General features: G+C 59.4%; 49 protein-coding genes. 31 read left to right on the forward strand and 18 right to left on the reverse strand.

Annotated features, from left to right (window positions below):
* From ABL922_RS07915 to ABL922_RS07925, 3 genes are all read left to right on the forward strand, one after another.
* Positions 1-1,078: cysteine desulfurase (locus tag ABL922_RS07915; RefSeq protein ID WP_349023671.1), on the forward strand; the 1,078-nt coding region annotated here is incomplete at its 5' end.
* Entirely contained in the window at positions 1,075-1,548 is a 474-nt protein-coding gene (locus ABL922_RS07920) for a DUF59 domain-containing protein (RefSeq protein WP_349023672.1), read from the forward strand. The genes ABL922_RS07915 and ABL922_RS07920, both read left to right, overlap by 4 nt.
* Positions 1,548-1,910, forward strand: a complete 363-nt coding sequence (locus tag ABL922_RS07925) for an iron-sulfur cluster assembly accessory protein (protein WP_349023673.1) — start codon at positions 1,548-1,550, stop codon at positions 1,908-1,910. The genes ABL922_RS07920 and ABL922_RS07925 overlap by 1 nt, the downstream gene beginning before the upstream one ends.
* On the opposite strand, the gene ABL922_RS07930 is transcribed toward ABL922_RS07925, so the two are convergent.
* Positions 1,911-4,232, reverse strand: a complete 2,322-nt coding sequence (locus ABL922_RS07930) for a S8 family peptidase (RefSeq protein WP_349023674.1) — start codon at positions 4,230-4,232, stop codon at positions 1,911-1,913.
* A 79-nt stretch (positions 4,233-4,311) separates the two neighbouring features.
* On the opposite strand from ABL922_RS07930, the gene ABL922_RS07935 reads away from it, so the two are divergent.
* The 3 genes from ABL922_RS07935 (at position 4,312) to ABL922_RS07945 (ending at position 6,272) form a co-directional block, all read left to right on the forward strand.
* A complete protein-coding gene (locus ABL922_RS07935) occupies positions 4,312-5,019 on the forward strand; it encodes a pyrimidine 5'-nucleotidase (RefSeq protein WP_349023675.1) in 708 nt (235 codons plus the stop codon).
* On the forward strand, positions 5,016-5,855 hold the full coding sequence (dapD, locus tag ABL922_RS07940) for a 2,3,4,5-tetrahydropyridine-2,6-dicarboxylate N-succinyltransferase (RefSeq protein WP_349023676.1): 840 nt from the start codon (positions 5,016-5,018) through the stop codon (positions 5,853-5,855). Before ABL922_RS07935 ends, dapD begins: the two co-directional genes overlap by 4 nt.
* A 231-nt stretch (positions 5,856-6,086) precedes the next feature.
* On the forward strand, positions 6,087-6,272 hold the full coding sequence (locus ABL922_RS07945; protein WP_349023677.1) for a YdcH family protein: 186 nt from the start codon (positions 6,087-6,089) through the stop codon (positions 6,270-6,272).
* A 2-nt stretch (positions 6,273-6,274) separates the two neighbouring features.
* On the opposite strand, the gene ABL922_RS07950 is transcribed toward ABL922_RS07945, so the two are convergent.
* Genes ABL922_RS07950 through ABL922_RS07970 form a run of 5 tightly spaced genes read right to left on the reverse strand, consistent with a single transcriptional unit; the run spans position 6,275 to position 10,473 of the window.
* Complete coding sequence (locus ABL922_RS07950) at positions 6,275-6,835, reverse strand: hypothetical protein (RefSeq protein ID WP_349023678.1); 561 nt, start codon at positions 6,833-6,835, stop codon at positions 6,275-6,277.
* A gap of 45 nt (positions 6,836-6,880) precedes the next feature.
* Positions 6,881-8,218 carry an amidohydrolase gene (locus tag ABL922_RS07955; RefSeq protein ID WP_349023679.1) on the reverse strand — a complete coding sequence of 446 codons (1,338 nt, stop codon included), beginning with the start codon at positions 8,216-8,218 and terminating at the stop codon, positions 6,881-6,883.
* A gap of 28 nt (positions 8,219-8,246) precedes the next feature.
* Positions 8,247-9,386 (reverse strand): serine hydrolase domain-containing protein, encoded by a 1,140-nt coding sequence (locus tag ABL922_RS07960; protein WP_349023680.1) that lies wholly within the window; start codon positions 9,384-9,386, stop codon positions 8,247-8,249.
* On the reverse strand, positions 9,368-9,922 hold the full coding sequence (locus tag ABL922_RS07965) for a DUF3617 domain-containing protein (protein WP_349023681.1): 555 nt from the start codon (positions 9,920-9,922) through the stop codon (positions 9,368-9,370). Before ABL922_RS07965 ends, ABL922_RS07960 begins: the two co-directional genes overlap by 19 nt.
* A 2-nt stretch (positions 9,923-9,924) precedes the next feature.
* Positions 9,925-10,473, reverse strand: a complete 549-nt coding sequence (locus tag ABL922_RS07970; RefSeq protein ID WP_349023682.1) for a DUF3617 domain-containing protein — start codon at positions 10,471-10,473, stop codon at positions 9,925-9,927.
* Positions 10,474-10,649: 176 nt separating this feature from the next.
* On the opposite strand from ABL922_RS07970, the gene ABL922_RS07975 reads away from it, so the two are divergent.
* Positions 10,650-11,276 carry a peptidylprolyl isomerase gene (locus tag ABL922_RS07975; RefSeq protein WP_349023683.1) on the forward strand — a complete coding sequence of 209 codons (627 nt, stop codon included), beginning with the start codon at positions 10,650-10,652 and terminating at the stop codon, positions 11,274-11,276.
* A gap of 25 nt (positions 11,277-11,301) precedes the next feature.
* Positions 11,302-12,345, forward strand: coding sequence for a tRNA preQ1(34) S-adenosylmethionine ribosyltransferase-isomerase QueA (queA, locus tag ABL922_RS07980; RefSeq protein ID WP_349023684.1), 1,044 nt, complete (start codon positions 11,302-11,304; stop codon positions 12,343-12,345).
* A gap of 23 nt (positions 12,346-12,368) precedes the next feature.
* Here queA and pyk read toward each other — a convergent pair whose 3' ends face one another.
* Positions 12,369-13,817 carry a pyruvate kinase gene (pyk, locus tag ABL922_RS07985; protein ID WP_349023685.1) on the reverse strand — a complete coding sequence of 483 codons (1,449 nt, stop codon included), beginning with the start codon at positions 13,815-13,817 and terminating at the stop codon, positions 12,369-12,371.
* Positions 13,818-13,901: 84 nt separating this feature from the next.
* On the opposite strand from pyk, the gene ABL922_RS07990 reads away from it, so the two are divergent.
* From ABL922_RS07990 to pal, 14 genes are all read left to right on the forward strand, one after another.
* Positions 13,902-14,192: a DUF1244 domain-containing protein gene (locus tag ABL922_RS07990; RefSeq protein ID WP_349023686.1), complete on the forward strand. Its 291-nt coding sequence runs from the start codon at positions 13,902-13,904 to the stop codon at positions 14,190-14,192.
* A gap of 55 nt (positions 14,193-14,247) precedes the next feature.
* Entirely contained in the window at positions 14,248-14,490 is a 243-nt protein-coding gene (locus ABL922_RS07995) for a DUF2312 domain-containing protein (protein ID WP_349023687.1), read from the forward strand.
* A 149-nt stretch (positions 14,491-14,639) separates the two neighbouring features.
* Positions 14,640-14,960, forward strand: coding sequence for a heavy metal-binding domain-containing protein (locus ABL922_RS08000; RefSeq protein ID WP_349023688.1), 321 nt, complete (start codon positions 14,640-14,642; stop codon positions 14,958-14,960).
* Positions 14,957-15,445 (forward strand): arsinothricin resistance N-acetyltransferase ArsN1 family B, encoded by a 489-nt coding sequence (locus ABL922_RS08005; RefSeq protein ID WP_349023689.1) that lies wholly within the window; start codon positions 14,957-14,959, stop codon positions 15,443-15,445. Before ABL922_RS08000 ends, ABL922_RS08005 begins: the two co-directional genes overlap by 4 nt.
* Positions 15,446-15,505: 60 nt before the next feature.
* On the forward strand, positions 15,506-16,249 hold the full coding sequence (locus ABL922_RS08010) for a YebC/PmpR family DNA-binding transcriptional regulator (RefSeq protein WP_349023690.1): 744 nt from the start codon (positions 15,506-15,508) through the stop codon (positions 16,247-16,249).
* The gene (gene ruvC, locus ABL922_RS08015) at positions 16,249-16,716 is read left to right on the forward strand and encodes a crossover junction endodeoxyribonuclease RuvC (RefSeq protein WP_349023691.1); all 468 of its coding nucleotides are present in this window, start codon (positions 16,249-16,251) and stop codon (positions 16,714-16,716) included. The genes ABL922_RS08010 and ruvC overlap by 1 nt, the downstream gene beginning before the upstream one ends.
* 224 nt (positions 16,717-16,940) lie before the next feature.
* Complete coding sequence (gene ruvA / locus ABL922_RS08020) at positions 16,941-17,549, forward strand: Holliday junction branch migration protein RuvA (protein ID WP_349023692.1); 609 nt, start codon at positions 16,941-16,943, stop codon at positions 17,547-17,549.
* On the forward strand, positions 17,546-18,568 hold the full coding sequence (gene ruvB, locus ABL922_RS08025; RefSeq protein ID WP_349023693.1) for a Holliday junction branch migration DNA helicase RuvB: 1,023 nt from the start codon (positions 17,546-17,548) through the stop codon (positions 18,566-18,568). Before ruvA ends, ruvB begins: the two co-directional genes overlap by 4 nt.
* A 236-nt stretch (positions 18,569-18,804) precedes the next feature.
* Positions 18,805-19,257 carry a YbgC/FadM family acyl-CoA thioesterase gene (locus ABL922_RS08030; RefSeq protein ID WP_349023694.1) on the forward strand — a complete coding sequence of 151 codons (453 nt, stop codon included), beginning with the start codon at positions 18,805-18,807 and terminating at the stop codon, positions 19,255-19,257.
* A 15-nt stretch (positions 19,258-19,272) separates the two neighbouring features.
* On the forward strand, positions 19,273-19,965 hold the full coding sequence (tolQ, locus tag ABL922_RS08035) for a protein TolQ (protein ID WP_349023695.1): 693 nt from the start codon (positions 19,273-19,275) through the stop codon (positions 19,963-19,965).
* Between the two features lie 154 nt (positions 19,966-20,119).
* Positions 20,120-20,602, forward strand: a complete 483-nt coding sequence (gene tolR / locus ABL922_RS08040; protein WP_349023696.1) for a protein TolR — start codon at positions 20,120-20,122, stop codon at positions 20,600-20,602.
* A gap of 4 nt (positions 20,603-20,606) precedes the next feature.
* A complete protein-coding gene (locus ABL922_RS08045) occupies positions 20,607-21,434 on the forward strand; it encodes a hypothetical protein (protein ID WP_349023697.1) in 828 nt (275 codons plus the stop codon).
* A gap of 285 nt (positions 21,435-21,719) precedes the next feature.
* Positions 21,720-22,964 carry a Tol-Pal system beta propeller repeat protein TolB gene (gene tolB, locus ABL922_RS08050; RefSeq protein WP_349023718.1) on the forward strand — a complete coding sequence of 415 codons (1,245 nt, stop codon included), beginning with the start codon at positions 21,720-21,722 and terminating at the stop codon, positions 22,962-22,964.
* Positions 22,965-22,997: 33 nt separating this feature from the next.
* Complete coding sequence (gene pal / locus ABL922_RS08055; protein ID WP_349023698.1) at positions 22,998-23,528, forward strand: peptidoglycan-associated lipoprotein Pal; 531 nt, start codon at positions 22,998-23,000, stop codon at positions 23,526-23,528.
* Between the two features lie 41 nt (positions 23,529-23,569).
* On the opposite strand, the gene ABL922_RS08060 is transcribed toward pal, so the two are convergent.
* Positions 23,570-23,989 carry a DUF6491 family protein gene (locus tag ABL922_RS08060; protein ID WP_349023699.1) on the reverse strand — a complete coding sequence of 140 codons (420 nt, stop codon included), beginning with the start codon at positions 23,987-23,989 and terminating at the stop codon, positions 23,570-23,572.
* Positions 23,990-24,048: 59 nt separating this feature from the next.
* Here ABL922_RS08060 and ABL922_RS08065 point away from each other — a divergent pair, with 59 nt between their 5' ends.
* Positions 24,049-25,263 (forward strand): CoA transferase, encoded by a 1,215-nt coding sequence (locus ABL922_RS08065; protein WP_349023700.1) that lies wholly within the window; start codon positions 24,049-24,051, stop codon positions 25,261-25,263.
* On the opposite strand, the gene ABL922_RS08070 is transcribed toward ABL922_RS08065, so the two are convergent.
* Entirely contained in the window at positions 25,260-26,525 is a 1,266-nt protein-coding gene (locus ABL922_RS08070; protein WP_349023701.1) for a SulP family inorganic anion transporter, read from the reverse strand. The two genes, ABL922_RS08065 and ABL922_RS08070, sit on opposite strands and share 4 nt — an antisense overlap.
* Before the next feature lies 1 nt (position 26,526).
* Complete coding sequence (locus ABL922_RS08075; RefSeq protein WP_349023702.1) at positions 26,527-28,284, reverse strand: DUF885 domain-containing protein; 1,758 nt, start codon at positions 28,282-28,284, stop codon at positions 26,527-26,529.
* A 116-nt stretch (positions 28,285-28,400) separates the two neighbouring features.
* Here ABL922_RS08075 and ABL922_RS08080 point away from each other — a divergent pair, with 116 nt between their 5' ends.
* Complete coding sequence (locus ABL922_RS08080) at positions 28,401-29,567, forward strand: alkaline phosphatase D family protein (RefSeq protein ID WP_349023703.1); 1,167 nt, start codon at positions 28,401-28,403, stop codon at positions 29,565-29,567.
* Here the strand turns inward: ABL922_RS08080 and ABL922_RS08085 are convergent.
* The 5 genes from ABL922_RS08085 to ABL922_RS08105 form a co-directional block, all read right to left on the reverse strand.
* Entirely contained in the window at positions 29,551-31,146 is a 1,596-nt protein-coding gene (locus ABL922_RS08085; protein ID WP_349023704.1) for a PH domain-containing protein, read from the reverse strand. The two genes, ABL922_RS08080 and ABL922_RS08085, sit on opposite strands and share 17 nt — an antisense overlap.
* 47 nt (positions 31,147-31,193) lie before the next feature.
* Positions 31,194-31,661 (reverse strand): PH domain-containing protein, encoded by a 468-nt coding sequence (locus tag ABL922_RS08090; protein ID WP_349023705.1) that lies wholly within the window; start codon positions 31,659-31,661, stop codon positions 31,194-31,196.
* Positions 31,662-31,707: 46 nt separating this feature from the next.
* Positions 31,708-32,706 (reverse strand): nitronate monooxygenase, encoded by a 999-nt coding sequence (locus ABL922_RS08095; protein ID WP_349023706.1) that lies wholly within the window; start codon positions 32,704-32,706, stop codon positions 31,708-31,710.
* A gap of 130 nt (positions 32,707-32,836) precedes the next feature.
* Complete coding sequence (locus ABL922_RS08100) at positions 32,837-33,169, reverse strand: TonB family protein (protein WP_349023707.1); 333 nt, start codon at positions 33,167-33,169, stop codon at positions 32,837-32,839.
* A gap of 1 nt (position 33,170) precedes the next feature.
* Complete coding sequence (locus ABL922_RS08105) at positions 33,171-34,427, reverse strand: aspartate kinase (RefSeq protein WP_349023708.1); 1,257 nt, start codon at positions 34,425-34,427, stop codon at positions 33,171-33,173.
* Between the two features lie 56 nt (positions 34,428-34,483).
* Here ABL922_RS08105 and ubiG point away from each other — a divergent pair, with 56 nt between their 5' ends.
* The gene (ubiG, locus tag ABL922_RS08110) at positions 34,484-35,230 is read left to right on the forward strand and encodes a bifunctional 2-polyprenyl-6-hydroxyphenol methylase/3-demethylubiquinol 3-O-methyltransferase UbiG (RefSeq protein WP_349023709.1); all 747 of its coding nucleotides are present in this window, start codon (positions 34,484-34,486) and stop codon (positions 35,228-35,230) included.
* 169 nt (positions 35,231-35,399) lie between these two features.
* On the opposite strand, the gene ABL922_RS08115 is transcribed toward ubiG, so the two are convergent.
* Entirely contained in the window at positions 35,400-35,858 is a 459-nt protein-coding gene (locus ABL922_RS08115) for a DUF3224 domain-containing protein (protein WP_349023710.1), read from the reverse strand.
* Positions 35,855-37,357: a replicative DNA helicase gene (locus ABL922_RS08120; RefSeq protein ID WP_349023711.1), complete on the reverse strand. Its 1,503-nt coding sequence runs from the start codon at positions 37,355-37,357 to the stop codon at positions 35,855-35,857. The genes ABL922_RS08115 and ABL922_RS08120 overlap by 4 nt, the downstream gene beginning before the upstream one ends.
* 124 nt (positions 37,358-37,481) lie before the next feature.
* Between ABL922_RS08120 and ABL922_RS08125 the strand changes: the two genes are divergently transcribed.
* The 5 genes from ABL922_RS08125 to ABL922_RS08145 all read left to right on the forward strand — a co-directional run bounded on the left by ABL922_RS08125 (position 37,482) and on the right by ABL922_RS08145 (position 41,394).
* On the forward strand, positions 37,482-37,964 hold the full coding sequence (locus tag ABL922_RS08125) for a UPF0262 family protein (protein ID WP_349023712.1): 483 nt from the start codon (positions 37,482-37,484) through the stop codon (positions 37,962-37,964).
* Positions 37,965-37,989: 25 nt separating this feature from the next.
* Positions 37,990-38,676 (forward strand): GH25 family lysozyme, encoded by a 687-nt coding sequence (locus ABL922_RS08130; RefSeq protein ID WP_349023713.1) that lies wholly within the window; start codon positions 37,990-37,992, stop codon positions 38,674-38,676.
* Positions 38,673-39,113 (forward strand): cytidine deaminase, encoded by a 441-nt coding sequence (locus ABL922_RS08135; RefSeq protein WP_349023714.1) that lies wholly within the window; start codon positions 38,673-38,675, stop codon positions 39,111-39,113. Before ABL922_RS08130 ends, ABL922_RS08135 begins: the two co-directional genes overlap by 4 nt.
* A 307-nt stretch (positions 39,114-39,420) precedes the next feature.
* Positions 39,421-39,975 (forward strand): dCTP deaminase, encoded by a 555-nt coding sequence (dcd, locus tag ABL922_RS08140; RefSeq protein WP_115549989.1) that lies wholly within the window; start codon positions 39,421-39,423, stop codon positions 39,973-39,975.
* A 243-nt stretch (positions 39,976-40,218) separates the two neighbouring features.
* Entirely contained in the window at positions 40,219-41,394 is a 1,176-nt protein-coding gene (locus ABL922_RS08145; RefSeq protein WP_349023715.1) for an acyl-CoA dehydrogenase family protein, read from the forward strand.
* Positions 41,395-41,766: 372 nt separating this feature from the next.
* Here ABL922_RS08145 and ABL922_RS08150 read toward each other — a convergent pair whose 3' ends face one another.
* Complete coding sequence (locus tag ABL922_RS08150; protein WP_349023716.1) at positions 41,767-42,333, reverse strand: hypothetical protein; 567 nt, start codon at positions 42,331-42,333, stop codon at positions 41,767-41,769.
* A gap of 330 nt (positions 42,334-42,663) precedes the next feature.
* On the opposite strand from ABL922_RS08150, the gene ABL922_RS08155 reads away from it, so the two are divergent.
* On the forward strand, positions 42,664-43,799 hold a 1,136-nt coding region (locus ABL922_RS08155; protein ID WP_349023717.1), incomplete at its 3' end, for a saccharopine dehydrogenase NADP-binding domain-containing protein.

Consider the following 43,799-nt stretch of genomic DNA (forward strand, 5'->3'; position numbering starts at 1 on the left):
GGCGGTGATCGATGCCTGCGCGCGGGCGATGGGTGAAGATTATGCCACCGTCCATCGCGGCGTCTATGCGCGCTCGGCCAATATGACCTTGGCCTATGAAGCGGCGCGGCAGCGGGTGGCGGAATTTATCGGCGGTCGCGAAGACGAGATCGTCTTTGTGCGCGGCGCGACCGAGGCGATCAATCTGGTGGCACACAGCTTCCCCAAAAAGGGTCGTGTGCTGCTCAGCCAGCTCGAGCATCACAGCAATATCGTGCCGTGGCAGCTTGCCGGATATGAGGTCGATGTATGTCCGTTGACCGCCAATGGGTGCATCGATCTGGACGCTGCCGAGGCGATGCTCACCCCGGAACATGTTATTGTATCATTTGCACATGTTTCCAATGTGTTAGGCTCAGTTCTCGACGTAAAACGCGCATCACGCATGGCCCATAACGTAGGTGCGGTGATTCTGATTGACGGCTGCCAGGCAGTCCCGCACCTGCCCGTCAACGTCGCCGATCTTGACTGCGATTTCTACGTCTTTTCCGGCCACAAGCTCTATGGCCCAACCGGAATCGGCGCTTTGTGGGCGCGCAAAGAGCTGCTCGACGCAATGCCGCCCTACCAAGGAGGCGGCTCGATGATCGACCGGGTGACCTTCGCAAAAACCACCTATGCCCCCGCACCTACACGGTTCGAGGCTGGTACGCCCGCCATTGTCGAGGTCATGGGGCTGCGCGCGGCGATCGACTATGTCGATGCCATCGGCATCGACGCCATCCACGCGCACGAAACCGAACTGGTCCGCCAGACGCGCGAAGCACTGCGCTCGATCAATTCGATCACGCTGCACGGGCCAGAAGATGCGGCGGGCATCGTCTCCTTCTCGATGGAAGGGGTGCATCCGCACGATATCGGCACCATATTGGACGAGGAAGGCGTGGCAATCCGCGCAGGCCATCATTGCGCGCAGCCTTTGATGGAGCATCTGGGCGTCCCCGCCACCGCGAGAGCGAGCTTCGGGATTTACAATGACGAAAGCGACGTCGCGGCACTGGTTCGCGGGTTGGAAAGAGTGAAAAGGATCTTCGGATGAGCGACCAAATCCGGATTGAGGAAGTCGACAGCGTATCTGCGCCGCCCAAAGCGCGTGTCGAATCCGCCGAAAGCACGCCAGAAACAATGGGCGAAAAGCTGGAGCGCAAGAAGGACTATCTCGAAGGCTTTCTCTCGCAAAAGCCTGCACCAGTGGCGGCAGAGGGTGACGAGGCGCTGCAAGAGGCCGTCATCGCCGCGCTCAAGGAGATTTACGACCCTGAAATCCCTGTCAATATCTACGATCTTGGCTTGATCTATGGCGTCGAAATAAATGGCGGCCATGCGTTGGTAACAATGACGTTGACGACACCGCACTGCCCGGTCGCCGAAAGCATGCCCGGCGAAGTCGAACTGCGCGTCGGAAGCGTTCCGGGAATTGGTGATGCCGAAGTTGCACTGGTCTGGGATCCGCCCTGGGGGCCGGACAAGATGACCGACGAAGCCCGCCTCGAACTGGGGATGCTGTAATGACCACAGAAACCAAAACCCGCCGCCCGCTTCCCGCCGCCGTCACCTTGACACCGGCGGCCGAGGACCGTGTCGCCGAACTGATGCGCAATGCGCCCGAAGGCACTATCGGAGTTAAGCTGTCGACCCCGCGTCGTGGCTGTTCGGGGCTGGCCTATTCGGTGGACTATGTCAGCGAAGCGGTGCCTTTTGACGAGCGCATCGAAACCCCCGGCGGCACCTTCTTCATCGACGGCGGATCGGTGCTTTATCTGGTCGGCTCGACCATGGACTGGCAGGAGGATGAATTCACCGCCGGTTTCGTCTTCACCAACCCCAATGCCACCGGCAGCTGTGGTTGCGGTGAGAGCTTTACCGTCTGATCAGAATTTCCGGTTGAATCGTAACGCGATGCCGACATCATCGGGCGCGGTTTCGATATGTCCCGGTTCATTGCGCCAATACGCATTGGCTGAGAGATAGCCGCCCGCAATAGGTGTCGCATAGGCCGCTTCTATATCGCGCTCTCTGCCCGTGGGAGCCAGTGAAACGAACTGGCGGCCAAAACTAGCCTGCAGCGTCGAATAATTATAACCGACCGGGAGCGTCAGGTTTAGCCCGCCACTTCGAACACGCAGCGGCTGGGCGATGCGCAGGGCCAGACTGTCGCGCAGAGAGAAAAGGCCGAAGCGGGTGATGTCCGCCGACCATGCGCCGCTTTCAAGCCAGTCGGCTTGATCGCGCAACCCTGCGGCACCAATCCGCGTCCAGCCCCGACGATAGCTCGCATTGGCCTGCCAATTGGAATCTAGCGAATAGGTTGCGCTTGTGTCGGTGAACCAACTGCGTGCACCCGCCTCGCCAGTCCACATATTGGTGCCGCCGCCAAGGATGGTTTCGCGCTCATCGAGCATGGTACCCGAGAATTTAAGGCGCAGCGCGTCGAAATCGCGTTCCACACCGGCATAGGCCAGTCGATATCCATAGCCGCGATAACGGCTACGCAGCGGGTCGCCCGTATATTCGCGCCATAAGCGAACATCGCCGCCTTCGCCGGCGACTGTCAGGCCAAAGCCGACCATTTGCTGGCGATAGGCGAAGGCGGAAGCGGGCTTGCTGTAAAAGCCAAAAGACTGTTGCGCGGCTTCCGCAGCAATGAAGCTGGCAGCGCGCTCGACCGCCATCTGGTCGATCAAAGCGCCGCTGCTGCGCGCGATGCCCAAAGCGAACTGCCGATCATTGCTCAAGCGAGCGACTACCGAACCCGCAATTGCGCGCGCCTGCGCCCGTTCGCGCGGTGACAGATCCAGCCGGTCCGGCCCGACGCCATCGCGACGGTTGGCGACTGACAAGCTGACTGCCAAATTGGGATTGGCGGCGATGCGGGTTTCGGTTCCCATCGAGAGAGCCGGTGCCAGTTTCGGTGATGATCTGGCCGACAATAATGTGCCGCTGAAATTGGCGTTAAATGCGCGACCATAGCTGTCGAGGATGACCGCTTCTGGACCGCCTTGCCCGGTCGCATCGCCCATCGGCCCGCCAAGCGCCCCGGTTGCACCCGTTGGCACAGGTATCGGCGTTCCGGCGATCGACTGCTGACCCTGCGGTTGGAAAGCGCGCGCAAGGTTCAATTCACCTCGGCCGTAAATGGCATCGGTTCCGGTTGCCCCCAAATCAGTCGTTGTAGAGAGCAACAGATCGACAATTTGCCTGCCGGTGAGATTGGGGAAGGCTTGGGCGAGCAGCGCGACTGCCCCCGAAACGATAGGGGCAGCGAAGCTCGTGCCGCTCCAGCGGAACTGTGTGCCATTTTCGTCTGGCGCACGCACAAGAACGCCCAAAGCCGTGATGTAGAAATTCTGACCGGTTCCGGCACGGTTGGAGAAAGCCGAAATTTGCTGGCTGGAATCGGTGGCGCCCGCGATGAGTATCTGGCCCCGGGCAATCGGATCGAGCGCGGTCAGTGCCATCGGGTCCGGATTAATTGCGGTGGCAGGATCGGTGTCGAACTCATTCCCTGCCGAAATCACGAAGACGATGCCTGCGGCGGTTGCGCGATCAACGGCCGCGCGCAGCGTCGAATTCATAGGCGAACCGCCTAGCGACATGTTGATGACGCGCGCACCGACCGATACGGCCCGATCTACCGCTCGCGCCATATTATTGTCGTTATGCGTACATCCGGCGTCCGGATCAGGATCGGTGCAAGTCCCGACCGTGTCTGTGCGCAACACCAACAGGGTGGCGCCAAAGGCAACTCCATGTGACTCGAGTTCATTCTTTGCGCCGAGAAGCACCGACGAGACAGCGGTTCCGTGCCCGCCTTCATCCTGCAGGCCTCGCGTACCGGCGAAATCCCCCGACTGCGGGTGGATCTTTCCAACAAATTCGGGACTGTCGATATCGATGCCGCTGTCGACCACACCCGCGATGATACCCGCGCCACTGGCGCCTGCATTATAGGCGGCTATCGCCTGCGCCTGCACCGCGCCATTTGATCGCTGATATTCGGCAGTGTTGAAATTCGACGCCGGAGGCGGCGGAGGAGGTGGAGGCGGCGGAGCTGGCGGAGCTATTGCAGGTGGCGGGGCAGGCGTTGAACTTATGCCGCCTCCACCCCCGCCGCTTCCGCATGCGGAAACGGAGAGTGCAAAAATGATCGACGTGCCGACGGCGATGCTGCGACCCTTGCCGGTTTTGGCCATTATACTCCCCAGACTATGACTTACGATATTACTCCAGACTCGCTTGCGCCAGCATTAACACAGTTGAACCTTGCGAGATTTGACACCTGTAGTTAACGGGGCGGCGATGTCTCCAGCGATCCATCCGAAATTCAGCCATGTTGAAACATGGATATTTGATCTTGATCTGACGCTTTATGCGCCGGAACATAATATCATGGAGCAGGTGCGAAATCGGATTGCCGCTTTTGTCGGGGACTATTTCAAGGTTGACGGCGAACGCGCGCACCAGATCCGCTACGATTATTGGCGCAAATACGGCACCACACTTGGCGGCCTGATGGTTGAGCATGGCGTCGATCCGCACGGCTATCTCGATTTCGTCCACAATGTCGACATGTCGTTGCTGCAGCCCTGCGACCGACTCCGCGCAGGCATAGAGGCGCTTCCGGGTCGCAAGCTGATCTTCACCAATGCCGATGCGCCTTATGCCCAACGCGTGCTGGTAGCGCGCGGGCTTGAAGGGCTGTTCGAGGATGTGTTCGATATCCACCGGATGGAACATAAGCCGAAGCCAGCGATGGACAGCTATCTTGCTTTGTGCGGGCAACTTGACATCGAACCTGAAGCAGCGTTGTTCGTTGAGGATTCAGCACATAATCTGGAACCTGCAAAAAAGTTGGGCATGACAACGGTGTGGGTTAACCACAGCGCTGGTGCGGAGTCCGGTAACAACCGTCCGCTTTTTGTCGATCACGAGATAGAAGATGTGGCCAGCTGGCTGGCCGGAAAAAAGGAACAGACATGACCGAAGCACTGCAAGCGACCGTAGAAAAGGCCTGGGAAGAACGCGATGGCATCAGCATCGGCACAGGCGGCGAAGTGCGCGCAGCAGTCGTCGAGGCGCTGGGCTTGCTCGATAGCGGCCAGCGGCGAGTAGCGGAAAAGGTTGATGGCGCATGGCAGGTCAACCAGTGGCTGAAAAAAGCCGTACTGCTTTCCTTCCGCCTCAATGACATGGAAACCATCCCCGGCGGTCCGGGCGGGTCGCATTGGTGGGACAAGGTTCCGTCCAAATTTGCCGGCTGGGGTGAAAACCGGTTCCGAGACGCGGGCTTCCGCGCGGTGCCGGGCAGCATCGTCCGCCACAGCGCGCATATCGGCAAGGGCGTGGTGCTGATGCCCAGCTTCGTCAATCTGGGTGCCTATGTTGATGAAAACAGCATGGTTGACACTTGGGCGACCGTCGGCAGCTGTGCGCAGATCGGCAAGAATGTGCACCTGTCGGGCGGCGTTGGAATCGGCGGCGTGCTCGAACCTTTGCAGGCAGGCCCCGTGATTATCGAGGATGATTGCTTCATCGGCGCGCGTTCCGAAGTGGTCGAAGGCGTGATCGTTGAACAAGGTGCGGTGCTCGCGATGGGCGTGTTTCTGTCTTCAACCACCAAGATCATCGATCGTGCGACCGGCGAGATTTTTGTGGGTAGGGTTCCCAGCTATTCGGTGGTCGTTCCCGGGGCATTGCCGGGCAAGGCGCTGCCCGATGGATCACCCGGGCCGAGCCTTGCCTGCGCCGTGATCGTCAAGCGGGTCGACGCGCAAACGCGGTCGAAGACGGCAATCAACGAGTTATTGCGCGACTGACCGCGCTTATATTTCGACGAACCGCAATCGGTTTTGCTTGCAATAAAAGAGCGAATCGCTCTAATTTGGTCTTGCGGACCGGGCCCCTCTGGCGCTCGCTTCTTCGGAAGGAACGTGATGTCGGCCGCATCGGATCTCCGGTGCTTGGGTTTGCGGTCCCTGTTTCCCCCGAATGCCCCTTCCCGACGCCGGAGCTCCGATTGAACACCAATTGTTCAAGAGGAGAAAGAGATGTCGGAACGCACATTCCGCCTGATGCAATATCACCAGAAGCTCGATGAAGAACTGCGCGCCGAATTGCGCAGCAACTGGCCGAGCTTTACCCGCATCCAGCGGTTGAAGCGGCTCAAGCTCTCCGTGAAAGACAAGCTACAGGCACTGGTAGCAAAAGGGCGCAAGGCCCCGATGCCGGCCTGACCCTAGACTGGCTGCGCCCGCCGCCCTCTCCCAAATTTGGCCCAAAGCCGGATAGCGAGCGCAGCCAGCAAAAGGGGGGCAAAAACACGCCCTTCAAGATGGTAGGCCGGGTCTGCATGAAAGGCCCGGCTGCCATAACCGACCAGAAACACCGCCCAGGTCAGGTGGATACCGATGCTGTGTAGCTGCTTCCAGCGGTGCCCCATTTTTCGCTGCCAGCCATCGGTCGACGTGATCGCCATCATATAGACGAACAGATAGGCCAGTGACCCGCCCGCCAGCGATATTAGCGGGCGCGGGCGATACAATGTGATGTTGATCAGCAAAGCTACCAGATGGATGCTGTGCGACAGCGCGAAGGCCAACCCCCATTGCCGCCGCTGCCGCAATAGTGACCGGGTCAGGTCGTTCGGCGCGAGGCGGTACAGACTGCTCGCCAGATAAGTGAGCAGGAAAATTGGCAAAGCGGCCCGCGCCGTCCAGCGTGCCGCCAACAGCGCATCGTCAGACGGGTTGGCGCCGGTGGCGAGCGCTGCCCCGATCGCTATGGCCGACAGCAGCAACGCGGCGGCGAATGGTAGGAGCGCGCGCGCCGTCAAGACAGAGGATCAGTTCTGCGCGGGCTTTAGAAGATCGAGCACTGCCGCAGTCATTGCCTCAACCCCCAGTCGCACCGATGGTTCAGGATCGATCTTGAACAAAGGTGAGTGGTGACCGGCAACCGGCGGGCCGCCATTTTTTGCGGCCTTGATCCATTCGGGATTGGTTCCACCGACACCGAAATAATAGCCGGGAATGCCAAAGGACGGGTCGACGAAGAAGGCAAAATCTTCGGCACCCATATTGGTCTGGCGGAAGGGAACGACGACATCCTTGCCCAGCGCATCACCGATCGCACTATTCAGTCGGCGGGCGAGAGCGGCATCGTTGACGGTCACCGGCGTCGACTCGGTCACCTTGACGATCGGAAGCTTGTCGTCGGGCAGGCCATAGGCTCGTCCAATGCCGACAGCGACGCGTTCGATAGAGGCGATCAGCTGATCGCGGACCTCCTGATTATTGGAACGGACCGTGACCTGCAGGTCTGCATATTCCGAGATGATATTATGCTTCTGCCCTGCATGAAAAGCACCGACAGTGATCACGCCCGCATCGAGCGGACCCTTTTCACGGCTGATGATCGATTGGAGGCCAACGACGATTTGCGACGCGATATAAACCGGATCGCGGCCGAGATGCGGGGCTGCGCCGTGCGTTGCGATCCCCGGCACACGGATATCAACGCTATCGGCAGACGAATATTGGATGCCCTCGGATGCTGCGATTTTGCCGGTTTCCAGTTCGGCTGCGACGTGGAAGGCAAGCGCGTAATTCGGTTTGGGGAAGCGGGTATATAGTCCGTCTTTGACCATAGCGGCAGCTCCACCCACACGTTCTTCCGCCGGTTGGACGATGAAGATGACGGTGCCTTTCCAACGGTCTTTCAGTCGGGCCAATTGGCGCGCCGTGCCGACCAGCGACGTGATGTGCACATCGTGCCCGCAAGCGTGCATCACCGGCATTTCCAGTCCATCAACGCCAACCTGCCTGACCGTCGAGGCATTGGCATAGCCCGACCGTTCCTGCACCGGCAGCCCGTCCATATCCGCGCGCACGAGCACCACCGGACCGACACCATTTTTGAGCACGCCAACCACGCCGGTTTGCCCGACTTTTTCGGTAACCACCATGCCGGGGATAGCGCGCAACTCCTGCGCCATGCGCGCGGCGGTTTTGAACTCGCGGAACGACAGTTCGGGGTTGCGGTGGAAATGATCCCACAGCGCGCCAAGCGACTTGTCATAATCCGCCTTGATATCGCCGGAATAATCGGGTTTCGCCGCCGCCGGAGCCGCAAGCGCCGCAATAGCCGCTGATGCAGTGAGAAAGAATCGTCCGATTTTCATATTGTCCTCCCTATTTCAGGGAAGACTATCACGGACAGGTTTCAAGGCAATGGCCGATAGGCGTTTCAGCAGGCACCATCGTCACATATTGCGCGAAGCCTTTTCGGGTTTCGGGATTGACCCACAGTCCTGCGCGCAGGGCATAGGCCTCGCCGACATGGCCGATCCAGATCGATCCCCGGCTGTCGCTGTGAATGTGCACACCCAGCCCGTAGGCCCGATAATATCCGTTATCTGCATCGCCATTGACGCCATTATAGCGCCACTGCATCTTCGTCATTTCAGCGAAGGCCTTTTCTGACAGCAAGGGCCGCCCGCCATTCAACAGCAATCGCCCAATCTTTGCCATATCTTGCGGCGAAATGCGCAACCCGCCTTGAGGGCTGAACGAAGAGCCATTCGTCCCGATTTTATATCGAGACATATCGCAACTTCCATCGCTTGCGGCGAGAACGGGGCAAGGGTCTTGGCCGCGATTGGCTGAATCGCGTGCGAGATCGCCATTGCTGCGCAACAAGGTTACGGCTTGCGCACGCCGACCAGCGCTGCATCCGGCGCCCCAGTTAAAGCACCCATCGATCCGCAACGGCTGCAGCACTCTTTTCGCCACGAGCCGGTCAAAACGCTCTCGTGTCGCCGCCTCTATCGTCGCTGCTATGATCGGCGAATTGAGGTTGGCGTAGCTGAAATAGTCCCCCGGTTTATAGCCCCCATGCCAGACGGCCGGGTTCGCAAGCGTCGTTTCCAGACTGCCATCAAGCGGCAGCAAATAGTCGATGCTGTCCCGGATGCCCGACGTATGGCTCAACAGGTGGCGCAATGTCACCGGGCGATCCGGAAAAGCAGGATTGCGAACCGGAAATCCCAGATAAGCGCTTATGTCGCGGTCGAGCTTGATCCGGCCTTCATCAACCAGTCGCATCACGGCGATTGCGGTGACCAGCTTCGATATCGAAGCAACGCGCACCGGATCTTCTGCACCTACCTTGCGGCCAACTACCCCGGCCTCGCCCTCATTTTGCCGAGTGGTGATAGAGGTAGCCGAAAAATCGACGCGGACCTGTGCGGGTTCGGGCAGTTTAGGCTGGGCAATGACAACAGAGCTACCAACTGTCGCAACAGCCAGTCCGGCGACGATCGTCGTAAATGCTATTCGTCGCCCCGACATTCGCCCTCATGTTTGCCGGTCATCGTGCCTTTCAGTTTGATCTTACCAGCCATCGGCACATGCACCATCAGATCGGTATCAAACTGGAAGTCATTGTCGCCAATCGTTCCGTCCAGTTTCATGTCGGCTTTGCCCAGGTCGCCCATGCCGCAAACGAGCGCCATGTTCACCCGGTTCCCGGCAATATCGAACTGTTTATAGCTGCAGTCTTCTGCGCCGTTGCCGCCGAAAAAGTCAGGTCCGGGTTTGGCTGCATCCTGCTCACTGAGGCAAGACAGGCCCGATGCACCTTTAGCGAGTTCAGCCTTGATATTTGCCTTCTCACCTTCACCAAGGCGCGGCACCTCGACATCGGTGAAGGTGAAGTTCATGCGCCAACGGCCGGGCTGCATCGCCAGATAGCCGTCGCGCCGCATTTCAGCTGCACGTTCGGTGCGGGACACTGTGCCGTCGCCGTCAACATCGGAATTATCGCTGCAAGCTGACAGAAATGCCAGCAGCGCGACTGCTGCAAGTCGTTCGGTCTTTTTTATCATGGTCAGGCCGGGCAATCGCCAATCCGCTTGCCTTCGATTTTGCCTTTCATGGTCATGGCACCCATCGGTGTCCCCGAAGTTTTCTGTTCCATCTTCATCGAATAGGTTTCGGCTTCGAAGCTGCCGTCCATCTTGCTGGCGATCACCATGTCGCCCTGCGGCTTGCATGTCATCTGCACGCTCATTGTGTTGCCAGAGCGATTGAGTTGCTCAAAGCTGCAATTGGCGCTGGCATCGCCACCGAAGAAATCCGCGCCCGGCTTTTCCGCCTGCTCTTTGGTCAGGCAGGATTTCACGCTCATGCCGCTGCCCATCGCCTTGGTCATCTGGGCTTTTGCAGCCGCTGGCATGCCGGGGGCGTCGATGCTGTCAAAGCTGATTTTGACTTCCCACATCCCGGGCTTCATCGCCATTGCGCCGCCTGCAGAAAGCTCTTTTTGCGCTTCTGCGGCAGTTACCTTGCCATCGCCGTCCGTGTCGGCGCCTTTGTCCGAACAAGCCGTGATTGCGAACATGGCGCTCGCCGCGCCCAGAACCAGAAATTTCCGCATCTGCATCCCTCCAAAGAATAAGCTACCCGCTATCTGTTTGTCGTGAAACCACTGACAAGGCAACCGTTTTGCGACGACTGCGCTTCGTTCATGACAAGGACAGATGATGCAGCTAAGGAAGCGCGAACTATAGTCTGGGAGTGATCTCCAATATGTTGCGCAATCTCATTTTTCTCATGGCAGCCTTTTTCGCATCGGCATGGGCGAACGCCCAGGAACCGGTGGCTGCGGCGCCAGCACCGGTGGCCAACGAAGCCGAGAATATCCTCCACCTTGATCTGTCGACCGGTGGCCGTGTTTCGATCAAATTATACGCAGATATCGCTCCGGCCCATATCGACCGCATCAAAACGCTGACACGGCAGGGCTTCTACAATGGCGTTGTTTTTCACCGGGTGATTGACGGCTTCATGGCGCAAACGGGCGACCCAACGGGGACCGGAACTGGCGGATCGCCGCTCCCTGATCTAAAGGCTGAATTCAACGCCGTGCCGCATTTGCGCGGGACGGTATCGATGGCCCGCGCCCAGAGCGATGATAGTGCGAACAGCCAGTTCTTCATCTGCTTCCAGCCACGCTTTGCGCTCGACGGCAAATATACTGCATTCGGGCGCGTGATTGCTGGCATGCAATATGTCGATGCCATCCAGCGCGGAGAGCCGCCTGCGACGCCCGACAAAATATTGCAGGCATCGATCGGCGCCGACAATATCTCGCCGCCCGATTTTGCAGCACAGGCAAAGCCCGCTGCATCGGCCGAGGCGCAGATCACTCTCGATGATCTCAGCAAGCCGCTGAACTGATAGCTGGCGAAAGGATAGGCGCGGTATGCGCGTCGACCTATTCGATTTCGAGCTTCCGCCAGAGCGGATTGCCCTGCGCCCGGTTTCACCGCGCGATGCCGCGCGCATGCTATGCGTTACGGGCGATGGCCAGATGGAGGACGCAGAGGTTCTCGATCTGCCTCGGCGGCTACGCGCGGGCGATTGCCTCGTCTTCAATGACACCAAGGTGATCCCGGCACAGCTGGAAGGCGTGCGCCGGACCTTCAAAGGCGACGAGGCACGAATTGGTGCGACGCTGCACAAGCGGATCGATCTGCGCCGCTGGCAGGCCTTCATCCGCAACGCCAAAAGGCTTCGCGCGGGCGACCGGATCGAATTTGGCGCAGGTGTAACCGCAATCGCGCAAGAGCGGCTGGAAGATGGCAGTTTCATCCTGAATTTTGAGGGCGAGGAGCCGGTTGAAGTCCTTCTGGAACGCGCGGGGCAGATGCCCTTGCCGCCCTATATTGCGGGCAAGCGCCCGACCGACGCGCAGGACCGCAGCGATTATCAGACAATGTTTGCCGAAAAGGAAGGCGCTGTGGCCGCCCCGACAGCGTCACTGCATTTCACGCCGCGGTTGATGGCGGCGCTGGCGGATGCAGGCATCGGTCATGAAACGCTGACACTGCATGTCGGTGCGGGCACATTCCTGCCGGTGAAGGCCGAGGATACCGACGCGCATAAGATGCACAGCGAATGGGGGCATATCGACGCTGCGACTGCGGATCGTCTGAACGCGGCACGCGCAAAAGGCGGGCGCATCATCGCGGTTGGCACTACATCGCTCCGCCTGCTCGAAAGTGCTGCGAGCGCGGACGGGCTGGTTCAGCCTTTTGAGGGCGATACCGCGATTTTCATCACCCCCGGCTATCGCTTCAAGGCAGTCGACGGGCTAATGACCAATTTCCACTTGCCCAAATCAACGCTGTTCATGCTGGTCAGCGCGCTGATGGGGCTGGAAACTATGCAAGCGGCCTATGCCCATGCCATCGCGCAGGGCTATCGTTTCTACAGCTATGGGGACAGCAGCCTGTTGCTGCCATAAATAGGGACAGTCCCTATTTAATTTTAGTGGCCCTTCAACTCATCCCCGGTCAGCCGGACGACGTGCAGCACGTTGGTCGAACCCGGCGTGCCGAACGGAACACCCGCCATCATAATCAGTCGCGCGCCCGCGCTGCCCAGATGATAGCGCAGCGCCATGCGCTTGCCCTTGGCGACCATCTCCTCAAAGCTGCCAATGTCCTTGGTGGTGACGGCGAAGGCTCCCCATAGCAGCCCTAGCCGACGAGCGGTTGCTCTCGAAGCGGTTAGCACCAAGACCGGCACGGCAGGCCGCTCGCGCGAGATGCGGCGGGCGGTGGAGCCCGACGAGGTGAAGCAGACAATCGCGCTGGTTTCGACCGTATCGGCAATCCGCCCGCTCGCCTCGGCCAAAGCGTCGGCGGTGGTGGCATCAGCAGGGGTTTCGGTAAAGTGGATGCGTTTGAAGAAATCGGGGTCGCTTTCGACCTGCTGCGCGATCCGGTCCATGATCGACACGGCCTCAATTGGCCATGCCCCGGCTGCAGTTTCCGCTGACAGCATTACCGCGTCGGCGCCGTCGTAAATCGCGGTCGCGACGTCCGACACTTCAGCGCGGGTCGGGGTGGGCGATACGATCATCGATTCGAGCATCTGGGTTGCCACCACCACCGGCTTGCCCATCTGGCGTGCGGTCGAGACGATCTTCTTTTGTAACGGCGGCACCTGTTCGGGCGGCAGTTCGACGCCCAGATCGCCGCGTGCGACCATCACGCCGTCGGCGATTTCGAGGATTTCCTCAAGCCTACCAATGGCGGCTGGCTTTTCGATCTTGGCGAGCAAGGCCGCCTTGCCGCCGATCAGCTTTTTGCCTTCGGCAACGTCCTCGGGCCGCTGCACGAACGACATCGCCACCCAGTCGACACCCTGTTCGAGCGCAAAGGCAAGGTCCGACCGGTCCTTGTCGGTCAGCGCGGCAATGGGCACGACCACGTCGGGGACGTTCAGCCCCTTGCGATCGGAGAGCATCCCGCCAACCTCGACCCGGGTATCGATATGGTCCGGGCTGATGTCGGTGACTCGCAGCACCAGCTTGCCATCGTCGAGCAGCAGGCGGGTATCGATTTCGAGTGCAGCGAAAATCTCAGGGTGTGGCAAATGGACGCGCGTCGCGTCGCCCGCTTTCTTGTTGGTATCGAGGCGAAACGGCTCGTCGGTTTTGAGCTCGACCTTGCCACCCGCAAAGGTTCCGACGCGTAGTTTCGGTCCCTGCAGGTCGACCAATATCGTCGTCGGACGGTTATAGGCTTTTTCCAGCGCGCGGATATTGGCGATCAGTTGCACTTTATCCGCCTGTTCGCCGTGGCTCATATTGACGCGGAAGGCGTCGGCCCCGGCGCGGAACAGTTTTTCGATCATCTCCGGCGTGTCGCTCGCCGGGCCCAGCGTGGCGAGAATGCGGACCTTGCGCATGCGCGGCTTGTGATATTGCATCTGTATGGGCTCTTTCGCGCTCTGGATTTTGTCTCTCGCCCTCCCCATAACGGCGCCAAGCGTGAACGGGAAGGGAGCATAGCTATGCAAATCAGTGATCATGCAGCAGCAGCGGCATTTCGGCGGCTGGTTGCGCACCTGCAACACCGCCATGATGCCGAGAATATCGACCTGATGGGACTTGCCGGTTTCTGCCGTAACTGCCTTGCCGATTGGGTGATGGAAGCGCAGCCGAAGCTTTCCAAGGAAGAGGCGCGCGCCCTGATCCATGGTATGCCGTCTGCGCAGTGGAAGGCGAAATATCAGTCGGAAGCGACGCCGGAGCAGTTGCAGCGCATGCAGGAAAGCATGGCGAAGAACGCTTCAAGCCATTAAGCGGGGCGCTTCCTGATTCGGGCCGCCACCGGCCCTCAACCAACCGGAGAATATCATGTCCGAAGGCAGTATCGCCGCCGACCAGTTGCGCCTTTTCATCGAACGTATCGAGCGACTGGAAGAAGAGAAAAAGGGCATCGCCGACGATATCCGCGACGTTTACAGCGAAGCCAAATCGCAGGGTTACGACGCCAAGATCATGCGCCAGATCGTTCGGCTGCGCAAAATGACCAATGATGACCGTGCAGAAATGGAAGCGGTTTTGGAGACTTATAAATCGGCGCTGGGGTTGGCTTAACAACTCCCGTTCTTTTTGTCGTCACCCCCGCGCGAAGGCGGGGGGCCATCCCCCGAGGTGTAAATTTCAACAGCAGGTGATGGATTCCCGCCTTCGCGGGAATGACGAATTAGGGTAAGCGGGTGATAGTTTCGAAAGAGGAGTTCCCCATGCTGATGACCACAACCTCCACCGTTGAAGGCCGCCCGGTCGCCCAATATCTGGGTGTCGTGACCGGTGAAGTCATTGTCGGCGCCAATATCTTCAAGGATCTGTTCGCCAGCGTGCGTGACATTGTCGGCGGCCGTTCTGGCGCTTATGAAAATTCGCTGCGCGACGCCCGCGAAACCGCGTTGAAGGAACTCGCCGATGAAGCGCGCGCCTTGGGTGCCGACGGCGTCATTGGTATTGACCTCGACTATGAAGTGCTGGGTGCACAGAGTTCGATGCTGATGGTCAGCGCGTCGGGCACTGCGGTAAAGCTGGGATGATTTCGCTGCGGCCCGCAACGGCCGCAGACGCGGCGCGATGTGCCGAGATTTACCGTCCTTTCGTCACCGACGGATGGGTCAGTTTCGAAATTGATCCACCCGATGCCAGCGAAATGGCGCATCGAATTGAAGCATATTCTGCATCGCATGCTTGGCTGATTGCCGAGGTTGCAGGCCGCATAGCGGGCTATGCCTATGGATGCCCGCATCGAACCCGCGAAGCCTATCAAACTTCATGCGATGTCAGCGTCTATGTCGATCCAGACTATGCCCGAAAAGGCGTCGGTCGCGCGCTCTATGCGGAGTTGCTGCCGCAATTGAAGTTGCTGGGCTTTCACGCGGCTTTTGCCGGAATTGGGCTTCCAAATCCCGGCAGCATAGGCTTGCATGAAGCCGTGGGATTTACGCCAGTGGGTATCTATCGCGAGGTTGGCTGGAAAATGGACGGATGGCGCGATGTCGGCTGGTGGCAAAGGTTGCTTTAGCGTTCAATCCTGATGTAAGGGCGCGCCTTCAATTTCATTCCAGCCGAAAAGAAGAGAGCCATGGCAGGCCATAGCAAATTCAAGAACATCATGCACCGCAAGGGCGCGCAGGATAAGAAGCGCTCTGCGATGTTTTCCAAGCTCAGCCGCGAAATCACCGTGGCGGCCAAGATGGGCATGCCCGATCCGGACATGAACCCGCGCCTGCGCCTCGCGGTCAACGCGGCCAAAGCGCAGTCGATGCCCAAGGACAATATCCAGCGCGCGATCGACAAGGCGGCTGCCGCCGGTGGCGAGGATTATGAAGAAATCCGCTATGAAGGCTATGGCCCGGGCGGCGTGGCCGTGATCGTAGAGGCGCTGACCGATAACCGCAACCGCACCGCAACCAATGTGCGCACCGCGTTCAGCAAGAATGGCGGCAATCTGGGCGCGAGCGGAGCGGTGAGCCACGGTTTTGACCGCATGGGCCTGATCACCTATCCCGCAAAAGTCGGCGATGCCGATGCCGTGTTCGAGGCGGCGCTGGAGGCTGGCGCTGAAGATGTCGAAAGCGGTGACGAAGAGCACAGCATCTGGACCGCGATGGACGCGTTGCACGAAGTTTCCAAGGCCTTGGAAGCGACGCTGGGCGAAGCCGAAAGCGCCAAGCTCGCCTGGAAGCCGCAGATATTGGTCGAGGTGGACGAAGCCAACGCCGCAACCTTGCTCAAGATGATCGACGCGTTGGAAGATGACGACGACGTCCAGACCGTATGGGGCAATTATGACGTCTCTGACGAGGTGATGGCGAAGCTCGGCTGATGATCATTCTCGGTCTCGACCCCGGCCTTGGCACCACCGGCTGGGGTATCATCGCCAAGGAGGGCAATCGCCTCAGCCATATCGATAATGGCGAGATCAGCACCGATGCAAAAATGCCGCTCGCCAACCGGTTGGTGGCGATTGACGAGAAATTGCGCGTGATCCTCGAGCATTTCAAACCCGATTGTGCTGCGGTTGAGGAAGTGTTCGTCAACAAGAACCCGCAATCGACGCTGAAGCTGGGGCAGGCACGTGGCGTGGTGTTACTGGGAGCCGCGCGTAACCGCACCCCCGTCACCGAATATGCCGCCCGGCTGGTCAAGAAGTCGGTAGTCGGCACCGGCAAGGCCGACAAGGACCAGATCGCCGCAATGCTCCGCGTGCTGATGCCCGGGCTGAAACTGGCGGGCGAGGATGCGGCGGATGCGCTCGCGGTGGCCGTGACGCACGCGCACCATATTCGTTAGTTCCTCTCCAGTGGGAGAGGATACGAAGCCTTAGCCGCAAGGCTTAGGCGGAGTTGGTGAGGGGCTGTGCGCTGTCGGTAGGGCAGAACCCCTCACCCAGCTTCGACTGGCAAACAAGTTTGCAAGTCTGCGCAACCCTCTCCCGATGGGAGAGGTGTAGGCTCCCGTTCCCCCGATGTTCTCTTTTGCTTGCCGATGGGGCACCCCCGCGCTAACCAGCAGTCATGATCGCGAAACTTTATGGCCGCATCGACGAAACGGGCGTGGACAGCCTGGTGATCGACGTGGGCGGCGTCGGCTATCTGGTGCAGGCGAGCGCGCGGACGCTGGCGGTGCTGGGCGGTGCGGGCGATTTCGCGACGGTCTTTACCGAAATGCTGGTGAGCGAGAATGACCAAAGGCTGATCGGCTTTGCCTCACGCGAGGAACGCGACTGGTTCCGCCTGCTGATCGGCGTGCAAGGCGTGGGTGCCAAGGTGGCGCTGGCGATCCTGTCTGCGCTGGAGGCGGATGACCTGACCATTGCAATCGCCAATGGCGACAGCGCGATGGTTGCACGTGCGAACGGCGTAGGCCCCAAACTCGCCAGCCGCATCGTCAACGAACTGCGCGACAAGGTGGGTGCGATGGCAGGAATCGGCGGCGGCGCGAAACTGGCGGCCGCGGCCAAGGCGGGGAACAATAATGTGGCAGACGCCGTCGCAGCACTCACCGGCCTCGGCTTCAAACCCGGCGAGGCGCAGGGCGCGGTGGCGCTGGCGCTGGAGGAATTGGGTGATGGGGCGACGCTCGACGCGCTGGTCAGGTTGGCGCTGAAGAGGGCAGCGAAGTGACCGATAACCCCCACCTCACCCCCATGCGCAAGCCCGAGGATATCGACGCAGCTCTCCGCCCCAAAACCTTGTCCGAATTTATCGGCCAGCAGGCGGCGCGGGAGAATTTGCGAGTGTTTATCGAGGCCGCCAAGTCGCGCGGCGATCCGCTCGACCATGTACTGTTTTTCGGGCCACCGGGGCTGGGCAAGACCACGCTGGCGCAGATTGTCGCGAAGGAAATGGGGGTCGGCTTCCGCTCAACATCTGGCCCGGTCATCGCCAAGTCGGGCGATCTCGCGGCGCTGCTGACCAATCTGGAGGAAGGCGACGTCCTCTTCATCGACGAAATCCACCGCCTGAATCCGGTGGTCGAGGAAATCCTCTACCCCGCGATGGAGGACCGTGCGCTCGATATCATGATCGGCGAAGGGCCGTCGGCGCGGTCGGTGCGGATCGATTTGCCGGCCTTTACCTTGGTCGGCGCGACCACGCGGCAGGGGTTGTTGACCACGCCGCTCCGCGACCGTTTCGGCATTCCGGTGCGATTGAATTTCTACAATCATGATGAACTCGAACTGGTTGTCACCCGCGCGGCCAAATTGCTCGATCTGGGTATCGCCGCCGATGGGGCGCGTGAAATTGCCAAGCGCGCGCGCGGCACTCCGCGCATCGCCGGGCGCCTGCTGCGCCGGGTGCGCGATTTTGCCAATGTCGCGGGTGAAATGACCGTGACTGCCAAGATTGCGGACGCTGCGCTCAACCGTCTTGAGGTTGATCATCTCGGTCTCGACGCGATGGACCGGCGTTATCTGACGATGATCGCCGATATCTATCGTGGCGGCCCGGTTGGCGTCGAGGCGCTGGCGGCGGGGCTATCCGAACCGCGCGATACGATCGAAGATGTGGTTGAACCCTATCTGCTCCAGCTCGGCCTCATCGCCCGTACGGCAAGGGGCCGCGCGCTCAACGCACCGGGGTGGAAGCATCTCGGCATCACACCGCCGACTGCGACGCAGGACGGGTTGTTTGATAAATGATCGATTTGTTGATTTCGTTCTTCGTTGACGAACCGCTTGGCCGAGCACTCGGTCGAGTGCTGCGCAACAAACTCTTTATGGGTTTCCTGATAGTTTCTGCGCTCGCCTGCATCGTGATATTCTCCAAGGCGTTCTAAGCTCGCAGCGGACAGTCCGAGTCATTTCATCGACCAACCGAGTCCGCACGCCCATAACCCCCTTCCTGTCGCGGAATCCATGCGTTAAGCCGCTCTGCAATGAACGGGACAACACCTTATCACGGCCATTTCGACGGCCCTCGCCACCTGTTCGCGGTGCGGGTCTATTTTGAGGACACCGATTTTTCCGGCGTGGTCTATCACAGCCGTTATCTGCACTTCATGGAACGCGCGCGATCGGACATGCTGAGCGTGGCCGGGATCGGCCAGCGCGAAGCCTATGAAAGCGGAGAGGGCGTCTATGCCGTCGCCGACCTCCACATCAAATATCGCGCCCCCGCCCATTTCGACGATGCGTTGCTGGTTGTCTCGACCGTTGAGGAAATCCGTGGTGCCAGTGTGGTCATTCATCAGAGAGTCATGCGCGGCGAACAAGTGCTGACCGAGGCAGAGGTCACCGCCGCCTTCCTGACGCCAGAGGGCCGCCCGCGCCGCCAACCACGCGAATGGCTTGCGGCGTTTGAAGGCATCAAGGCAGGGCGCAACGGCTAAGCAGAAAGAGAGATTATGGATTTTTTGATACTGAGCCAGGGCGCTAGCTTCTCCCCCATCCAGCTGTTTCTCGACGCCGATCTGGTGGTGAAAGCCGTGATCATCGGCCTTGCGCTTGCCAGCATCTGGGTGTGGACGATCATTGTCAGCTTCGTTCTGAAAATCCGCGGCATCAACAATCAGAGCGAGGCATTCGAGCGGGAATTCTGGCGCACCGAGGATGTCGACGGCTATTTCAAGCAGCATGGCAAATCCGATCTACCGATTGCCAAGGTGTTTGCCGCAGGCCTCGCCGAATGGCGCCGTTCGACAGCGGTGAAAACCCCCGACCGACAGGGCACGCGCGAACGCCTCGCCACCGCAATGGACTCGAGCATCGCGGCGGAAAGCGAAAAGCTGGCCAACCGTTTGAATTTCCTTGCGACGACTGGCGCAGTTGCGCCTTTTGTGGGGCTGTTCGGTACTGTCTGGGGCATCATGCGCAGCTTTTCGGCGATTGCCGCCGAACAGAACAGCTCGCTTGCGGTGGTCGCACCCGGCATCGCCGAAGCGCTATTCGCCACCGCGATTGGCCTGTTCGCTGCCATCCCGGCGGTTATTGCCTACAACCGCTTCTCACACCGCCTGAACCAATATGAAGCGCGCATGGGCCGCTTTGCCGACGGCTTCCACGGCCTGTTGAGCCGCGAGCTGGAGCGGGAAGGATGAGAGGCATTTCACATTTCCTCCCCATCGACTTGCGATGGGGAGGTGGCAGTTGCACAGCAACTGACGGAGGGGACTGCAACGGTGGAATCCACTCCACCACTCGGCTAACGCCGAGCGGTCCCCCTCCCCATCGCAAGTCGATGGAGGGAAAATAATGGCGATGAATATCAATTCCGGTGGCTCGTCGCGCCGTGGCCGTCGCGGCAGTCGCCGTGCACCGATGGCGGAGATCAACGTCACGCCTTTTGTCGATGTGATGCTGGTGCTGTTGATCATCTTCATGGTCACCGCACCTTTGCTCGTCTCGGGCGTGCCGGTGGAACTGCCCGAAAGCCGCGCCAACCCGCTCGACCAGAAGGACGAACCGCTCGACATTTCGATCGACAAGGAAGGGCAGGTCTTCATCGACAGCTTACCGGTCAGTTCCGGTGAAATGTCTGCGCAGCTCGAGGCGATTGCAGCCGAGCAGGACGTAGCCAATCCCCGCCAGATCATGCTGCGCGGCGATACCACGATCAGCTATGGCGAGATGATGAAGGTGATGGGCGAACTCAACCGTGTCGGCCTCAATTCGGTCAGCCTTGTCACGACCGCTGCCGCCGCGCCGGTCACCCAGCGTTCATCGGAGGACGAATAGCCTGATGGCGATGGACCGTGCGGAAAGGATAGGATTGGGCACCGCCGTTGGCGGCCATGTGCTGTTGCTCGGCGCCTTTGCGCTGGGTGCCTTCTTCACGGCTGACCGCATCACCAAGCCACAACCGATTTCGGTCTCGCTCGTCGGTGAAGTCGCCGATGTCTCGACCGCTCCCGATCCAGTGCTGGAGGAGCCCGCCCCTGCCGAATCCGCTGCAGAATCAGCGCCCGCCGAACCAGAACCGACGCCGGTTATGAAGGTAGAGAAAACGCCCGAAAAGCCGTTGCCCAAGGTGATCGAAAAGCCGACCCCCAAACCCACGCCGAAACCGACGCCCAAGCCTTTGACCAAACAGGCCGTAGCGCAGCCCAAACCCAAAGCGGCCAGCCAGCCCAAGCAAACGACTCCGAAGCCGTTCAGCAAAAGCTTTGAGGATGCAGTGAAGGGCACGGGCAGCAATCCCAAGCCGACAACGGGCACTTCTCCCAAACAGGGCACAGTCGCGCGCAAAGCCGGGGCAGAGGTGAAGCGCGAGGTCAATCTGGCTCTCGGCCCGCAAATCCGCGACAAGATTGAACGATGTGCCCCTTCGGGTGTTGATATCGGTGCAATACAGACGTTTGTAACGTTGAGTCTGGAACCTAGCGGCCGCGTCACCGACGTCCGCGTAGACAAGCAGACCGGGATCAACGACAACAACCGTCCGCAGGCCGAGCCGTTGAAGCGGTGCATAATTCAGGCGGTGCGTGCGGCATCGCCTTTCAAGGGGCTCGACCCCGACTATCATGACATCTGGAAAACGCACGCCATGCGGCTGCGCGCGACGGGTTGAACGGGAATGAGAGAGATGTTGAACTTGCAGAAAAGATCCAATTCCCCCCTCCTCTTCAGGGGAGGGGCAGCGAGACTTGGTTCGGCGCAGCCGGACCTAGTCGCAGCGGGGTGGGGTCTTTCGACAATGCGCTACCCTGACAGACCCCACTCCAACCCCTCCCCTGAAGGGGAGGGGTTCATTAGATGGACTTTTTCGGTGTTGCTTGCCTTGCTGGGCCTAGTCGCTCTGGCACCTATTGCCGCTGCGCAGGAGGCCGCAGCGCCCGCAGAGGATGAACCCGAACTGGTCGAATTTGATACCGCCAAAGTCCGCCGCATCGCCGTTCCCGCTTTGGTCGCGCCCAACCCTGCCGATACCGCTGCAGGCAACAGTGCCAATCTCGGCCGCCAAATTGCCGAGGTTATTTCCGCCAATTTGCGCAATTCCGGCCTGTTCGAGCCGCAAGGCCCCGCTGGCATCCGCCCGATCACGCTCGAGGAAGTCACTGCCCCCCAATATGATTATTGGAAAGGCCGCAATGTCGAGCAGCTGGTCGAGGGCTTTGTCCGTGTCGGTGGCGATGGCAATCTGACCGTCGGCTGCTACCTCTACGACGTCAATTTCGGGCAGGAACTCACCCGTTTGGGCTTTGTCGTCCCCCCACGCGAATGGCGCCGCGCTGCGCACAAATGCGCTGATGCGATCTATTCGAAGCTGACCGGCGAACTGCCCTTTTTCGACAGCCGCATCGCCTACATCGCCGAAACCGGGCCGAAGGGCAAACGCGTCAAGCGGCTGGCAATCATGGATTCGGATGGCGCGAACCACCGCTTCATCACCAATGGCCAGTCAACCGCGTTGACCCCGCGTTTCTCGCCCAACTACAAGTCTATCCTTTACCTCAGCTATCAGGACGGCAACCCGCGCATCTATGTCTATGATATCGACAGCGGGCGGCAGCGGCTGATTACCGCGAGCAAGAATCCGACCTTTGCTCCGCGCTGGTCGCCAGATGGGCAGACGATTCTTTATTCTATGGCGGTGGCGGGCAACACCGATGTGTACAAAGTTTCGGTCAATGGCGGGTCGCCGGTCAAGCTGACCAGCGCGCCGGGCATCGATGTCGGCGGCAGCTTCTCCCCCGACGGCAAGCAGATCGTTTTTGAAAGCGATCGTGGTGGCAGCCAGCAGGTCTACGTAATGAACGCAGACGGATCGAACCAGCGCCGCATCAGCCACGGTGGCGGTCGTTATGCGACGCCCGAATGGAGCCCGCGCGGTGACCTGATTGCCTATACCCGCATCGCTGGCGACTTCCGCGTCGGCGTGATGCGCCCCGATGGTTCGGGCGAGCGCCTGCTGACCGACAGCTGGCAGGATGAGGCCCCGACCTGGGCACCCAATGGCCGCGTCATCCAGTTCTTCCGGACAGAGAGAAACAATGGTAAAACAAGCGTCTGGCAGGTGGACCTGACGGGCCGCAACGAACGCAAGCTGCCGACCCCGGTCGATGGCTCGGACCCGGCTTGGGGGCCGGTGCTACCTTGATTGATTTTGCGGGGCAGTAGGAAAGGAATGAAGATGAAAATGAACAAGGCACGCACTTTCGCACTGTTGCTGATCGCCAGCACCGCGCTCGCCGCATGCGGCAAGAAAGAGGTCAAGGATCTGCCACCCGTTGCCGACAACACTGGTTATGGGAACCAGACCGACACCACCACGCCGTCGGGGCCGACCATCGTCCCCGGCAGCCAGGAAGATTTCATCGCCAGCGTCGGCCAGATGGGCGACCGGATCCTTTTCGATACCGACCGCTTCAATGTCGATACCGCCGATCAGGCCGTGTTGCAGACGCAGGCGCAGTGGCTTGCCCGCTATCCCAATGCGCGGGTGACACTGGAAGGCCACGCCGACGAACGCGGCACACGCGACTATAACCTGGCTTTGGGTGAACGCCGCGCCAATGCAGCGAAAAACTATCTGGCCTCTCTGGGCGTCGACTCATCGCGCATCCAGACGGTCAGCTATGGCAAAGAACGCCCGCAGGCGCTTGGTTCGAACGAAGAATCGTGGGCGCAGAATCGCCGCGCTGTGACGGTGATTGTCAGATAATTGAATGAACTCCCCTCCCGCCTCCGGGAGGGGAAGCTTGTTCACTTCGCCTTGCGATAGGGCACAAAATCCCCAAGGCTGCAGACTGGGCCCTGAATGCCGCTGGTGCGATCGACCAGACGGATGAGGTCGCCGCTACACAATTGCCCGCTAAAGCTTTCGGTGACCATGATGTCATCGCCGCGTGTCAGGCCGGGGCAGGGGCCGCGGAGTTTGTTTTGGTACACCAGTCGGCCGGACTCACGGTACAGCAGTGTGTCGTCACTAATCCGGATCGCATTGACACCACGACTGTTGATGCAATTGCGTGGCTCGCCTGCGACCTTGCCCTTCAGCTCCTTGGCAAGGATTTTGGCTTCCTTGTCACGGATCGGTGCGGGCGCCGTATCGGCGTCACCATAAGCGCATCCCGCCAATGCGATCGACGCTGTTAGTGCGAAAACCATCCCTTTGCGCAGCATGTTCTTTCTCCATAACTGATTTGCCGTATCGACATTAGTGCATAGCCGATTATCGGAGGATGAACGACTATTCATCGGAGGAGAATATTGTGGGCGGCTGGCCGAAACTGGAATGGGATGGGGAACGGACAGGACCACTGCAGGGCGTCAAGGTGCTTGATATGTCGTCGGTGGTGCTTGGCCCCTTTGCCACGGTACAATTGGCCGATCTGGGTGCCGAAGTTATCAAGATCGAAAATGCCCAAGGCGGCGGCGATATCATGCGCAAGGCGGGTGACAATCCGACGGGTGACCTCGGCCCCATTTATGCCAGCCTCAACCGCAACAAGAAGTCGATCGCGCTTGATGCCGCAAACCCCGAAGACAAGGCGGTTATCCTCGAACTGGCCAAAGAGGCAGACGTTTTCTTCCACAACGTCCGTATGGCGGGGATGGAGCGGCTCGGCCTTGGCTATGAGGATGTGAAGGCGGCCAATCCCGATATCGTCTATGTCCATTGCGCGGGTTATGGCGCAGAGGGACCGTATGCCAAACGGCAAGCCTATGACGATCTGATCCAGGCAGCGTCAGGCTTTGCCGCACTGTTCGAGATGCGCGACAAGGGGCGTCCGCAATATGCGCCCTCGCTGGTTGCCGACAAGGTCAGCGGCATGTTTGCTGCCAATGCGGTGCTCGCGGCGCTGCTGGGGCGGGCTAACGGCCTTGGCGGACAGTTTGTGCAGGTGCCGATGTTCGAATGCTTCACCTGGTTCCACATGGTCGAAAATCTGTGGGGGAACACCTACCCGCCCGGTAACGGCAAATATGCCTATACCCGATCAATCAACCCGCGTCGGCGGCCCTATCCGACGAAAGACGGCTACATCGCCATCGTGCCCTATGCCGACGGACAATGGGAAAAATTCTTCGAGCTCGCGGGGCGTCCAGGCGTGTTTCAGGACCCGCGCTTTTCGACCTATAAGGCACGGCTGGAAAACACGACCGAGCTATATGCTACGATCGAGGAATCCACCGCGACCAAGACGACCGACGAATGGGTCGAACTGCTCGACGCCAATAATATCCCGGCGATGAAATATAACCGCATGGCCGATGTTTTCGACGATCCACATCTGAAAGCGGTTGATTTCTTTGAGGAGCGCGAGGCGAAGGCGGGATACACATATCGCTCGATGCGGCATCCGGTGCATTATGCCTCAACGCCCGCCTCGATCTTTGCTGACCCGCCTAGTCTGGATGCGGATAGGGACGAAATATTGGGCAGTTCCGACTAACGGTCGCGCGGTGTCCAGCCGCTGTCGTCCTTGCTCTTTTCAAGCAGGCGCAGTGCGAGCCCCGCCGCAACACCAACGCCGATAGCGATGGTCAGGTCGGTGATAACCGTCAGGATCAGTGTCATGAGGAACAGCCCTCTGTCGGCAAGCGGCAGGTGCAGATATTCGCGCCATTTGTCGGGCTCGCTCATATTCCAAGCCGTCAGCATCAGCACGGCGGCGAGCGCTGGCAGCGCGAGCATCCCTGCCCAGCGCGCGGCCAGCAGCATGATGGCGAGGATGAGCAGGGCGTGCACCAGTCCTGCAACCGGCGTCATGCCGCCCGCGCGGACATTGGTTGCGGTGCGCGCGATGGCCCCTGTGACAGGCATCCCGCCGAACAGTGCGGAGGCGATATTGCCATAGCCTTGCGCCATGATTTCGGCATTGGGTCGATGGTGGCCCTCGATCATCCGGTCGGCGACAATGGCCGACAGCAGCGATTCAACCCCTGCCAGAAAGGCTATTATCAGCGCGGAGGGGAGCAACTCCCGCACCTTGGCTAGGCTGATTTCAGGCAGCACGAGCATCGGCAAGCTGGCGGGCAGTTCGCCAAAGCGCGAGGCAATCGTATCGATTGGCAAAGCTGCCATGGCGGCGATGATGGAACCAGCGGCAACGCCAATGACCAAGCTCGGCGAACGGGGAGCCCAGCGGCGCAACACCACCATCAGCACCAGCGCGAGCAGGGCGACACCCATCGCATAAAGGCTGCTGTTGGGCAGCTCCCCTGCGAGTACCGCTATCTTTGGCAGAAATTCCGCGGGCAGGTTCGCAATCTTCAGCCCCAGAAAGTCCTTCAACTGACTGGTGGCGATGATGATCGCGATGCCGACGGTGAAGCCGTTGATGACGGGTTCGGGCACCAAAGCGATGAGCCGCCCGGCACGGAAGAAACCCGCGACCAGCAAAATTGCCCCTGCCATCAGCGTCGCCAGCACCAACCCGTCATAGCCATGATCGGCGATCACCGAATAGACGACGACGATGAAAGCCCCGGTCGGCCCGCCAATCTGCACCTTGCTGCCGCTGGTCAGCGAGATTACAAAACCGCCGATGATCGCGGTGACCAGCCCCTGCGCAGGTGTCGCACCCGAGGCGATGGCAATCGCGATACTCAGCGGCAAAGCGACTAATGCCACGGTTAGCCCAGCCAGCGCATCCTGCCGGAACAGCGACCAGCTATAGTCGCTTATGGTGGTGAAAATCTTGGGCTGACGCATTTCAGGCTTTGGCTTTTTCAGCCGCGATCCAATCCTTCACCATATCCTCAAGCACATTCAACGGCACCGATCCTTGCCCGAGTACGGTATCGTGAAACGATGCCAGATCGAATTTGCTTCCCAGCTCTTTACTCGCCAGTTCGCGCAATTCGCGGATTTTGAGTTCGCCCATCTTGTAGGCCAGCGCCTGCCCGGGCCAGCTGATATAGCGATTGACCTCGGCCTCAATATTGGCCGCCGACAGCGCGCTGTTATCTGTCATGAAGGCGATGGCCTGTTCCTTGCTCCAGCCCTTGGCGTGGATGCCGGTGTCGACGACCAGTCGGCAGGCGCGCCACATTTCATAGGACAGCCGCCCCATATCCTTGGCAGGCGTATCATACAGACCCATTTCGGTTCCCAGCCGCTCCGAATAGAGCCCCCAGCCTTCGGTGAAAGCGGTGAAAAACACACCATTTTTCCGGAAATCCGAAAGCTCCAGTTCCTGCTGTATAGCGATCTGGTGATGGTGGCCGGGTACCGCCTCATGCACCGACAGCGAAGGGATTTCCCAAAAGGGGCGCTGGTCAAGTTTGGAGGTGTTGACATAGTAAAATCCGGCAACCCCAATCGCGGGCGAACCGGGATTGTAATAAGCGGTTGTGGTGCCCTCGGCGATCTCGGCCGGGATTTCCTTGATGCCATAGGGCAGGCGGGGCAAGAGGTGAAACAGGCCGGGCATTTTGCCGTCGATAATTTTGTTAACCCGCGCGACCTTTTCCATCAGCTCTTCGGGCGTCTTCGCATAATATTGCGGATCGGTGCGCAGATGCTGGATAAAGGCTTCACGGCTTTCATAGCCCGCTTTTGTCGCCACCTCGACCATCTCGGCGCGGATGCGGGCAACCTCTTTCAGGCCCAGTTGGTGGATCTGCTCGGCATTCAGGTTGGTGGTCGTTTCCTGCCGGATGCGGAAATTATAATAATCCATGCCGCCCGGCTGTGCCGAGACGCCCGGGGCCTTTGCGCAATTGGGCTTGTAGCTTTTCGCAAACCAATCGAGATGTTTTTGCAGCGCAGGGTGGATGAACGTCGCGATGGTTGCGCCTGCTTCGGTGGCAAGACTGTTGAATTCGGTCTCGCTCATGCTTTCGGGCCGACGGCGATGATAGGGGCTCATATAACGCGATTGGCGGATATCCGCGTCTGCGACAATCAGGCCTTTTATGCCTTTTTCATAACCGTTCAACACCACACAGGGCAGCACATATTTGCCCTTCAGCGCCTCGTTCGCGACCGCCAGCGATTGGTCATTGACCGTGCCATATTGCTTCAGGCGGGCGTTATAGCTTTCATAATCGGCTTTGTTGCGAAAGGGCAGGTTGTCCGCCATTCCGGCAAAGCTTTGGTGCCAGCCTGAATAGGTGGAAAAATTGATGCTGCGCTGGCCATAGCGGTTTGCCTCGACATTTTCTTCGAGTGTGCGTTTGAGGATGCCATATTCGATCTTGCCGGTGGAGGTCAGCTGGCTCGCGTCAATCTTTTCGACTTTTTTGAGGATCGCGGCGCTGGCATTTGCGTAACGGTCACGACCGGCGAGACTGTAGTCGCCCACTTCGGTCGCATAATTGTCTATACCCAGCGAACTGGCATAGATCGGGGATTCCTTCATCACCATCGCCCAATATTCGTCGACAAGGGCTTTCACTTTGGCTCCGTCATCGGCATGGGCTGGCATTACCGCGCTCAACAGCAGCGTGGCGAACAGGACTTGGCGCATGAATATCTCCTGATTTTCATTGCTTGTAGCGGGCCGCAACGGCCTGCACAATGTCACAGGCTTGACATCATATGCTGGCAGCGCATGAACGACTGCAACATCAAGAGGGAAAAGCGATGCGTATTGGTCACGGGATATTGGCAACCGCAGTAGCGCTATCCCTCGTGGGATGTGCGACCGGCCCGGCTAAGGACGTATCTGCCAGCGCTGCACCCTCAACGGCGCAGGAAGCACTGCGGCCCTATTATGCCGGGCTGGCCGCCAAGCTGCCGGTCTCGGCACCGAACCCTGTATTGAGCAGCGACACAGTCCTGACCCGCATCACCTTTGGATCGTGCCAGAATGAAAACCGATCGATGGCCTTTTGGGATGTGATTGCCGCGCAGAAGCCGCAGGCCTTCCTGCTGATTGGCGATAATGTTTATGGCGATACCGGATCGCAGTGGAGCGCCGATATGCCGACGCTTACTGCCAGCTATCGCAAGCTATCCACGCGGCAGGAATGGGATCGTTTCCGCCGCTCGGTGCCGATGATGACGGCATGGGACGACCATGATTTCGGCGCCAATGACGCTGGCGGCAGCTTCGCGTTCAAGGAATATGCGGAAAAGGCTTATGAGGCTTATTGGGACGCCTCCGATGAGGTGAAATTGCGCCCCGGTGTCTATGAAAGCAGCATCGTCGGGCCGGAGGGAAAGCGGGTGCAGTTCATCCTGCTCGATACACGTTTCTTCCGCTCCGACCTTGTCCGCATGCCCTATCGCGATCCAGGCCCGACACTGGGCTGGTATCTGCCCAATGAAGACAAGAACGCAACCCTGCTGGGTGAGGTGCAATGGCAATGGCTGGCGAGCGAACTGTCAAAGCCTGCCGATGTGCGGATCATCGTGTCTTCGACGCAGGTGATCACCAGCGCGCACAATTTCGAAGGTTGGACCAATTTCCCGCGCGAGCGCAAAAAGCTGTATCGCCTTCTCGCCGAAAAGGGCGTGAACAACGCGCTGGTCCTGTCGGGTGACCGCCATTCCGCTGGTTTCTACAAGACTGAGGTAAGCGGTCTATCCAAGCCGCTTTGGGATTTCACATCTTCGTCGCTGAACATGTCGTTCGGCAAAGGCGACAGTCGCGATCGTGAGCCTGATCCGGCGCGCACAGGCGGCTTTTGGTCGATCCCCAATTTTGGTCAGATCGATATCGATTGGGACGCGAAAAAGGTGACGCTGTCGCTGCGCAAAGACGACGGCAGTGTGATCGAGGAGCAGGTGATCAACCCCTTCGGTTGATCTCCGAAAAATCGACCGGCGCGGCAACCGCCAGCACACGGTCGCGGATGGCTTCGGCGGTGTCGCGGGAAAGCGCAATCATCTCCAGCTTGCCGCCCGCGACACCGAAGCGCAGCGACACCAGCCCGGCCAAACGCGCCAGCGGGCTTTGCGCGATTTCGACGCTCTGCACGCGAACCTGTGGCATCACCGTCAACTGCTGCCGCCACCATCTGCGCCTTACATACAGCTGCGCGCCATCGTCGGCGTGGCGATAAATCCGCCATTCGATCGCGCCGACGATCAGCAACGCGAAGGGGATGAGCAGCAAAAGCAGCGACTTGGTCGGCGATGCATCGGCGAAGAGCACGACTGCCGCCATCGCCGCGAAGACGATCGGCAGCACCAGCAATATGCCCGCTAACCACCAAGTGAGGCGGCCGCGCTGCATCAGGGTGTCGGCGGTTGGGGCATTGATGCCTGCCTCTGCCGCGATCGGCCAGATCTCGTCGAGCTGCGCAAGTGGCGCGACCATATGGTGACTTTCGTCCTTGCTCTCCTGCGCAAGGCTGACGAATTTCAACGCGTGCCAGCCACTGCGTTTGCGGATCGGGCCGGTCTCGACCACCGCCGCTTGCACCCGTGCGACGGGCATCACAACATCGGTCAAAGTCAGTAAACCCCGGCGACGACGAAACCCCTTCGCGGTGCGGTCCAGGCGGAAGCCATATTCCTTCAGGAAGGTGCGCACGATGCCGGTGGCAAAGCCCATCGCGGTTAACGCCACCAGCGCGATGATCGCACCGCCTATCTGTACGCTCCGGTTGATATGCGTGATGTCGACGCCTCTCTCTTCGGCAATGCCGATCCATTGTTTGAAATCCCACCAGTCGAAATCGATCAGAAAATCAAACTGTTGCGCTACACCGCCCAGCACAGCGAAGATGACGAGGCTGAACGAATAGATGCCAAGGATGACGAGGCGTTTTGTGTCCATTGCGAAGACGGGGGAGGAGGCTACGCCCTCTGCCAGCTCTTCTGCACGGGCTTCATGCGCGATATGACCAGCCCTGCGCGCGCGCACCGTTTCGCGCAGCCGCTCGGCTTCTTCGAGCGAAACATAGCTCAGCTTGGCGTCCTCGCCTTTGCCACCGCCGGTTTCAAACTTGACCTCGCCGATGCCAAGAAGCCGTGCGAACGGTTTCTGTTCGACGCTGACATCCTGGATGCGGTCATAGGGGATTGAACGTGCCGAGCGGCTCAAAATGCCGCGCTCGATGCGGATATCGTCTTCGCCGATATGATAATGGGTGCGCAGCCAGGCGAGCCAGCGGAAGAACAGGCTGACAAACAGGACAATGGCAAAAACGGTCAAAGCACCCAAACCTGCGTCGGCCCCACGCACGCCAAACATGGCTGCTGCGGACGGAAAAATCAGTTGCGGCAGCCCAGTGATGAAATGGACGATCAGGCCCAGTGGATGCAACCGCTGACCTTCATGCTGCTCCCCTCCCGCCTGCGGGAGGGGCTGGGGGAGGGCGTGTGTAGTCGCCGCGCCTTTTTCGCTCGGTCCCTCCCCTAACAGCTGTGTCTGCGCCACGCCTTCGGCTCCCCGCAGGCGGGAGGAAGATATTTCGTCGTTCCCGCTCAACCCTGCGCCGCCTTGATATATTCGCGGATCGTCTCGCGCATTTCAACCGCGTCTTCATGGCGCAGTCCGGGCAGACTGACCGAGGCATTGTGGTTACCCGCTGTGTGCACCGTCAGCGTCGCCAGGCCATAGCGACGCATGATCGGACCCTGATGGACGTCGATATGCTGGATGCGCCCCAGCGGGACCACGGTATCGCTGTAAAACAGATATCCGCGCACGATCCGCAGCCGGTCCGCCCCCAACGCATAATGCCATCGGGCAAATCGCCTTCCGGGGACGACAAGGACTAACCAAGCCGCGAGCAAGGCAATAGGGATGATGAACATACCGGTCGCGGTCAGTTGTGCTGTTTCAAGCACCAGCGCGCCGATCAGCGGTATCGCGGCAAAAATCGCCGCCCCGATGCGCATCACCGTCACATATGCGGGATCGAGCGGCTTTAGCTGGTCGGTATCTTCCATCCGCAAGATATGCGGCTGCTGTGTTGCTTTGGCAAGACAGTTTGTCTTACCGCGCCAACGCCTCTTCGGCCTCGCGTACCAGCTTAGCGATGATGTCGACCACCGGGCGTTCGACATGCACCATGCCGACCGATTGGCCCGCCATCACAGAACCATATTCGACATCGCCGTCGATCACCGCACGGCGCAGCGCGCCTGCCCAATATTTCTCGATTTCCAACTGAGCGGCTTCCATGTCCAGCTCGCCCGCATCAAGCTTGGCCGCAACCTCGATCTGTTTCTTGGTGAATTCCTCGGTGCCCTTGTTTTTCAGCGCGCGGACCGGGATCACCGGCAGGCGCGGGTCGATCTGCACGCTCGCCACGGCATCACGGGCATTGGCGCGCAGGAAGGCCTGCTTGAAATTGGGGTGCGCGATGCTTTCATGCGCGCAGACGAAACGGGTGCCTAGTTGCACGCCAGCCGCACCCATTTCGAGATAGCTCGCGATCAAACCGCCACGCGCAATCCCGCCCGCGACGAAAATCGGCAGTTGCTCACCCAGTTCGGGCAAGATTTCTTGCGCCAGCACGCTGGTCGCCACCGGGCCAATATGCCCGCCTGCCTCGCTGCCCTCGATAATCAGCGCATCGACGCCCGAACGGGCAAATTTCTTGGCAAGCGTGAGGGCAGGGGCAAAGCACAGCACCTTCGCGCCCGCCTCCTTGATCGCCTCGATGCTGCCCTTGGGCGGTAACCCGCCTGCCAGCACGATATGGCTGACCTGATGTTTAGCGCAGACCGCGATCAACTCCATGATCTGCGGGTGCATGGTGATCAGGTTCACGCCAAAGGGTTTGGTGGTCAGCGCCTGCGTCGCAGTAATCTCGGCATCGAGCAATTCGGGCGTCATTGCGCCGCAAGCAATCACCCCGAACCCGCCCGCATTGGAGATCGCCGAAACCAGATTACGCTCCGAAACCCACGACATTGCGCCGCACATGATGGCGACCTCGCAGCCAAGAAATTCGGTGCCGCGATGCATGAGGTGGGCGAGTTTGGACATAAACGACTTCCTATACACTTTTCAGCATTCCCGCGAAGTCGGTAATCCTGCACCTGTTGTCAAAATATGAGATTCCGGTTTTGGACTCTTGCGTCGGCGGCGTTGACCATAAACTAAGTCGTGAGTCTGATCATTCCTCAAGCCGCCATATAATTCGGCTACGATATAGATATCCAACTGGTTTTTGCGTGACAGGATCGAGTTTGGGCGCGAATTTTGCTTTTTCGGAAAAGGTCTTGCAGGCGGCTTGATCAAGATATTCTGATCCGCTGGATTCAATGACCATGCAACGGGCGACATGGCCTGCTGCATCAATCGATAGATCGACAACTGTCTTGCTTTCACTTCCGACCTTTTCGATTTCTGCAATGATTGGGTCTGGATTATCTTTGTTGTACTCGCTGTCAGCAGCGGCACCGGTCAACTCGGCTGCAAGTAATAATATTGAAATGGCTGAAACCATTTCACTCCCCATCCAACCCATAAGCCGTGTGCAGCACGCGGACGGCCAATTCGGTCTCATCCTCATCAATCAGCACCGAAACCTTGATCTCGCTGGTCGAGATCGCCTGGATGTTGATCTTGCGGTCGGCGAGCGCGGTGAACATCGTTGAAGCCACGCCCGCATGGCTCTTCATGCCGACGCCGACGACCGAGATTTTGGCGACCTTGGTGTCGGGGATCAGGCGGTTATAGCCGATGGCTTCGCGCTGGTTCTGCAACACGTCGATGGCACGGGCGAGGTCAGCCTGCGGCACCGTGAAGGTCACGTCGGTCTCGCCCTTGTCGCGGCCGACATTCTGGATGATCATGTCGACATTGATGTTCGATTCCGCGAGTGGTGCGAAGATGTGGCTCACTGCACCCGGGCGGTCGGGCACGCGGGTCAAAGTGATCTTCGCCTCATTCTTGTCGGCGGCGATACCCGTGATCAGTTGGCGTTCCACTTGGGCGTTCTCCAGTTCTTCGTCGGTCACAATCATCGTGCCGGGGATGGTATCTGCGCTGGGGGCATTTTCGTCGATGAAGGAGCTGAGCACCTGCACGCGCACGCCTTCCTTCATCGCAAGACCGACCGAGCGGGTCTGCAACACTTTGGAGCCGACCGAAGCCAGCTCGAGCATTTCTTCGTAGGTCACTGCCTTCAGCTTGCGGGCGCGGCTGACGATGCGCGGGTCGGTGGTATAGACACCGTCGACATCGGTATAGATGTCGCAACGATCCGCCTTGATCGCGGCGGCAACCGCAACAGCCGACGTATCCGATCCGCCACGGCCGAGTGTGGTGATGCGGTTGTCATCGGTCAGCCCCTGAAAGCCGGGGATAACCGCGATCGTGCCCTCTGCCATAGAGGCTAGCAGCGCTTCGCTGTCGATCGTGCCGATGCGCGCCTTGGCATGGGCATCGTCGGTGTGGATCGGCAATTGCCAGCCCAGCCAGCTACGCGCATTACAGCCAAGTGCCTGCAAGGTGATGGCTAACAGCCCCGATGTCACCTGTTCGCCCGAGGCGACCACAACGTCATATTCGGCAGGATCATACAGCGGGTTGGCTTCGCGGCAAAAACCGACAAGCCGGTCGGTCTCACCCGACATCGCCGAAACCACGACAGCAACCTCGTCGCCACGCTCCGCCTGACGCTTCACGATCTGCGCCACGCGGCGAATCCGCTCGGTCCCCGCCATAGAGGTGCCGCCAAATTTCATGACTATCCGGGCCATGTAATCCCTTACGATTTTGCCTATATTGCAAACTGCGGCGCTGATAGGGACAGGATATGACAAAGGCAAGCCAAGCTGCGAACAGAAAAACTACCATCGACCCAAATGAGGCCGCGCATTTCGGCGCGTTGGCGGCGGACTGGTGGGACCCGAAGGGTTCGAGCGCTATGCTGCACAAGCTCAATCCAGTGCGGCTTGGTTTCATTCGCCGACAGATCGACATGCATTTTGGGTGCGACGAGACGTCGATGAAACCATTGGCTGGCAAGGCAGCGCTGGATGTTGGCTGTGGGGCCGGGTTGCTGTGCGAGCCATTGGCAAGGCTGGGGGCGGCGGTGACTGGGGTCGATGCCGCGGCGGAGAATATCGCAGCGGCGATGGCGCATGCGGCGCAGTCGGGGCTTGTCATCGACTATCGTGCGGGAGAATTGGCGGCGCAGAAGTTGGATCAGTTCGATCTCGTCACTTCAATGGAGGTGATCGAGCATGTCACAGACCCCGCCGCATTTGTCGGTGAACTGACAGCCCGCCTGAAACCCGATGGTCTGATGATCCTGTCGACCCCAAACCGGACGACTGCGTCCAAGCTGTTCCTCGTCGAGGCCGCGGAGCGCCTGGGGCAGGTGCCGCGTGGCACGCACGACTGGGACAAATTCCTGACGCCAGAGGAATTGACGGCATTGCTGACCGATGCGGGGCTGGAAGTTGTCGCGATGGAAGGCATCGCCTTTTCACCACTATCCGGCCTGCACCTAAGTTCGAACAAGGCGCTCGACTATATTTTGGCGGCAAGATTCCAATAATCCTCTCCATCGACTTGCGATGGGGAGGGGGACCACCGAGGGTGGTGGAGGGGAAGCGGGCGTCGGCCCGCCCAACCATCGATGCAATTCCCCTCCGTCAGTTGCTGCGCAACTGCCACCTCCCCAACGCAAGTCGATGGGGAGGATTTGGCAACACATCCGCCCACTCTTACTCGGGCCGCGTATAGTCGATCGTATAGAAATGCTTGCCCTCGCGAATGTCGATATCGAGGGATCCAGCGAAGCCTTTCAGCTGGTCAGTGCCGGAATCGGGAACGATAATCACCGACAACGCCTGACCGTTTGCTGACATGGTTCCGCGATGTGCGAGGATGAAGCTGCCCTGCCGTCCTTTGAGCGTGCCGGTGACGGTTTCCAGCGCAACATAGACCCGCGCGCCATTGGCCTCGTTTCCACCCGCCATCATCTGGCCGACGCTCGTCGCTTCCAGATCGCCGTGGAATTGCTTGTCGATCGACATGCGCATGGGCGCTTCATCCGCCGCAGATACGGGTTTCAGCGAGACTTCGAACTCACCGGTGGCATGCAACATGAAAGGCTCCTTGATCGATTCTGCGGTGGCGGATGTCGCCAGAATCAGGCCAAAGGCGGCGAACAGCGCCTTCATTCATAGCCCTGATCGTAGCTGTCATCGGCCAAATCGCTGAACCGGGTGATCTTGGCTTCAAACTTCATCCGAACCTTGCCGGTTGAGCCGTGGCGTTGTTTCGCGACGATCAATTCAGCGGTTCCGAAGACGCGTTCCATTTCCTGGCGCCATTTTTCATATTCTTCGGTCGCCTTCACATCGCCGTCGCTGCCATGCTTGGGCTCGCGCGCGGCGACATAATAATCCTCGCGAAAGACAAACCACACCATGTCGGCGTCTTGTTCGATCGAGCCCGATTCGCGCAGGTCCGACAGCTGCGGGCGCTTGTCTTCGCGCTGCTCGACCGCACGGCTCAGCTGCGACAGTGCGATCACCGGCACCTGCAATTCCTTCGCCAGCGTCTTCAATCCGCGCGAGATTTCGGAGATTTCGTTGACACGGTTGTCGCTGCTGCGCGACGAGCCCTGCAGCAGCTGCAGATAGTCGATCACGATCAGGCCGATGCCATGTTTACGCTGCAACCGACGCGCACGGGTGCGCAGGCCGGCGATGGAGAGCGCGGGTGTATCATCGATGTAGAGCGGCAGTTCCTGCAACTCGCGACTGGCGCGGGAGAGTTCACGGAAATCGTCGCGGCTGATCTTGCCCATACGCAGCGCTTCGGAACTGATGCCCGATTGCTCGGCAAGGATACGTGTCGCCAGCTGATCTGCCGACATTTCGAGGCTGAAAAAGGCGGTCTTGGCACCGACACTCTTGGCCTCGTCTATCCCATCCTCACGGTCGCGCAACCAGCGTTGCGCGGCGTTAAAGGCTATATTGGTGGCAAGCGAGGTCTTGCCCATGCCCGGGCGTCCGGCAAGGATAATAAGATCCGAATTGTGCAGGCCGCCGCATTTCGAATTGATGCTGTCGAGCCCGGTGGTGACGCCAGACAAGTGGCCACCACTGTTGAGAGCCTTTTCAACATTCTTGATCGCCTCGGTCGACGCCGCGAGGAAGCTTTTCATGCTCCCGGTTTCGCCTTCGCCTTCGGCCACCTTGTAAAGCTGTGCCTCGGCCTGTTCGATCTGCAGCTTGGGGTCAACCGCGTCGCTGGTGTCGAGTGCGCCTTCGACCAGCCCGCGCCCGACGCTTACCAGTTCGCGCAGCAGGGCGAGGTCGTAAATCTGCTGGGCAAAATCGCGCGCGCCGATCAGGCCCGAACCATCGGCGGTCAGCTTAACCAGATAGCCGGGGCCGCCCAGCTCCTGCATCGTCGGGTCGCTTTCGAACAGCGGCTTCAGCGTCACCGGCGTCACCAGCATGTTGCGGTCGATCAGACGCAATATCTGGTCGAAAATTCGGCCATGCAGCGGTTCAAAGAAATGTTCGGGGCGCAGCTTGATCGAGACATCCTCGACGATGCGATTGTCGATCATCAGCGCGCCGAGAAACGCCGCCTCCGCCTCGACATTGCGCGGCAGGCGTTGTTCTTCGCCATCATTCACGGCGGCAAGGCGGATCGGTTCGGCCATGTGCGTGCTATCGTTTATCAGATGGGCAGGCGCAAGGCGCTGCAAAAATTGTTCGGGGGACAGGCCTGTGGACAATTTACCGGACGGCTCTTGCCCCTGCCGTCGCATCGGTTAGAGGAAACATATGTCCGACCCGCGCATCATATCCGTCGATCTCGACGAAGCGACCATATTGCGTCGCAACGCCGATATCGAGCAGGAACGGCGCGTCGCGATCTTTGACTTGATCGAAGAAAACCATTTCAAGCCGCTGCGCGATATGGGCGATGGCTATGCAGGGCCGTACCGCCTGAAGATCAGCGTCACCGAGGGTCGACTGGTGCTCGATATTTCACGCGAAGATGGCGCGCCGCACGAAACGCTGATCCTGGGGCTGGGCCGGTTCCAGCGCCCGGTGCGCGAATATTTCGCGATCTGCGACAGCTATTATCAGGCGATCCGCAAGGCGACTGCATCCGAGATCGAAACGATCGATATGGCGCGCCGAGGGGTGCATAACAGCGCGGCGGAATTGCTGATGGAGCGGCTAGAGGGCAAGGTTGAGGTCGATTTTCCGACCGCACGGCGATTGTTTACGTTGATTTGCGTGCTGCACATAAAGCAATAGGCCAACAGGGATTTCGGGGAAAGAAATGGCCAGCGGAAAATTCAGGCTTTGGCGCTACGCCGCAATCGTGCTTGCACTCGCGCTGGGCGCGTTCGTGCTGTGGCGGGTCGTATTGGGCTGGGCCCCTGCGCGCGATGATTATCCGGTGCAGGGGATCGTTGCGGACGCGCGCCACGGTAAGCTTGACTGGCCGATGCTCGCCGCGACCGGCGTTGATTTCGCTTATATCTTGGCGACCGACGGTTCGAAGAACCGCGACACGAATTTTGCCACAAATATGGCCGGTGCGCGCGAAGCAGGTGTGCGCTTCGGTCCGCTGCACCGCTATGATCTGTGCCGTCTGGCGAGCGATCAGGCGACGCTATTCATCACCACGGTGCCACGCACCGATGCCGCGCTGCCCGCTGCCGTCGAATTCGGCTTTTCGGAAAAATGCGCGAGCAAGCCGGATAGGGCACTGGTGCTATCCGAAGTCGCGACCTTTCTATCGCAAATCGAGGCTCATCTGGGGAAGCCCGCCATCCTGAAGATTTCGCAGGAATTCGAGAACCAGTATAAATTAAGTTCGTCGATCGACCGCACCGTCTGGCTCGAAAAGACCTGGCTGCTGCCCGATTATGCCGCGCGCCCCTGGGTGATGTGGACAGCCAATCCAGAGCGCCGTATCGACGGGGTCGATGAACCGGTGCAATGGGTGGTGGTGCGGCAATGAACGAAGTGAATGAGCAACTGGTGCAGGCGGCGATTGCTGCCACGCATAATGCCTATGCGCCCTATTCGAACTTCCATGTCGGGGCGGCATTGCTGCTCGACAATGGCAAAATCGTCATTGGCTCCAACTTTGAAAATGCCAGCTATGGCATGACGCTGTGCGCCGAAACCGTCGCCATCGCCAAGGCGAACAGCGATGGCCAGATGCGGCGGATTGTCGCGATCGCGGTTGCGGGCGGGCCCAAATCATCCGAGGGGGGTGCCGTAATTGGTGCTGAGCCGATCACACCGTGCGGCCGCTGTCGTCAGGTGATCAAAGAGGTGGCGGACGAGGTGGCAATCGACCTGCCGATCCACTGCGCGCATGCCAGCGGCTATGAAACGCACCTGCTTTCAGAGCTGCTGCCGCACGGATTTGGGCCCGCCAGTTTGAGATAGCGCTTTTGCCATTGCCGTTTGGCGGGTGGCGGGGTTGCGCCATTTTGTTTCACGCGAAGAACGCGAAGATTTTTAAGAGGTTGCATTGGAGATTGCGCGAAGCGCCTCAAATCATGCCAGAATATAGTGATCCCTTCGGGATCGTTGCTAATCTGCCCTCTTGATAATCTTTGTGTTCTTCGCGTGAATCCAAAAACACGACACCCGCCATCCTAAACCAAGGCCTATTTGACAAGCCACCGGACACAGCCCTCTTGCACTCCCCCGCCAAAGCGGCAAAAGCATTGCGCCTTAACAGGGAGTCGGCATGGCAATTCTTTCGGACAAATGGATCAGGCAACAGGCACTCGAAAATGGTATGATCGAGCCGTTTGTCGAGGCGCAGCGCCGCGATGGCTGCATCAGCTATGGCCTGTCCTCTTACGGCTATGACGCTCGCGTCGCGCCCGAGTTCAAGATTTTCACCAATGTCGATTCGAGCGTGGTTGATCCGAAAGAATTTGATCCCAAAAGCTTTGTCGACCGCGAAACCGATGTTTGCATCATCCCGCCAAATAGCTTTGCCCTTGCCCGCACCGTAGAATATTTCCGCGTACCGCGCGACGTGCTCGTCATCTGTCTGGGCAAGAGCACCTATGCCCGTTGTGGCATCATCGTGAACGTCACACCGCTCGAACCCGGCTGGGAAGGGCATGTGACGCTCGAATTTTCGAACACCACCCCGCTGCCCGCCAAAATCTATGCCAATGAAGGCGCGTGCCAGTTCCTCTTCCTGCAGGGCAACGAGCCTTGCGAGACGAGTTATGCGGACCGAGCAGGCAAATATATGGGGCAAAAGGGCGTGACACTGCCGAGGCTTTGAGCTGTCGTCCTGCCTGCGGTCCTAAATACGTAAAGCAACAAGACACCTTGTCATCCCCGCGAAAGCGGGGATCCATGGCCTGATGGCGAAGTTTAAACTTACAGCTCAGACCATAGACCCCCGATCAAGTCGGGGGTGACACAGTGTTGCGGTTGGATGATTGAATGGCTTTTCGACATCCGGCCTTGCTCAATTTAATCGAGCGATTAAACATGGGCAAATGCAGTTGCAGGAGAGGCCCGGATGACATCACCCCTATTCGACCAATGGCGCGCCCGTTCGCCTTATTATGACGAAAGCCATGAGGCGGTATGCGACACCGTCCGCCGCTTCGTCGCGCGCGAAATCACGCCCAATGTCGATGCATGGGAGGCGGCTGGCGAATTGCCGCGCGAACTGCATAAAAAGGCAGCCGAAGCGGGCATATTGGGCCTTGGCTATCCTGCCGAATTTGGCGGCACGGGAAGCAACGGTTTCGATATTTTCCACTCGCTGGTGCAGAGCGAGGAAATGTGCCGACCCGGTGCAGGCGGCATTCCCGCCTCGTTGATGACCCACGGTATCGGCCTGCCGCCGATCCTCGCCATGGGTAGCGAGGAAATGAAGCAGCGTATTGCGCCCGCGGTGCTGGCAGGAGAAAAGATCATCTCGCTGGGTATCACCGAGCCTTCGGGCGGTTCGGATGTCGCGAACCTCAAGACCAAGGCAGAACGCAAGGGCGCATCCTACATCGTCAATGGCAGCAAGACCTATATCACCAGCGGCATGCGCGCCGATTATGTGACCGTCGCGGTGCGCACCGGCGGCTCCGGCATGGGTGGGGTCTCGCTGCTGCTGATCGAAACAGATCGGCCGGGTTTCAGCCGCACCGCGCTCGCCAAAATGGGCTGGCATGCATCCGATACCGCGACGCTGCATTTTGACAATGTCGAGGTGCCCGCCGAAAATCTGATCGGCCCCGAAAATGGCGGTTTCATGGGCATCATGCGCAATTTCAACGGCGAGCGGCTGGGGATGGCGCAGCAGGCAGCGGCCTATGCGCGCGTCTGTTTTGAAGATGCGCTTGATTGGGCGCAGCAGCGCGAGGTATTCGGCAAACCCCTGATCCGCAACCAAGCCATCCGACACAAACTGGCCGATATGCTGCGCCAGATCAATTCGACGCAAGCGTGGATCGATCAGTGCGCGTGGAGCGTGCGCGAGGGCAAGGCTTTCCCCGGCGATTTCGCGTTGCTGAAGGTGCAGGCCACCCGCACAATGGAATTTTGCGCGCGCGAAGCCTGCCAGATCCTTGGCGGCGCCAGCTTCATGCGCGGCTGCCGCGTCGAACGCATCTACCGCGAAGTCCGCGTGATGGCGATCGGCGGCGGGTCAGAGGAGATCATGTTCGATCTGGCGAGCCGGCAATACGCGTTTTGAACATGTACAATTCACGCATTGCACATCTAGTTCTTGAGAAGCACTCTAATCCTTTTGAACGGGAGAAGAGAGCCCGTAAACAGAGATCTGGCCGCCACAATGGCGCTTACTCTGTTTGCCATTCCATTGGTGACCTATGGGCTTTTGAGCGCGCAAGGTGACGGTGACGATCCTCGACAGCTATTCTGGAAGGACTAGCCGCACGGGTGACCGCAAAAACCCGGTGCGCGGAAACGGCGCCACCGGCTGAGTGAGTCAGGTCAATTAGATAAACTATGCCAGAAAATCATGCGCTGCTGCGCCGGTCAAATTTGGTTCTATCCCAATTCAAGCCGACCAGCAGCGCGTTTTCGAACTTGCGTTCGATTTCAGCTAGCAGGGGCCCGGACGGCTTAAAAAGCTGTTGGCCTTTTCTGGCGGGCAATTGGCATTGATTGCGGCTCTCAGTCGCGCAACTTCGGCTTCCCACTGATTGCGGGCGCGGGTTTTCTGCGCAAGATCGTCGTCGGCTGCGGTCAGAGCCCCGGTCCAAGCAATAACGAGCAATGTGGCCGCCGCCGCCGCCGCCACTAGGCCGATAGCGATACCAGTCAGGACGATACCGGCGGGAATGCCGAATATCGTAGCGGGGGCTGCAGCTGCTGCCACGAAAGTGGCAGCAGCTGCTGTGCCGAGACTGACGGCTGTCGCGATTGCCACGGCCAGTTGTGACCGGGCATTTTCGACCCGATTGCGTGCGGCGGCTTCATCGCTTTTGGCGTTGCAAGCCATTTGCCGGGCGTTGTCCCATTCTACACCGGCTTTGTCACATTCGGGATTGCCTCCATCGCCACTTGGAGCCGGAACCGTTGGCGATGCCCCATTACTGCCCGCAGCACGTCCAAGAATGAAGGCACCGGCAACGGCAACCACGATCATTAGTGCAATGATAACAACCATCTCGCTTCTCCCTTTCCCCGTAATCGAGAGCAATTTAGATGATTTATAAATAACATAGCGATTAGATTTGCAATTAATTTGGATAATTGAAATATTAAGGACATATAGGAAAGTATAAATATTGTAACAGAATATGATGATACGGAAAATTGGCTTTATTTTCGTTTAACCAAAGCAATGTCTTTATGCTATTATCTCTCGATTTCGTATTTTACTCCGGAAATTTTAGCTCGGTGACGCGGAGGCGGCGTTGATGAGTGCGCCTGCGGCTTTTGACAATCGCGCCTCGTCCGCGCATCACTGGAATCAAAGCAGAATCAGGAGAGAGATATGCCCAAGGAATCCCGCGAATTTGACGTCGTCGTCTATGGTGCCACTGGCTATACCGGTCGTCTGGTTGCCGAATATCTGAAAGATAAAGCGGGCCTGAAATGGGCTATGGCGGGGCGTTCGCTGACCAAGCTGCAGGAAGTGCGCGATCTGATCGGGGCAGCCGCCGATACGCCGCTGGTGGTTGCAGATGCTGACGATCCTGCCTCGCTTGACGCAATGGCCAAGCGGACCAAGGTGGTGCTGACCACGGTCGGGCCCTATCAGCTTTATGGCGAGCCACTGGTGAAGGCCTGCGTCGAAGCCGGAACCGACTATACCGACCTGTGTGGTGAACCGGTGTGGATGCGGCAGATGATCGATAAATATCACGACGCCGCCAAGGCCAGCGGTGCGCGGATCACTTTCTCGGCGGGCTTCGATTCGATCCCCTTCGATCTCGGTGTCCTGATGCTGCAGAAACATGCGACCGAGAAATTTGGTGCGCCGGCCCCTCGCGTCAAAGGCCGTGTCCGCGCCATGCAGGGCGGCTTTTCGGGCGGCACGGCTGCAAGTTTGAAAGAAACGCTGAAGACGCTGGCCAAACACCCTTCGCTGACGCCCTATATGCTGAGCCCATTCGGCCTGACGCCGGGCTTCGAAGGGCCAAGCCAGCCCACCGGCATGATCCCCGAATATGACGACAGCCTCGGCAGTTGGGCGGCGCCGTTCATCATGGCGGCGATCAACACCAAAAATGTTCACCGCACCAACTTCCTGCTCGGCCACCCCTGGGGCACCGATGTACGCTATGACGAAATGGTTCTGACCAGCCCGGGTGAAATGGGCAAACAAGCCGCCGAGGCGCTGGCCACAGCGCTGAAGGCTCCATTTGGTGGTGGCGGTGGACCCCAGCCCGGCGAAGGCCCGACCAAGGAAGAACGCGAGAACGGCTTTTACGATGTGCTTTTTGTCGGCGAATATCCCGATGGCAAGCGCCTGCTCTATTCGGTGAAGGGTGACAAGGACCCGGGCTATGGCTCGACCTCGAAGATGATCGCCGAAACCGCGCTTTGCCTCGCCGAAAATGACGGTGAGGGCGGGGTAACCACCCCCGGGGCGGCACTGGGTACCAAACTGGTCGAGCGGTTGCAGGC

It is taken from the genome of Sphingorhabdus sp., from assembly GCF_040079335.1.
Classification (GTDB): Bacteria; Pseudomonadota; Alphaproteobacteria; order Sphingomonadales; family Sphingomonadaceae; genus Sphingorhabdus_B.

What these genes read in the sequence shown, in the direction of transcription:
- ABL922_RS07920 (WP_349023672.1), top strand. Translation starts at nt 1,075, where the DNA reads ATGAGCGACCAAATCCGGATTGAGGAAGTCGACAGCGTATCTGCGCCG.
- ABL922_RS07925 (WP_349023673.1), top strand. Translation starts at nt 1,548, where the DNA reads ATGACCACAGAAACCAAAACCCGCCGCCCGCTTCCCGCCGCCGTCACC.
- ABL922_RS07930 (WP_349023674.1), bottom strand. Translation starts at nt 4,232, where the DNA reads ATGGCCAAAACCGGCAAGGGTCGCAGCATCGCCGTCGGCACGTCGATC.
- dapD (WP_349023676.1), top strand. Translation starts at nt 5,016, where the DNA reads ATGACCGAAGCACTGCAAGCGACCGTAGAAAAGGCCTGGGAAGAACGC.
- ABL922_RS07945 (WP_349023677.1), top strand. Translation starts at nt 6,087, where the DNA reads ATGTCGGAACGCACATTCCGCCTGATGCAATATCACCAGAAGCTCGAT.
- ABL922_RS07955 (WP_349023679.1), bottom strand. Translation starts at nt 8,218, where the DNA reads ATGAAAATCGGACGATTCTTTCTCACTGCATCAGCGGCTATTGCGGCG.
- ABL922_RS07960 (WP_349023680.1), bottom strand. Translation starts at nt 9,386, where the DNA reads ATGTCGGGGCGACGAATAGCATTTACGACGATCGTCGCCGGACTGGCT.
- ABL922_RS07965 (WP_349023681.1), bottom strand. Translation starts at nt 9,922, where the DNA reads ATGATAAAAAAGACCGAACGACTTGCAGCAGTCGCGCTGCTGGCATTT.
- ABL922_RS07970 (WP_349023682.1), bottom strand. Translation starts at nt 10,473, where the DNA reads ATGCGGAAATTTCTGGTTCTGGGCGCGGCGAGCGCCATGTTCGCAATC.
- ABL922_RS07975 (WP_349023683.1), top strand. Translation starts at nt 10,650, where the DNA reads ATGGCAGCCTTTTTCGCATCGGCATGGGCGAACGCCCAGGAACCGGTG.
- queA (WP_349023684.1), top strand. Translation starts at nt 11,302, where the DNA reads ATGCGCGTCGACCTATTCGATTTCGAGCTTCCGCCAGAGCGGATTGCC.
- pyk (WP_349023685.1), bottom strand. Translation starts at nt 13,817, where the DNA reads ATGCAATATCACAAGCCGCGCATGCGCAAGGTCCGCATTCTCGCCACG.
- ABL922_RS07990 (WP_349023686.1), top strand. Translation starts at nt 13,902, where the DNA reads ATGCAAATCAGTGATCATGCAGCAGCAGCGGCATTTCGGCGGCTGGTT.
- ABL922_RS07995 (WP_349023687.1), top strand. Translation starts at nt 14,248, where the DNA reads ATGTCCGAAGGCAGTATCGCCGCCGACCAGTTGCGCCTTTTCATCGAA.
- ABL922_RS08000 (WP_349023688.1), top strand. Translation starts at nt 14,640, where the DNA reads ATGCTGATGACCACAACCTCCACCGTTGAAGGCCGCCCGGTCGCCCAA.
- ABL922_RS08005 (WP_349023689.1), top strand. Translation starts at nt 14,957, where the DNA reads ATGATTTCGCTGCGGCCCGCAACGGCCGCAGACGCGGCGCGATGTGCC.
- ABL922_RS08010 (WP_349023690.1), top strand. Translation starts at nt 15,506, where the DNA reads ATGGCAGGCCATAGCAAATTCAAGAACATCATGCACCGCAAGGGCGCG.
- ruvC (WP_349023691.1), top strand. Translation starts at nt 16,249, where the DNA reads ATGATCATTCTCGGTCTCGACCCCGGCCTTGGCACCACCGGCTGGGGT.
- ruvA (WP_349023692.1), top strand. Translation starts at nt 16,941, where the DNA reads ATGATCGCGAAACTTTATGGCCGCATCGACGAAACGGGCGTGGACAGC.
- ABL922_RS08030 (WP_349023694.1), top strand. Translation starts at nt 18,805, where the DNA reads ATGAACGGGACAACACCTTATCACGGCCATTTCGACGGCCCTCGCCAC.
- tolQ (WP_349023695.1), top strand. Translation starts at nt 19,273, where the DNA reads ATGGATTTTTTGATACTGAGCCAGGGCGCTAGCTTCTCCCCCATCCAG.
- tolR (WP_349023696.1), top strand. Translation starts at nt 20,120, where the DNA reads ATGGCGATGAATATCAATTCCGGTGGCTCGTCGCGCCGTGGCCGTCGC.
- ABL922_RS08045 (WP_349023697.1), top strand. Translation starts at nt 20,607, where the DNA reads ATGGCGATGGACCGTGCGGAAAGGATAGGATTGGGCACCGCCGTTGGC.
- pal (WP_349023698.1), top strand. Translation starts at nt 22,998, where the DNA reads ATGAAAATGAACAAGGCACGCACTTTCGCACTGTTGCTGATCGCCAGC.
- ABL922_RS08060 (WP_349023699.1), bottom strand. Translation starts at nt 23,989, where the DNA reads ATGCTGCGCAAAGGGATGGTTTTCGCACTAACAGCGTCGATCGCATTG.
- ABL922_RS08065 (WP_349023700.1), top strand. Translation starts at nt 24,049, where the DNA reads ATGAACGACTATTCATCGGAGGAGAATATTGTGGGCGGCTGGCCGAAA.
- ABL922_RS08070 (WP_349023701.1), bottom strand. Translation starts at nt 26,525, where the DNA reads ATGCGTCAGCCCAAGATTTTCACCACCATAAGCGACTATAGCTGGTCG.
- ABL922_RS08075 (WP_349023702.1), bottom strand. Translation starts at nt 28,284, where the DNA reads ATGCGCCAAGTCCTGTTCGCCACGCTGCTGTTGAGCGCGGTAATGCCA.
- ABL922_RS08080 (WP_349023703.1), top strand. Translation starts at nt 28,401, where the DNA reads ATGCGTATTGGTCACGGGATATTGGCAACCGCAGTAGCGCTATCCCTC.
- ABL922_RS08090 (WP_349023705.1), bottom strand. Translation starts at nt 31,661, where the DNA reads ATGGAAGATACCGACCAGCTAAAGCCGCTCGATCCCGCATATGTGACG.
- ABL922_RS08095 (WP_349023706.1), bottom strand. Translation starts at nt 32,706, where the DNA reads ATGTCCAAACTCGCCCACCTCATGCATCGCGGCACCGAATTTCTTGGC.
- ABL922_RS08100 (WP_349023707.1), bottom strand. Translation starts at nt 33,169, where the DNA reads ATGGTTTCAGCCATTTCAATATTATTACTTGCAGCCGAGTTGACCGGT.
- ABL922_RS08105 (WP_349023708.1), bottom strand. Translation starts at nt 34,427, where the DNA reads ATGGCCCGGATAGTCATGAAATTTGGCGGCACCTCTATGGCGGGGACC.
- ubiG (WP_349023709.1), top strand. Translation starts at nt 34,484, where the DNA reads ATGACAAAGGCAAGCCAAGCTGCGAACAGAAAAACTACCATCGACCCA.
- ABL922_RS08115 (WP_349023710.1), bottom strand. Translation starts at nt 35,858, where the DNA reads ATGAAGGCGCTGTTCGCCGCCTTTGGCCTGATTCTGGCGACATCCGCC.
- ABL922_RS08120 (WP_349023711.1), bottom strand. Translation starts at nt 37,357, where the DNA reads ATGGCCGAACCGATCCGCCTTGCCGCCGTGAATGATGGCGAAGAACAA.
- ABL922_RS08125 (WP_349023712.1), top strand. Translation starts at nt 37,482, where the DNA reads ATGTCCGACCCGCGCATCATATCCGTCGATCTCGACGAAGCGACCATA.
- ABL922_RS08130 (WP_349023713.1), top strand. Translation starts at nt 37,990, where the DNA reads ATGGCCAGCGGAAAATTCAGGCTTTGGCGCTACGCCGCAATCGTGCTT.
- ABL922_RS08135 (WP_349023714.1), top strand. Translation starts at nt 38,673, where the DNA reads ATGAACGAAGTGAATGAGCAACTGGTGCAGGCGGCGATTGCTGCCACG.
- dcd (WP_115549989.1), top strand. Translation starts at nt 39,421, where the DNA reads ATGGCAATTCTTTCGGACAAATGGATCAGGCAACAGGCACTCGAAAAT.
- ABL922_RS08145 (WP_349023715.1), top strand. Translation starts at nt 40,219, where the DNA reads ATGACATCACCCCTATTCGACCAATGGCGCGCCCGTTCGCCTTATTAT.
- ABL922_RS08150 (WP_349023716.1), bottom strand. Translation starts at nt 42,333, where the DNA reads ATGGTTGTTATCATTGCACTAATGATCGTGGTTGCCGTTGCCGGTGCC.